Raw genomic sequence first — 57671 nt, 5'->3', positions numbered from 1 at the left:
ATTAAACTAGGATATTCCAATCGTTTATATTTTAAAGCATGTATTTTATTATCTAAATCTATAACGTTTACGATCATTTTAGTGCCCTTTAAAATCTTCATCACGAAAGAAACATGGGTCTCCCCAATTTTTTAATTCATCTGTTGACCAGACCGATGGAAAGAAGATGCGACGTTGATTTTTAGGGTGTAAGTATTTTTTCCATTCTGAACCCCCTGTGGCTTCTTTCCTTTCTCCTTTGGAATCTAGATAATAAGAAGCGGTTTCCAAATGAACGATAGGCCATTTTATATTATATAAATAATCAAAAGTTCGCATTAGATTAATGAGTTCTTCTGATGGGGATTTGATACTTTCAAACCGATCCTTGAGTGTTTTATTTCTGAAATCCTTAGCGAGTTGTAAAAGTTTAGCGCCATACTTTTCTTCGAACTGACGAAGGGTGAGCGTTTTATTTCCAGTCCTAGGGTTGGTGCCTGCTGCTTTCCAGTATTGCAGTTCCATTAAGTCTTCAATACGACTTTCTTTGGTAATCTTATTTTTCTGTGGAATTAAATTTTCTAGAGAGGTACTACGCAGTTCAATGTATCTAAATTGAGCACTTTGAAAACCACTGGCAGGAGCGAGAGCACTTCTAAAAGTGTTATAATCATCATAGTCCATACCATGTCGCATTATAGCAAACGAATTGATGAGCATTTGTGTGTAACGGTTGATTCTCTGTAATTTTGAAATAAAGAGTTCTTCATCAACCTCATTGTTTTCTGTCAACTTTTTTATCTCATTGAGTACGAGTTTTAACATAAGTTCCGTTAGTTGATGATAGATGATGAAGACTTCTTCATCTTCAAAATGTGTTTTAGGATTTTGCAACGATAGAAGCGTATCCAGCTGGATATAACTCCAGTAGTCTGTTTCCTTGGTGTGCAGAATCCCTTTTAAATACGTAGAAGAATTCTCTCCTAGATTTGTGTATTTGTCTTCTAGTGATTGATAAATTTTTGTGTTATCCATTGTGTTTTTTTAAGGTTAAGTGTGAGAAAATGAGGAGTGCAATTACTTTTAATACTTCTAAAAAAATATAATAAATATGAAAAAAGGAAGTGGTTGGAGGGTTCCCACTTATAATCATTTCAGCACGTTGATTAAGGGCTGGTAGCAAATAAAATGTTTGAATGAGTAAAATCACCATCAGCCATACAAGTATGTTTACAAGGTGTTTTCTTTGTAGTGACTGTTTTCGGAATGTTAAAATGCCGATAACTAGTAAAAATAATAATTCAACTTTATTTAATGCAAAAAAGATGAGTTTACCAACGCTCAAACCAATTGCTAGCGTCACCCCTTCTGCTTGAAATTTTAGCCATGCTTCCATAAACGAGATGGAAAGTACAAAACCTAGCCATAGAAGCGGGATTGAGATCGTTAGTTTATTGCTTAGTGTCATTTCTAATGTTTCTAGAAGATTTAATTTCTATTGATGTGTTGATGTTTAAAAACTGTGACGACTCAATTTATACATGAACATTTCGGCCATTTTAGAAGCTCTCCATTTTGCTTCCTCAGCAAGCTTGCCTTCAAAATTTTTATCCATTGAATTGTTGAAGTGAAATACCCAACGCTCAAAATGCTGTGCTTCTATGGGTAGTTTTCTGTGCGGCACAAATGGAGATCCCTTGTAAGCGATTTCGTGTAAAAGAACAGTTTGCCAAAAACGGTACATGGTGTCTAAGTGTTTCGTCCAATTATCTTTAATGACGCCATTGAAAATGGGGCCTAAAAGGTTATCTTTTCGTACTTCTCCGTAGAAGGTGTCTACCATTAATTCTATGTCTTTTCTGTTAATAATATCGTTCATTAAAAAAATGATTTATAAGTGTTCATATTCCAGTGTGTTATAAAGTAAAATACAGCAAAACTGACAAATACAATGATACACGCCCAAACCCATGAAGGAATGGCTTTTGGTGTTTCTGAACCTCTAATTATAAAGGATTCGGAAGTCTCACTGCCATAGGCATTAATTAGAATGGCTGTATTTGATTCTATGATTTCATGATCTTTCAGTCCTACGACGGCTATTTCAGGACCATTGCGTACTTCAAAAGGAATGATCCTTACACTTTGAATTCCACTTGACGAAATGGCGTTGATTTTTAGTTCGTGCTTGCCATCTGGTATTTTCGTAGTGTCAAGCACGAGTTTTACGGGAGGTTCAAACACTCCAAAGGGTATTTTCTCATTATCGAGAAGGACACTTACTTTTCTTTTATTTATCATTATTCAGAAAAATTAGAATCATTTAAAATGAGGTTTTTGATGTGGTCTCGATTGTTTTCTTTTGGTTTGACCAAATATTTCACACTCATTATTAGCGTGTATCCGACAATTACAGCAGCACTGTACATTATGAAATAGTCTATATTTCCTTGAGGGCCTTCACCATGAGTAAGGTTTTCAAACCCTTTTGGCTGTTTGGCTTTACACACCTCACATGCGAAGCCTGCATTGCTCATTACTAGTGCGATAATTATTATAAGTTTATTTTTCATCTTTCCAGTAGTTGTTTGCCATGGCAATGGTTTGAAATTCAATAGCGACCACTTGAGAGGAGGCTATTAATTGGGCGGTATCTTCTGAATATTGAGACCTGAGCTTTTCACGAACTTCAGGATTCGTTTGAATTGCAGCGATTGTTTTTCTAGCAAGGGTAAAGGCGAGCAGCCTGCCTTCTGCAGGAGTTTTACATTGTAAGCTTTCTAAATAGTCTATTTTCATAATAATAATATTATAGTTTTAAAATTGAATCTCTTAGTCTTGTAATGGTTTCTAACGGAACTTCTGGTGCACTATTTCCCCAGCTTGATCGCTCATGATCTGCAATCGCTTTGATGTCTTCATCAGAAAGTTTGTCAGCAAAAGGGGGCATAACGCCGTACTGCTGGCGAGCATCGTAGCCCATTAATATAATTTTGATGAGTGTTTCTGGATTTTTATCGTTGACAATCAAACTGCCCGTTAGTGGAGGGAAAGCGCCTTTTACGCCGCGCCCTGTCCCTTGGTGGCAAGCAGCACAATTTTTTTGATATAGATCTGCTCCGCCAGAGGACTTTTTTGATGGAACGCTACTAGCATTGCCATTTTCCTCTTTGGGAAGTGCAGGTATAAAACTTGAAGGTGTCGCACTCTCAAACGAATATTGTTGTAAACTTTTTAAATAGGAGACAAGGTCTAGTGCATTTTTTTTTGCCACTATAATGTCACTACCCATCATTTTTGTAATTCCACGCGGTAAAGTCACATCCTCCTGTTGAACATTGGTAGTGTCTATTTTTGTGAATAACCAAGAATATCGGGGCATTATAGAAGCTTCTACAACCAACCGAGGATTATACAAATGCAGTAAATGCCACTGGTCGCTAGGTTGTCGATTTCCAATATCCGTAAGGTCTGGCCCTGTACGTTCACTTCCTAATAGAGAAGGGGATTGCCTCCAGAAATCCATGCGCTGTTTACTATAGTAGTAATCAGAAGCTAATGAAGGTCTTTCTCCCCAAGTTTTATCCATCTCAATATTTCTAACTTGTTGGGTGTGACAGGCGACACAACCTTCAGCGATATAAATATGGAGGCCATTCCTTTCGGAAATACTAAGTTTTTTTTGTCCTGGTATCGGTTCATAGGTCTCCATTTGGTAGGCAGGAATAATAGCAACGCCGATACTTAATATTGCAAAAACGCTGAAGGCAACTATGACAAGATTTCTATGGTCTTTATGGAAATTTAACATTTGTTATGAATTAATTTTAATTTGTTGTTGAAATGTTTCCTTTCGCGAAATAGTAATTTCTTTTTTCTTGCGAACCATCAAATAGAAGTTATAACCAAAAATTAGATGAGACACAAACATAAGGGAGCCTCCTATCGCACGCCAAATCCAAAAGTTTTCCATTAGAATTACAGATTCGATAAATGGATTACCTTCAATCCAACTGAGGCCCTTAAGAGTTCCTCCAGTCATTAGAGAAATCATGTAGGCAATTAGACCAATAAACGCCAGCCAAAAATGACTTCCTACTAAGTTTTGAGGAGGCTCTTTTCCTGTTATTTTTGGGAGTAAAGCGTATATACAAGCCCACATCAAAAAGGTGATGATTCCGTACATGGTCATGTGAGAGTGTGCGACATTAAAATCGGTAAAATGCCATAAATAGTTTGTGAATCGAAAGGCCTGAAAACTTCCTTGAACAGATCCTACAAAATAGAATACAACACCTACCAGAAAAAACGGAAGCACATAACTTTTTGATATATGGTTCCAACTACCACGCATTGTCATAAAAAAATTAGTACTTCCTGCTAGTACGGGAATAAACATTCCAGCACTAAAAACAATGGCTACGGTTTGTAGCCACCACGGTAAAGGACTAAACACAAAATGATGCGTTCCTATTAAGGTGTAAAATATCATCTGTGTCCAGAACGCTAAGACTCCTAAAGAGTAAGAATAAATAGGTTTGTTAAGAGTTGATGGTAAAAAATAATACACAAGTCCTAATGTAAACGTCATAAACCACATCCCTACACCTTGGTGCATATAATAGCCTTGAATGACCGTCTCTCCCAACCCTTCTTGATAGTCTGGAAAGTAGCCAATAAAGGTGAGTACAATCGTCCAAATGAGTGAAGCCAAAATAAACCAGTTAGAAATATAGATTTCTGAAATTTTGCGAGTGGCGACTGTCTTATAGAAGTTAAGAAAAGTTAAAATAAGCCCCACGGCAAATAAAGCCATAACAGGCCAGATGTATTCCCGATACTCTCCTCCACCATTATTGATGCCACCCATTAAAAAGAGGTTTCCAATAAGCACACTTGCGTTCATAAACCAAAAAGCAATTTTTGATCGTTTGTAACTAAAAATTTCTCGGTTTGAAGTTCTTGAGACTACATAATGTCCTAGAGCTATCATTGCCATAGAAGCCCATCCCCAAAACACAGTATTGGTATGTACGGGGCGTAACCTACCAAAGGAGAGCCAGCTTATAGAATCCATTTCGGGCCAAATAAATTTCATCCCAATATACTGACCCACGAGTGTTCCAAAGATCAACCAAAAGACTGCGGCACTCAAGTACCAAATAATAATTTCTTTAAGTTTTTCGGAGATTTTTATTTTTGTGGTAGAGGTTGACTTCTCATCAAATAATGGATTTTTGGGGTTTATAATTTTTTTGATAAACCCGCTGTGTTTCGATGAAATTTCAGAAGTATCGCTTGGCTTTATTTTGGTTTTAAATCCTTGTTGTCGAAGTTCTAAGATGTCATCAACTTCCTGCTCTTCAAGGTTGATGAGTTTTCTTTCAAATTCTTTTTCTGTTAGGTCTGTTGTGTTTTTTTCTAGAAAATCTACATACCGATTTAATCGTTTCAAGAAAATATAAACGCCTAAAAATAGGATGATAAACACCAGTACAATGGTGCCAATAACTCCTGGACTTGTTAGCCAGTTTTCAGATATTACTTCTAAGGGTTTTATGAGGGATAGTTGATGGATTTTCATATACAGATATAAAGACCTTTTTATCTTTATTAAGATTATTTTTTTTTATCGTTTTAATACCGTTAGTCCAAGATTGAGATCCAATGCTACATTGAGTAAGTTAGAGGAGGCGAGTGTTTCGCTAAGTTGTTTTCTTATGATTACAAATTCATTGTGCATAGGACAGGGTTCATCCGCATTACAAACGTTAAGGCCTAATACGCAGCCGTCAAATAAACGATTCCCATCGATAGCTTTTACAATCTGATGAATACTGATTTTAGCTAAACGCGCTTTATCTATTTCAAAACCACCATTTGGGCCCTTAGTTGAATTGATGATGTTTGCTTTGGCAAGGACTTGTAGTATTTTTGCTGTAAACGCAATAGGAGAGTTAATCGCAGCAGCAATTTCTTTTAAGCTGACTCTCTCTTCATACTGCGACCTTTGAGCGATGTAGAGTGTGGCTTTAATTCCGTATTTACAACTTTTTGAAAACATTTTATATTATTAATGAGTACAAAAATAGTATTTATTTTTATTTCGGACAAAATTATCTTTATATTTTTTTAATGAGCTGTTCTAGTGAAAACACATTTTGTAAAATATTTCGATTGTTTGTGTTTAGGTTGATTATTTTTTTATTTCTATTCATCATAATATTGAGCGTATATTCTAAATTTAAAAAGTCAGTATTTTTATAAAACACTAAATAGATAATTAACTTCAACTCTTTATTATTAACCAGATACCTGACGCCTGCTTTAATAGCTGCTTTTGTGCCTTTATTTTTTTTTACATCTACAATAGATATATTGTTAAAGGTTTTAGTTTTAATGTCTTTTAGTTTGTCTAAAGTATGATCATTACTTGCGTTATTCACAAAACAAAATTCCGCAACATCTTTATCTAAAAGCTTATCAAATTGGGTTTCTTTAATCTCTTTTTCATTGTTAGAAAATACGATTATGATTCCTTTTTTCATGCTCATTTTTATTGTATTTCTGAGATAGAAACGGGCTTATTCTTATGAAGATCTCTTAGTTTTGACAGTGTTTTGTTTTTGCGTCTATAAGACCAAGCAATTTGTCCCAATTGCCCCACAATTTTGATAGAATCTTTCATTGACAACCTTGAGTTATCCACATGAATCCATCGTTTTAGGGGTTGCTCACAAAGTATTTTTTTTGTTTTTTTTAAGCCAAAATGTAAAGTGATTCTTCTAAATATTTCAACGTCAAAAATCCATTTAGTTACAAATTTTTTATCGAATGAAATTCCAATGACTTCTTTATGAAAGATTTTTGCGCCACACTGGGTGTCTTGAAAATCCATAGAAAGAATTTTTCTGATCATAAAGTTTATGGCCAAGCTTATTACAGACCTAACAGATCTTTTGGTAATGTTTGCTCCCATTCTGCTTATTCTAGAGCCACTTACGATCATGTATTCAGAATTTTCTATAGTTGACACTAAATCGTCAAAATCGGTTAGGTCTGTAGATAAATCGGCATCTAAAAAGCCGATATAATCTAAATCTTCTTTTTTAGACATCAACAGCATTCCTTGTCTTACAGCTTCGGCTTTACCAACGTTTTTTTTGCAATTAAAGACCGTAATAAAGTCTTCCCTTTCGTTTCTTAAACCGTTTAAAATTTCTAGTGTGTTATCGGTACTGCCATCATTTACAAAACACAAATAATATCCTGAATTTTTATCAATGAAATCTGTAAATTCTTTATGTATCAATCTTTTTTCTTCATTATAACAAGGGATGACCACCCCAACACAGCGTTGTTGAATGATGATCCCTTTATTTAGGATCGTTTTATTATTAGTTTTAGGAGCTCCAATTAATTTTTTCACTCTTGCACAAACTTCAATTAAGCTTAGGGGCTTTTTCATATAGTCATTGATGCCGAGATCAAAACCTTCTAGGATGATAGCATCCTCTGTATTGCCTGATAAAATCATAATTGGTGTAGATGAATTTTTTGTCTTACGAATATATTTCACCACTTCCATACCTGACATAAATGGAATGTTAATATCCACAATGATTAAATCTGGATGAAAAGAGTCATATAGATCTATCGCATCTAAAGCGTTTGTTGCAGTACGTACTTCATAGCCTAACTCCTTCAGTCTATTTTCTAAAGGAATCAGAACTAATTTTTGGTCATCAATCGCTAGTACTTTCATGTGTTATTTTTTATTGATTTTTAATGATTACATGTTACATCCATTTGATCATTCCATTAGGAATCAAGATTTAGTTATGGATCTTTCATAATTATCATTACTTAAATGACTTCAAAAGTAGTTTTGTTTCCTAATAAATAGGGGTCGTAAAGTTCTAAAGTAGCTTTTGTTTAGGCGAATGGAAGTTTGCCTAAGTTGAAAAAATTTCAGGAGACATTTTTAAGATTTACATTTACAATAATGAAAATGAGCCCTCCATAAATATGAAAAAGACTTCTCATAAATATTTAATTTTAGCGATACTTTTAGGGATTGCTTTTCATGGGGGTGCTATGTTTCTTACTTTAGAGACGACTTATGATGCGCTCATACATTTGTTTTTTGCAGAACATTATGCCAATAATTGGTTTGAGCCTTGGAATTTTAAATGGTACACAGGTTTTTCGGTGATGAGTTATCCACCTTTAGTTCACCAATCTATGGCCGCATTCTCTTTGATTGGGGGATTAAAATTTGGACTTTTCACGGTTTCTATACTTAGTGTCATTTTATTTATAACGGGTGTATATCGTTTTTCTTTGTTGATGAGTTCCAACAAAACTGTTGCTAGCTATGCCGCTCTTTTAGCTGTTTTTTCATCATCATTTGTAGAAACCCTTCATGTTTTTGGGCAACTGCCAAGCATTATAGGAATCGCTGTTTTAATGCATGCATTGCCTGAAACTTATTCATGGCTTAAAACTGGAAAATATAGGTATTTATTGACCTCCCTTTCATTAATTGCGGTCACGGTGACCTCCCATCATGTGACTCCAATTTTTGGAATGATCTTCTTTATTTTTCCAATAATAGGGATGGTGATCTTAGATATTTCTAGAGAAGAAGTAAACTCAAACAAAGAAATCACGTTTAAATTATTTATAAAAAACTTCAGAACACAGTTTAAAAGAAACCTAACTTTTGGGATGCTTTCATTAGTTGTAATTATTGGCTGCATCTTGCCGTATTGGATAAATTCTAAAAACAATCCAATCACACAAGTTCCTATACCTCATGGTTCCCGAGATAATTTTTTAGAAATCACATCTTCTGGATTTGTATTCTTTTTGATTCCTTGGGGGGTCTTATTATTTCTCATGCCGTATTTTTTTTACAGATATTTCAGCAAACGTTATTTGTTTTTCGGACTTTCTTTTACATTGTTATTAATTTTAGGAACTGGAGGAACCACCCCAATTCCAAAGATTATTTTAGGCGAAAATGCATTTAGTATACTCACTTTAGATCGGTTTTCACTTTGGGCTTCTATTATGTCTTTGCCACTGTTTGGGGAGCTAGCATACCGTTTTGTAGAAGGCGATTTAAAACAACTAATTCAACAAAAATTCGGAATACTTTATCATCGTTTAATTGGGGGGATATTGGTAGGTTTATTTTTATCAATAACCATTTTTACTACAAACTTACAGCGTTTTCGACCCGCTCAACCCCAAAAGATTAAAATGTTACCCATTGTTAATTTTCTAAACCAAGACCAGCATGATCAATGGCGGTATTTAACATTAGGTTTTGGAGATCAAATGGCGTGGTTGGCCGCCAAAACAAATGCGATGACTGTTGATGGGAATTACCATTCTGCAAGACGTTTGCCTGAACTAACGACACGGCCTATTGAACGTTTAGAAAACTCAAAATTTAAAGGGGTTGCAGGGATTGGTTCTTTACAACAGTTTTTAACGACTCCAGAAAAATACAATTTAAAGTATATATTTTCTAATGATAAATTTTACGATCCTATTTTATACTTCTGCGGATGGCAACGTTTATCACATTTAGAAAACGGAATTATGGTTTGGGAAAAATTAAACGTTGCTCCTCTTTCTTCAATCTTACCAAAAGAGGATGTCGCTACTTGGCAAAAAATAGTGTGGGGCATTATTCCTTTTCTAACCGTTATTTTTGCGATTATAATAAATATTCAAAGTCTTTTTTTTAGGAGGTTAAAAAATAAACCAGAGATAATCCCCGCCTATTTAAATAATAAATATACGCACACCCAATTCTCAAGCGGCGTTTTAAAATCGCTTCATATTTGGGTTGTAATTCTAGGAGTCACTTTAGGGTTTTGGTTGTATATGTTTTATGTCAAAAATGAATCTCAAATTTCGCCAGAAAACCTCGTAACGGCGTATTATGATGCGTTGGATTTCAATGAATTTGAAAAAAGCTATCAATTCATAGACCCGGAAAGTAAGATCTCTATTTCTCAATTTATGCTCGAAGTTTCTGTGACGGATGGCTTGTTGAGCTCGTATGCAAAGTTAGATGCCATTCGCACAGAAACCATTACAGAAACGGATAGTTTAGTGACTTTAAAAGTGCATACAAATTGGATTACTCCTTTGGAGAAAATTAGTAAAACCGATTTTAAAACTATTGTAAAGAGAAACCGTAAATGGTTTTTAAAACTAGACAAGGTCGATTCTGATTTACCACCAGATCAATTGTATTCTCATAATGTAACAGGTTATTTTAATCAAGGAAGAAGAAGAATTACCACAGAACAAACACATCACGAAGATGTTTTGAAGCAACCCGTATTAGAGATTATTTCAGCAAAACTAGTAAAGTTTAATTCCCATTATGCCATTATTGGGGAGGTGCAAAACATAGACAATGTACCAGCAGATGTTGTTCTAAAAGGGACCCTTTACAATGACCAAAACAAAGAGTTAGCAACCTATAATGCCAAGTTTCATGTAAAACATAAATTAATGCCTAAAGAAGTCAGCTCTTTTAGAATTAATTTTGAAGGAATTGCATGGTCCAAAACAAAAGATTCTATCCCTAAAACATTCAACCCTGAAGAATTCACGCCTGTAGAATTTGAAGAACACCCCACTAAATTTAATTTACAAGCCGCAGGGAATGTGTCCAATTCTGATTTATATAAATACAGTGTTTTAAGTGATGTTAAAGTCCATCCTGAAACGATTAAAGGAACGCTTTTTAATAGTGGCTTACACGAAATTACAGTTCCACAATTACTGATTACTTATTATGACCAAAACAAAAAAATGGTTTGGGTGGACCATCTGTTTTTAGAACACGGAATAAGACAACAGCGCAAACACTATTTTGAATATAATTTCACAACTCATAAACAACTCACGATTGTAAATGAAGACATGAGTAATTGTTATGTGAATGGGTTGCCAAATGCCGCTATTTCTAATAAAATAGTCCCTAACAGAATAGCAAATCACACAAATACTGAATTACAGAAAATAGCGCACCCACTTTATTCTTTTGTAAAAATTGAAATGAATAGTTATATAGGAAACCCAAAATAATGAATATAAAAAACAACTTTTTTCTTCTTATTTACTTGTTAGCAATGCATTCTATGAACGCTCAAAATGCGTTGGCACTTTTAACTCAAGAAAAACAATTTGTGGCTGGAAGTACAATCCTGTTGGAATTTAAGACTCGCAATGCTAGAAAGTATCAATTGTATTGTACAAATAGCTATGGAAGTACATTGCTTAATTCTGAAATTAATAAGGACACGTTAGTTTTCAAAATTCCAAAATATATTAGTGATAAAACAGGTGTTGTGGGGTGGAAAATTGTAGGTTTAAAAGAATCAATTTCTGGTAAATTTAAAATTGTACCCAAAGCGAAACCAGTTTTATTAGAATCCTATATTGGGCCTCCGAGTATTGAAGCTGGTGGAACCGATTTTACGATGCTCGTTGTGATTCCTACAGATGATTTTGACAACCCTCTAAAACAATACACAAAAGTTGGTATCAAACATCAATTTATGACATCAGAAAAAGAAACCAACATTTTTACCAACAATTTAATAGCATACCAAACTATTTTTTCTCCCCTAAAAAGTGGAAGAATGATCCTTTCTGCGGAATCTTTAGGATTAAATTCAAAAGAATACGACGTAAATATAATGCCCGCAATTGGCACAAATTTTGATATTTTTTCAAAACGTAACCACGCGTATGCAGATGGAAATCAAATCACAACGTTTACTACCTCAATTATAAAAGACAAGAATAATAATATTGTAAGCGATGGGACTTTTGTCACCTTTTTTATCACAAACAAAAAAGGAAATATTCTAAAAACATCTGGAACTACCATAAACGGTATTGCAAACGCAAAAATGATTCACCCAGATCATCAAGAAAATTGGAGAATCAAAGCCTATATAGCGGGCATCTCTGAAAGCAATCCCCTGGAAATTAGTTACACAAAAGTAATCGAAACATTTGACGTGCATTTTTCAGACACAAATAGAGTACTAAAGGTAGGTCCCTTAAAAAGTTTTATGAATCAAAGGATTCCTGACGGCCTGCGCGTTACGTTATCAATCTATAAAGAAGGGGCGTTTGTAAATAACATTTTTAAAACGACAAATGATGGGTTTGTAACTTTTGATTTAGACCCTAATATTTATGAAAATGGCAACTACAATTTAGAAGTTACAGCGGCAGGAATTACACAAACATTTAAAACTAAAAAACTATGGTAAATACAAACAAAATTATTTTGAGAAGTGTGTTAATTATCTCATATCTTGTGATAATTTCTATATTAATTTTCTTAATAAGCTCTCTGTTTAGTTACTTTAATACGGGTGCAGATCGAAGTTCAATGTTGCATACAGAAGTAAAAAAAATAGATCAATATACACCAAAAATCAGTTGGAAAGATGACGGTAATGAAGGTCGATATATGGATCCACAAACATTAAGCAGCATTGAAAATGATTATTTAGATGCATGGTATGTAAAACATATTGCCAACAAAACCAATTTAAAAAATGGGATTGATGATTTTTATACCAAAAGTGCTAGAAAAAATCTATTCAATTTTATAGAACATAATAAAGAGGAAAACATAGCGATAGAGAGTACCACCTTAGCACACAATCCAGATATATTATTTTTTAGTGAAGATGGACAGTTGCTTGTTTTGGAAGACAAAAATGTTATTGAATACAAGAAGTTTATTAAAGACAATGCATTCGTCATTGAAACTACAGAAACATCTGACTATAAAGGCCTCTTTTTGTTAGAGGACGGTTTTTGGCGGATCAGACATTTGGTAAAAGAACGTACCTCGGAATTTGATAAAACGACTCTTCCATCTCTTTTAGGTTCCTCGAACATTAAAGGGATTAATTACTATCCACAAGCCACTCCTTGGGATATGTTTGGTGAAAATTTCGATCTTACTATCATCGAGAAAGATTTTGAAATTATTATGAAAGCGGGCCTAAACACGATTAGAATCTTTGTTCCTTATAAAGATTTTGGAAAAGCGAAGGTCAAAGAGCCAAAGTTGAACAAACTAAAACAAGTCTTAGATGCTGCTGAAAAAAGCAACTTAAAAGTTGTCGTCACCTTGTTTGATTTTTATGGAGATTATGATGTTTTAGATTGGACTTTAAATCACAGACACGCAGAAATTATTGTATCCAAATTTAAAGATCACAAGGCCATCCTCGCTTGGGACGTTAAAAACGAACCCAATTTAGACTTTGAGTCTAGAGGGAAGGAACTGGTTATTTCTTGGTTAGAACATCTTATTATTCTTATAAAATCTATTGATAAAAACCATGCAGTTACAATTGGGTGGTCTAATATTAAGAGTGCAGAAATTTTAAAAGATAACTTAGATTTTGTGTCCTTTCATTATTATGAGGATGTCCATGAGTTTGAAGAAAAATACGAATTTTTAAAAAAATTAATTCCCAACAAACCTATTGTTTTAGGGGAGTTTGGGGTTTCTTCTTATAGCGGTGCATGGAAACCTTTCGGTAATTCTGAAAAAATTCAAGCAGGCTATTATAAAGAAATGCAAAAAATCCTTACAAAAAAGAACCTCTCTTTTATGTCTTGGACCTTGTATGATTTTGATACAATCCCAAAAGAAGTTGTTGGGGTGCTCCCGTGGCGAGTCAACCCCCAAAAAGAGTTTGGGTTTATCAATAGCAAAGGAGTTAAAAAACCTGCTTTCGAGTATATTTCTAAATAAAGGAAGGGTTATGAAATGTGTTTTTCATCGATGATAGTTTGAAATTCATTTATATAAAGATTCGTAATTCTTTCCATTGGAAACGCCGTAGCGGCCTTGTAGTTTGCATTCCCCAACGCGACTCTGTACGCATCATTTGTTACAACGGTTTCAATTGCAGTTGCTAAACTATCTACACTTTCTGGTTTAAAAAATTCACCTCTGTAACCCTCCTCTTCGATTAGAGTTGCTAAATCACCCAAATTGGGCATGATTACAGCTTTGCCATAACTTCCAGCTTGGTGTAAAACACCCGAACTTCCGGAGGTAGAGGTATAGGGAAACACTACGACTGCACTTTCATTAAATAATCTTTCTACTTGGTTTTCCTCCACATAGCCCGTAAAAGTGATTTGAGAGATATGTTTGTATTTTTCTTTTACGTTAGCCAAATAGCCCACCACATTTGGGTTGTCTGTACCCGCAATTACAACTTCTAAATCCAATCCAGAATAGTCTCTAACCTTTTCCACAGCTTCAATCAGTGATTCCACTTTTTTGTAGGTTCCGAATTTCCCAAAAGTCATTACTTTTAGAGTGCCATTTTGAAGTTTATGTGATGGTTTCCTTGGAGTTTCAAAGGTACCATGAGGGATCATTTTTACATTAGTTACTTTATATTTTTCTTTTAAATTGGCCGCGTACTTCTCCATAGTAACCACAACGAGATCGGCTTTTAAAATTAGTTTTGTTAAACACGTTCCTATAAACGTATAGACTATTTGCAAAAGTTTGTTTGAGGCAAAACCAGCATTTTCTAAGTCTGTTTGTTCTAAAATATTGTGAAGTAATACGATTGTTGGAACGTGTTTTATTCTACAAATTAAAGGGAGGGTTAAGCCTAGTGCTGCTGCAATTTTTTTATCGCCGAACTTCATGAATTGTAAGTTAAATAATACGGCGTCTGGTTTTGTGTTATGGATGGCTTTGGCCACATTATAAACAATCGAATAGCTATTAAATTTCCAACACTCTTTTACCGTAACTTCACATCCATCTTCTGTGAAATAAATTTCTTTTTTCCCTGGAGTTTCATCGGTTAGTAAAATTAATTCAGTTACTTTTTTGTTTTGTCTAAAGCTTTTTACTAAATGAAATGCATATTCGTTTAATGTGACTTTACTTGGGGGATATGCAGTGACGATTGCTAGTTTCATTTTTTTTGGTGTCGAGATTTAGTTATAGATGATTCATGTGTCTCTATTGCTTAATGGTGAGAAAGATTCTTCAGGCTCTTATTTTTAGAGATCATATCGTTTAAAATAAAGAAGGTTATCTGTACTCCTAACAGTAAAATCATCGCAAAAATTTGAAGATGAACAATTTGCTCTAAAGACGCATGAAATTGTATGATTAAAGCTATCTGTAACACACCAAAAACCCCCGAAAAGATTACGGGAATATACTTGTCTAGAGATAAATAATAGTAGGCGAAAATATTTGAGACCGCAAAAACACCTGTTGCGAAAGCATACTTCCACAATAAAGAAGCAATCCCTACATACTCGTTTCCAAATAAGATATTGATAATTTGATTCGGAAACAAGTAGCACGCTAAAACAATAGAGGCTGCAATTATAATAATATAAATAACGTATTTAAATAAAATAGGTCTTGTAGATATGCCCTGTTTTTTTAGTTGCACGACGGTTGGTAATAACAACATGACAAACATCCAAGCTATAAAATACACGACTCTACCAATCAATGCTAAGGATGCATATAAGCCTGCTTCATAAGGTTCGAAATAATGTTTCACTAATAAGATGTCACTGTTGTTAATGACAATAAGTGTGACCTCATAAAACGCCGTAATTATAAAAAAATTACGTACCATTTTGGTTTCTGATTTCTTTAATTTGATACGATTAAAAAAGGGGGGGGGGTTAAACTCAAATGGAAGTAGACCAACGATAAATGAGCATATAATTCCAATGGCAATTAATAGTGACGAATCCACTTCAAAAAGGCATAGCAATCCAAAAGTAATTGCTAACCGACTCATCATTTCTAATTGATAGGTCGCAGATAAAGGAATCCATTCTTTTTGACCTTGAAAAACGCCCCGATTCACACTCATTAAGAAGTAAAAAGGAATGCCAATTCCAAAAACAACAAACATACTAGATGATGTTGTTTTGAAAAATTCTTGTAACTCTGAGGATACCAAAACAATTGTGATTCCTAAAACAACGCCAACAACAGTAGCACTTTTGTAAATAGTTGCTATAAACGATTGAAGCACTGAATTCTCAAAAATCACTGAAAATTTTGCAGTGACCAATTGAAATGTCATTGCAGCAAAAGACAACACTAATAGTAAGGTGATTAGAATTGCCGCATCTGCAAATTTCTCGGGACCTAGAAATCTGCCTAACACTAAATTATATAAATAATTACCCCCATTGACAAGCATTGCACTCATCATAAATAGTTGCTCCGTAGAGAATTTATCTTTAAAGGGGATGGGTTTTGCAATCATAATTTAGATTTTCAACGCGCTAATTCTGCAAGGTTGGTTTGTTTAAAATCGTCATAGATTTCTTTACAACCATTTCCAACAATAGAAAATACTTTTTGTTTTAAGATTGCAACCTTTGCAAAATTGCGCATGGCTTCTAGACCACTTTTATCAATTTCAATGACGTTATCAATATTTATGATTACATTTTTATTTCGAGATAAATTGTATTCAAAATAAGAGATGAAAGATTTTAACGTTGACCTGTTTAATCTTCCGTTTAAATAAAATATCTCATTTTTTTCAAAAATTTGTAACGTCATAATTAATTTATTCATCATTAATAGTGGCGTAAATATCTTCTTAATAACTTCCAATAGAGCTCTATTATCGTTGAAAGGTCGTTTTGTTTCGGTCAATCATTAATAGCTAATGCTTAACTTACTGTAGATAAAAAATTACAAATGAAATTAAAATATAGTACATTACTAATCGCTTTCTTTATTAGTTTTTGTGGCGTTTCTCAAGAAATGAAAACGGGCTTCGCTTATTTAGAAACCGGTAAGTTCAAACTAGCAGAAACCTTTTTTGAAACAGTATTACAGACCTATCCGAGCAACAAAACAGCACGTCTTTGTTATGGGAGAGCGATTGGCTTAAATGGCGATTCAAAAAAAGCTGTACGTTTATTCACTGCTCTTTTAGATGATTTTCCAACAGATTTTGAAGTCAAATTAAATTATGCAGAAGCGCTGCTTTGGAATAAAGATTATACTTCCGCAAAAGGCTATTATCAAAATTTACTAAAAGAAAACGACACAAGTTTCCCTGCGCTTTTAGGGTATGCAAATACGTTGTCTAATCTTAAAGAGTTTGAGAATGCTATTATTTATGTTGATAAAGCACTAATTGTGTTGCCCAAAAACAAAAATGCTTTGATTTCCAAAAAATATATGCGTTTAGGATTGGCAAACGATAAAATGAAGCTTCAAAATTATTTGGAAGCAGAAACCCTATTGAAAGAAAATTTTGAGGACTTTACAAATGATAAAGAAACGTTATTGAATCTTGCAAATCTGTATTTAATCTCAAATCAAATGGATAGGGCAAAAGAGATTTATGAAATTATAGGAGACACGCCCGCAAATCGATTCATATCGTTAAACGGAATTGCACTCGCCGAACATTTAAAAAGTAATGACAAAGCCGCTTTAGTTGTGAGTCAAACGGCGTTTGACAGTCTCACAGAGCAAACGGATGTTTCTTTAAAAAACCAAACGACAGAAAGATACATTCAAGCATTGATTTGGAACAAGAAGTATTCCTTGGCAGAAAAGGAGATTGATGACTTAGTGTTGAAAAATAAAAACTTAGAAAATTGGATTTTAGCGTTAAGAGCGACATTGAACATTTACAAAAGCGATTTTAAAAAAAGTATTTCTGATTATAATTTAATCTTAAAAAACGACAGTACTTCTTTTGATGGAAACCTTGGTAAAGCGAATGCACTTAAAGCTTCTGGCTATTATGATGCGGCTTATAAGAGTGCAAAAAACACCTTAAATTTTTATAAGAATCAAAAAGATGCGACTAATTTCATTAAAAGTTTAGATAGACATTTCACGCCTTTTATAGAAACTAAAGCCTCGTACTCTTTTGATAATGGCAATAATGAAGCCTATTCTTATACTGCTAATTCTGAATTTTCCTTTACAACTAAACTTAAGCTATTAGCAAGCTATAATTACAGAACAACCGCTAATTCGGTTACGAATATGAGTGCTAAATCTAATAATTTTTTAGCGGGAATATTCTATCAAATCTTAAATAATTTGACGTTTAAAGGGTGTTTAGGCATCACTTCATCAAACACAGAAACAATAAATTACAGCCAACTATTAGCCGATTTTTCTTTGAAGATTAAGCCGTTTAAACTTCAGAATTTAGAATTGGGATATAAAAGAGAATTGCAAAATTTTAATGCGGAGCTGTTAGATAGAGAAATTGTACAGAATAATTTTTTAGTGAATTACAGCTTAAACACTAACTTTAGGTTGGGATGGTTTACCCAATATTATTACACGTTTCAAAATGATGACAATACACGAAACCTACTATTTACATCATTGTACTACAGCATTTTAGATAAGCCGTCATTAAAAGCAGGATTTAATTACCAGAATATATCTTTTAAAAAGACAGTGCCTACCATTTATTTTAGTCCTCGTAAATTTAATGCCGTTGAAGTTTTTGTGAATCTAATAAAAGATGAAAATATTGCAAAAAATAATGAATGGTTTTATGAATTAACGGCAGCAACTGGGTATCAATTTATAGAAGATGATCAAAAACAAAGTACCTATAGAATTCAAGGAAAATTAGGATATAAATTTAAGGAAAGAAGTGCTCTAAACATTTACGGGCTGCAGAGTAACATAGCTTCTGCGTCTGCTGCAGGTTTTAAATTTACGGAAATTGGTTTGAGGTTTAAATGGTACCTTTTCAAGAAACCTTTATTCAAAAAATAGACGAAACCTCTAGGCCTCCCAAATACTGTAGGTCAACGGCTATGCTTATATAGATGAAATCATTATAACAAATCCAATCGTTTCATCAATTCAGGTCGGTTAGAACGACTCACAGGGATGACATCTTTTTTGATTAAAACACTATTATCTTCGATATCAATAATTTTTTTAACGTTGATTATGTAGGAGCGATGCACCTTTAGGAATAATGATTCTGGCAGTTTCTCTTCTATTTTTTTCAATGTAGAATGTACCACATAATTTTTGTCTTCTGTTTTTATATGAATATAGTCTCCTTTTGCCTCTATAAGATAAATTTCAGGCAAATCAATTTTTATCAGACGTCTATCGATATTCACATAAAAATCGTTTTTGTGATTTAAATCTGCAATGCTCGTATTTGAAGTATTTACAGCTTGGTGTTTTTTGGTTTTTAAAATCGCTTTTTCAAATCTTGGTCTTTCGATTGGCTTTAATAAATAATCTATAATACAATCATATTCAAAAGCTTCAATTGCAAATTTTGTATCGGATGTTGTTAAAATTATTTTAGGTGGATTTTTTAATGCTTTAATAAAATCTAATCCACTAAAATCGGGCATGTGAATATCTAAAAAAATAAGATCTATCTCATTTTCGTTAAGGAATTTAATAGCTTGAATGGCGTTAGGGAATTCGTCAATAATAGTTAAATTTCCTATTTCATCACAAAGCGTTCTAATGATCACTCTTGCAGTTTCTTCATCATCAATAATAATACAATTCATAGAATTTAAATCGTTTTTAAATATTCTGAAATTTTTATTAAAATTCCCTCAAAACTTTTAGAATCAATTAAACGTTGATCTCTAAGTTTATGTTCAAATTTATTTGCTATTTCATAACTTTTTTCAAGTCCTAGTATACTAATTTTATGTTTAAGTTTATGAACATTTTCTTCAATTTTTTTATAATCAAGATTTTCTAAACTTAGGAGGTACTCTTTTTTCTCTTTAGGAAATTCAGTTTTAATGATCTCGATAAGTCTTTTTTTAACAGATTCATCACCATTAGCCAGCTTGTCAATATAGATTAAATTAGGTTGTTCCATAGCTATTTTTTTATAGTAAAATAAAAAGTAGTTCCTTTGCCTTCTTCACTTTCTAGCCAAATATCTCCTTCGTATAACTCAACGACTTTCTTCACGATCGATAAACCAATGCCTGTGGACTCTTTACTTTTATTTAATGACTGAAAAATTTTAAAAATTTTATCATGGTGTTTTTCATCAATACCAATTCCATTGTCTTTTACAGAAAACAGATAAAAGGATCCTTCTTCATTAAAATCAACTTCAATGATTCCTTTTTCTTTATCAGAAAATTTTACAGCATTACTCACTAAATTTTGAAAAATTTGTTTAAATTTAGTGATATCTCCTTTAACAATAGGTAGTTTTTTTAAAATAATTACAGAGATGTTTTCTGGGATAAGTATAATTTTCCTTAGATCTTCAAGAATCAAATTTAAGTCTACCTCATTTATGGTTTCTATAGCGACCCCTGCACTTGAGTATTCTAAAACATTAAAAATTAAACTCTCCATTGTTTCCAATGTTTCCTCAATCAATTCAAAGTTTTGAACTGTGACTTCATCCAGTTTACCTTTATTATCTGATTTAATCCAAGAGACTAAGGCATCAATACTTCTTAAAGGCGCTTTAAGATCATGAGAAACGATATGTGCATATTCATGTAATTCGTTATTCCTTTTTTCTAATTCTATCAATATTTTTGCGTTCTGCTTTTCTAGTAATTTAAATTCTGTAATATCTAGATGTATCCCTATAAAACCAACGATCTCTCCATTCAGATTATAATTTGGAGCCTCACTACTAAGCCAACTTTTGTTAACTCCTTTTTTATCTTGTATTGTAATTTCGCGAGAATACGATTTGCCTTTTGAACGATTCTTACTTTGATCGGGGAGGATTTCGAAGTCTTTATTTTTTATAAAAACATTTTCACCAATCTCGCCAAGCAACTCTTTCTCGGAATAACCAGACATCTCTACAAAACTTTGGTTTACCGTCAGTATCTCATTATTGTTATTGACCTCCATCAATCCCAAATTCATATTGGCTATAATGCTACTGTATTTTTCTTTTTGACTTTCTAGACTTTGGCTGTACTGCCTTTTGAGCGTGACATTTCTATAAGCCCATAAATGACCCTGATATTTAGGACCAATTACAATAGGAATAAAATCGCGTTCTAAAATTGTACCATCTGTCATTATGACTTCATCTGCTAAAACTTGTTTTTTGTTTTTAAGTATCTCATTAATTCTGGTTACAAACTGTTCTGGATCTTTAAACAATACTTTGCTTTGTTCTGATGCATTAGAACAATCTTCTCCAATCAATAATTCTGGAGATACTGGGATTTTAAAAAGTGCACAAAACTTAGTATTTGTCAATACGATTTGTCTTTTTTCATCCTCTAAAAGGATTCCACTATCTAAGTTTAAAATGAGAGATGACAGTCTTTTTTCTGATTGTATCAGTAAGTCTTCTGCTTCTTTATTGGATGTAATATTTCTTACAATCCCCTGCGCTCCAATAGCTTTTTTTTCTTTATTAAAAATAATGGTTGCATTAATCTGTACCCATTTAATTTCTTTTTGTTTAGTGAGTATCCTTGCTACATAGTTTGTGAAAAACCCTTGTTTTTTTAATTTCTTAAAAGAATTAAAGGCGTAATCTTTATCTTTAGGATAGATTAAGCAGGTGGCATTTACTTTTTCATTATCAATGTTGTATCCAAAAAATTCTGTGGCTACATCGTTCATTTTTAGAACCTCCCCTTCTAAATCAATTACTAAATAGGCATCATTTATGTTTTCAAAAACCCCCTGAAGTTGAGACGATTTTTCGACTAAAAGATTTTCGAATTGAAGGTTGGCGTCTTTTAGTTCTTCCGATATAAAGTATAAATCTCTAGATTTTTCTTCTAATATCCTTTCCGCAGCTTTTCGGGCAGCTTTTTCTCTTTTGAGCGCACGGTCTAATATTTCAACTTTTTCTAGACTCATTAATTCTTGGTAATGATAAATTTTACCTCGGTGCCATCTTCTTTTATTTTTTCTAAAACAATAGAAGCTGTAGAATTAAAATGTTCGAATGTTTTGTTCATTAAACCCAACCCAAAATGATGCATTGCCCTACCAGATTTATAAATCATAATAAGAGAGTTTTCTGTTTTCTCTTCAACTATAAACGTAGGGAATTCTGCATCAGGATATATTTTTCGAACTTCTATATGAATATGGTTTTCTATGGATGACAGCATTTCTATGGGGTCTTTATAAGTCGCTAAAAGACCTGGGTAGGTTTTTTTTATAACACTAAAAAAATGTTCTCCGTAAGTCAATAACAATCCATCTATTGAAATGTCTGTTTGTGCACTCAAATGTTGTAATAATTGCAACATTTCGGAAAAACTATAGGTGCCAATAGATGTATAGATTCCTTCAGATTCTAATTTTGATTGATTGATGATTTTATCAACCATTCCTAAACCAAATTTAATTTCTACTAAATCTAAAAACTCTGTAAAAACGATCCCTTTCATATGTTTATATATATTAATTTTAACAGTCACATTTCAACTGCGCCTAACTGCGGTAGGCAGGCTCACTGCAAGTATGTTACCTCCTTTTAGTTATTTCTTAAAGATTTTTTGACTTGTATTGAGGATGTTCCATTTTTTAAGTTCTTCTTAATTCGTTTATACTCCAATAAGCCAAAGTTCTCTCAATTTTTTTAACGTAATCCTCATATTTTAAAGGTTTTAGAATATAGCCTGATATACCAATTGTATAACATTCTATGATATCTTTTTGATTGTTAGATGTTGTTAAAATGACTGTGGGTATGTATTTTAAGTTTTCATCATTCTTTAAAATTGATAAAAATTCTATTCCACTTATCTTTGGCATGTTTAAATCTAATAAAATAATATCAGGAATTCTACTTCGATCTTTTAAAAACTCAAGAGCTTCATCTACATTTTCGGCTTCATTTATAGTATGCTCTAATTTTAAAAAGGAAACAGTTCTTTTCATTTTCATGATCTCAATAGAATTATCTTCTATCAGTAAAATATTTAGTATGTTATTCAAAATTTAAAACAAGTATTTATTCTATAAAAATAATTTATTTACATATAATAATTGTTTTAGGTTTGACTAACATGAGACTTCTTTAGGTGAATGACCATTAAGTATAGATGAACTTTATTATAATTTATTAATTTCAGTTTCTGATTTTCACCCTATTTATTGTGCCATTAAGATCATACTTTCAGTTTATGGCTCTAATTTAATTGTAAAATGAAATCACCAGTATAACTTGCTTTTAACAATGAATTATGTAATTTAAACTCACTTTAAATAAGAATCATTTATTTTTTTAAATAAAAAATTATATATTGTCCTCAAATTATAAACTTAACCCCAAATGATTATGAAATTAAAAAATTACTTTTTTTTGACACTATTTCTTGTGTCATTTTCAGCACTAGCTCAAACTTATGAGGTTAGTGGAATTGTTACAGATGACTACAATGACCCCTTAGCTGGAGTTTCTGTAAGTGTTAGAGGGACTACAAACGGAACATCTTCCGATCTTGATGGCTCCTACTCTTTGAGTGTTTCTCAAGGAGATGTTTTGGTTTACTCTTATATAGGGTTTAATTCAAAAGAGATGACCATGGATGGTGGATCAACTGTTAATGTTGTTTTATCATCAGGAGTTTCTTTGGATGAAGTTGTTGTTGGATCAAGAAATGCCAACAGAACAGCAGTGGACACACCAGTGCCTGTTGATGTTATTGATATTTCGGAATTGACAACACTAGGGCCACAAGTAAACATAAATCAAATCCTGAATTATGTTGCGCCTTCTTTCGCATCTAACACACAAACAATTTCTGATGGAACGGATCACATCAATCCAGCCTCTTTAAGGGGGCTTGGACCGGATCAAGTATTGGTACTGATTAACGGAAAAAGAAGACACACCACATCATTAGTAAATGTGAATGGTACGGTGGGTAGAGGTTCTGTAGGAACGGATTTAAACGCAATTCCCTCAGCAGCGATCAGTCGCGTTGAAATACTACGTGATGGTGCTTCTGCTCAATATGGTTCAGACGCTATTGCCGGTGTTATTAATATTGTATTAAAAAAGAACACCAACGAACTTGCAGTAAATGTAACTTCAGGAGCAAATTTTTCTTCAAATGCTAACAGTCTCACAGGAGGCGTAGATGGAGAAACAGTCAATGCAAGTATTAATTACGGAATTGATTTAGGAGACAATGGAGGGTATATTAACTTTACTGGAGATATTGAAACTCGCAAATCAACCAATAGAATGGAGCGTTTCACGGGAGATATATTTCATGGATACAATGCCATACAAAGAGTCGCCGCAGCAAGTGGAGCAAATGTAGATAATTTATCTTTTGATCAAATGCAGTTTTTTGCGCAAGGCGTCGATTATTTTACGCCAGAACTTCAAAGTGCTATAGGGGCTGCAACATCACAAGCAGATTTGGTAGCATTATTATCTGATAGTAATGGTCCAATTGATTTTACCGAAGCAGAACTTACAGCAAGAGGGCAAAAACGTGAAGACTATAACATGAGAGTTGGTCAATCCAATTTAAGATCCGGACGCTTTATGGCAAACATTTCGTTGCCGATTGGAGATAATGGGACTGAGTTTTATGCATTTGGAGGTCTAAGCTACAGAAAAGGGAATGCAGGGGCCTTCTATAGATTACCAAATCAATCAAGGTCATACTCAAATATCAATCTAAATGGTTTTTTACCAAATATTAATTCGGATATTAAAGACAAGTCTTTAGCCGTAGGAATTAAAGGAAAAGCAGGCGATTGGGATATAGATTTCAGTAACACTTGGGGAAAAAATAGTTTTGACTTCACCGTCTCTAATTCATTTAATGCCTCACAAGGTATAGCATCTTCTTCAACATTTACTGCAGGTGGATTTGCGTTCTCTCAAAACACCACCAACTTAGATGTTTCTAAATTCTTTGAAAACACATTGGAAGGTTTAAATGTTGCTTTTGGAGCAGAGTACAGATTAGAAAACTATCAAATTCTAGAAGGGGAAGAAGCCTCTCATGCCAACTATGACCATGCACCCGACTTTTTTGGAAGATCGTACCAAAGAGGTTCACAAGGTTTCCCAGGCTTTAGACCAGAAAACGCCTTGTCAGGATATAGAAACAGTGCCGCTGCTTACCTAGATATAGAAGCCGATATTACTTCTAAATTTCTACTGACGGGAGCCTTAAGATTTGAAAGTTACAGTGATTTTGGTTCTACGTTAAATTTCAAAATAGCCTCTCGTTACAAATTAAGTGATAGCTTTAATTTACGTGGTGCAGTAAGTACAGGTTTTAGAGCACCTTCTTTACACCAAATATACTACAATGCCACAGCCACACAGTTTAATAACAAGGGTAAAGCTGAAGAGGTTGGAGTGTTTACTAATGATAGTAGAGTTGCAGATGAAGAAGATGGATTAGGAATTCCGCAACTTAAACAAGAAGAGTCTGCAAGTGCAAGTGTTGGATTTACAGCAAACTTATCAGAAGCAAATATTAAAATTGCTGTAGATGGCTACTTTATAGCTGTCGAAGACAGAGTTACATTAACAGATACATTCTCAGCTTATGATAGCGATGGAAATCCTATTTCTACAGAATTAGTGAAAGCTTTTAAGGACGCCGGAGCTGGTAAAGCTGCATTTTTTGCCAATGCCATTGATACGGAAACTAAGGGCTTGGATGTTGTGATTACACACAAAGGGACTATAAATAACACCAGAATTAAAACAGATTTGTCTGGGTCTTTCTCTCAAACAAGACAAGTTGATGATATTCACGCCTCCCAAATTTTAGTAAATGGAGGTCAATTGGATCGCTATTTTAGTGAAAGTTCTAGAATCTTTTTAGAAGACGCAACTGTCAACCAAAAAGTGAATTTATCACATACAATTTCTTTTGATAAGTGGAATCTATTTTTAAGAAATGTATATTTCGGAGAAGTTACAAGTACAACAGGACAAGAATTTGCATCCAAAATTGTCACGGATTTATCTGCTTCTTATGACTATAATGACAGTGTAACGTTCACCGTTGGAGCCAATAATTTATTGGATATGTATCCAGATAAAAATTCAGAAGGAAACACGAGCGATGGAAGGTTTATCTTCTCACGTAGAGCACAGCAGTTTGGAACCAATGGGAGATTCCTTTTTGCGAGATTAAGTATTAATTTAAAATAAAAAACAAAAATTATGAAAAATATAAAATTTATACCCTTATTCTTAATAGCACTTACGTTAATAGTTTCGTCTTGTGCTATTGACAACGATCCAGCGGTCATACCAATGGGAGAGGCAGTAACGGCCTCATTAGACAAGACAGGAGAAATATATGCTTTTGATGGAGACGAAATCTCAGTAGGCTTTGTTTTGTCAAGAACGCTAGCGGAATCTACTCAGTTTACTTACACCTTAAATGGAGTTGAGAAATCAATTGATTTAATTCAGGGACAACAATCGGTTAGTCTTGCAATACCAAATGTTGTAGGAGAATCAAATTCGATTGTTCTTACAGGCGCCTTTGCACTTAACAATGATGCTGTATTAGTGGGTTCTACAAACACTTCAGTTACATTCATTAGCGTGCCAGCAATTAATTCAAATGGATTAGAAATATTAATGACTTGGAGTAATGCAGTAGAAAATGATTTGGACTTGTGGTTAACAAACGAGCCACCAACGACTAGTATTGTCACAAGCCAAACTGGTACACCTTCAGAAAGTCTTACCTTTGATAATACACAACCTGATGGAACTTATAATATTTTACCTAGAGTATGGTCTGCAGTCGATGCGACAGTTGATGTTAAAATGTATATAATACATCCAAATGGAACTATTGAAATTTTCAATGATTCTGTGTCAGGAGAAACTACACAAGCCTTTTATTACTTTGTTAAGTTTGAAAAAGTTACTGATGCTGGAACGGGAGATGTTACATATAAGACTACAAAAGTTGCAGCTGAATCCGTATTTTAATAAACAAAACCTAAATTAAAAATTTTTAAAAACAAAAATTATGAAAAATAATAAAACCTATTTATTAGCCTTATTAACAATAGTCTTAGTATTTAATTCATGCGATACGAATACTGAAGAATTCCAAACTGTATCGCCATCGGATTCTTTTGAAACATCATCGGGATCAGTAATTATTAATCCTCTCTCTAATACGTTTGAAATTGTTGTTACAGCTTCAGAAGCACATACCGCAGACCGCTCTGTTCCAATTGAAGTAAGCAGTGAGTCAACAGGGAGCGCACTGGAATATAGCTTTAGTGGAAATGTAGGTATTAGAGCAGGCGAACTCAAAGGTTCAACCATTATTGGATTTGATTTAGTTAATATACCACCAGGTGTTACCAAAAATCTAATTCTTAGGTTAGTGTCTACATCTGAAGAGATCACCATTACATATACAAAGATATGTGTTTCTAATGATGTAGAATTAGCAATAAATTTTGATGATTATCCAGATGAGACAAGCTGGGAGATCACAGATTCCGCAAATTCAGTTGTTGAATCTGGAGGACCCTATCCAGGAGAAACAGCATTTAATGGATATTACACACTTCCTGATGGTGATTACACATTTACAATATCGGATGCTTATGGAGACGGAATATGTTGTAGTTATGGGGTCGGTTCGTATGTATTAGGACTACCCGCTTGTTTAACTACTTTAGGTCAAGGAGCTGAATTTGGTACATCTGAATCATTCACTTTTTCTCTACCATAAACTTCGGTGACTTTAATAATGTTTAATTAGTATTTGTTAAGTTAATATTAAACGGGATTTCCATAACGGAAATCCCGTTTTAGTTTAACCCAATTAGATTGGTTTAATTTTCCCCTGTTAACAGCTTTGGCTTTTAATTCTAAAACAAAAGTCAATGATGAAACCCAGTTATTGGAATTTTTCCGATTTAAAATAGGACTCCAAAACTAAATTTAAAAACGTCTCAATCCAGATTCCTTTTTTTATACTTTTGCAGTGTGAATAATTACGACGTTTTAATTGTGGGTGGAGGTGCAGCAGGTTTTTTTGCAGCAATCAATACAGCAACTCAAAATCCAAATCTCAAAATAGCTATTTTAGAACGTGGTTCTAATGTACTTTCCAAAGTTAAAATTTCTGGAGGCGGCCGCTGTAATGTAACTCATGCCGAATTTATCCCTGATGAACTGGTTTTAAATTATCCCCGAGGTAAAAAAGAATTACGAGGTCCCTTTCATAACTACATGACAGGCGATACCATGCAATGGTTTGAAGACCGTGGTGTGCCCTTAAAAATAGAAGAAGACGGACGCGTTTTTCCTGTTTCCAATTCGTCACAAACGATCATAGATTGTTTTTTAGAGGAAATTAAAACACATCAAATTGAGGTCTTATTAAATCATTCTGTACAAGGGATTAAGTATGAAAATGATACTTGGGAATTAGAAACCACCAAAGGCGTTTTTGGAGCCCCCAAACTGTTAATCGCTACAGGAAGTAACCCTAAAATCTGGAAACTATTAGAATCTCTTGGTCACCAAGTGATTGCTCCAGTTCCTTCTTTGTTTACCTTTAACATTAAAGATTCGCGTCTTAAAACCATCCCTGGAGTGGTGGCTACAGATGTCCGTATTTCTGTACTGAATAGCCATTTGGAATCCGAAGGGCCGTTGCTCGTAACGCACACGGGACTGAGTGCGCCTTCCATTCTAAAACTTTCTGCCTATGGTGCTTTGGAATTGGCTGAAAGACAGTATAAATTTCAAATCAAAGTTAATTTTGTTAAATACGATTTTTTAGAATGTTTGGAGGCCTTGTTAGAATTCAAAACGATGTTTCCTAAAAAAACAATTTTAAAATCTTCTCAGTTTGACCTTCCGAAACGTTTGTGGGAACAGTTAGTAATTGCTTCAGGAATTCCGAGCGACCTTCGTTGGGCTGAGGTCAACAAACAACAATTACAAAAAATTGCAAGTCAACTTACCGAAGCAGTGTTCAATGTAGATGGCAAAAGCACGTTCAAAGAAGAATTTGTCACAGCAGGCGGCGTGGAATTGAAAGGCGTAAATTTCAAAACCTTTGAAAGTAAGTACTTTAAAAACCTGTATTTTGCTGGAGAAGTCTTAAATATTGATGCAGTGACTGGCGGTTTTAATTTTCAAAATGCGTGGACAAGTGCTTTTATTGCGTCACAACAGTTGTCTAAATAACAAATAAATAAAGCGAAGTTAGTATCTTTGTCCCTCACACCAATTTTATGATTGTAAACGAATTCATTCCAAAACCGTATAAACAACTTTTAGAGAGCGGTGCCGCTGCTTACAGCGCTCCGAGTAATATTGCTTTGGTGAAATATTGGGGCAAAAAAGCACATCAAATTCCAGCCAATCCGTCCATCAGTTTTACGCTAGACAACTGTAAAACCACTACCACCCTTAAGTTTAAAAAAAAGACATCCGAAGGGTTTTCATTTGACGTGTTTTTGGAAGGTATTTTAGAGGAAGATTTTAAGCCAAAAATCGAACAATTTTTTAATCGGATTGAAATGTATCTCCCTTTTTTAAGGGCCTATCATTTTGTGATTGAAACGTCAAACACCTTTCCACACAGTTCAGGCATTGCCTCTTCAGCTTCAGGTATGAGTGCTTTGGCATTGTGTTTAATGCAAGTAGAACAGCAATTAAACCCAGATATTTCAAAAGAATCTTTCAACAAAAAAGCCTCCTTTTTAGCCCGTTTGGGATCTGGAAGTGCCTGCCGAAGTATCGAAGGCGATTTAATTGTATGGGGTGCCCATACGAATATTGAGGGCAGTTCAGATTTAGTAGGGATAAAATACCCCTATGAAGTCCATCTGAATTTCAAAAACTACCGAGACACCATTCTTTTAGTCGATAAAGGCGAGAAGCAAGTGAGCAGTACCGTTGGCCACAATTTGATGCACAACCATCCCTTTGCCGAGCAGCGTTTTGCACAAGCACATTCCAATATGGATGCCTTAATTGAGGTTTTAAAATCCGGCGATTTAAACGGATTTATTAGCATCGTAGAACGTGAAGCACTCACATTACACGCTATGATGATGAGCAGTGATCCGTATTTTATATTAATGAAACCCAATACCCTAGAAATCATAAATAAGATCTGGGCATTCAGGGCAAGAACAGGGCTTCATATCTGTTTTACTCTCGATGCTGGTGCCAATGTTCATGTGTTATTTCCTGAATCTGAAGCGAAACAAATTCAAGAATTTATAAAAACCGAGTTGGCGGTACACTGTCAAAACGGACATTTTATTGAAGACAAGTTAGGTCAAGGTGCACAACCAATAAAAATTTAATGTATCTTTGAGCAATCATTAACCAGTAAGAAATTTTAAGTCTAACACACCTCTATGAAAGGACCACTTTTTTACTCAAAAATTTTACTCTTCGGAGAATATGGAATCATCAAAGATTCTAAAGGACTCTCTATACCTTATAATTTTTATAATGGCGCTTTGAAAATGGATGAAAATCCAACTCCATCAGCGGTGGATTCTAATCTCAATTTAAAGAAATTTCTTAAATATTTATCCGATATAGACACCAACTTAGTGGCGTTTGATTTAGAGCAATTACAACAAGATGTTCAAGCTGGAATGTATTTTGATTCGTCCATACCTCAAGGCTATGGCGTAGGAAGTAGTGGTGCATTGGTTGCCGCTCTGTATGATAAATATGCTCAAGACAAAATCACGGTTCTAGAAAACCTCACTCGCGAAAAATTATTAAAACTAAAAGCTATTTTTTCTGAAATGGAATCTTTTTTCCACGGAAAATCATCGGGTTTAGATCCGTTAAATAGTTATTTAAGCATTCCTATTCTCATAAATTCCAAAGACAATATTGAAGCTACTGGTATTCCTTCTCAAAACACAAATGGGAAAGGAGCCGTTTTTCTTTTAGACAGTGGCATCATTGGTGAAACCGCACCGATGGTTGGTATTTTTATGGAGAAAATGAAACAAGAAGGTTTCAGGACAATGCTTAAAAATCAATTCATAAAACATACAGATGCCTGTGTGGAAGATTTTTTGAAAGGAGATATTAATTCGCTTTTCAGAAATACCAAACAACTTTCTAAAGTTGTTTTAAATCATTTCAAGCCCATGATTCCGAAGCAATTCCACACAATATGGAAAGCGGGAATCGAATCCAATGCCTATTATTTAAAACTCTGCGGCTCTGGTGGGGGTGGCTATATTTTAGGATTTACTGAAGACTTTCAAGCCGCTCAAAAAGCACTTATAGATCATAAATTAGAGGTCGTTTATAACTTCTAAACTTTCACTATGGTTACGCCAATTCAAAAACAAATTATACTAAAATTATTTAGCATGTTTGTGGTCGTTAGGGGTTTCAATTTGGCGCTCATCGTTATTGCGCAATACATCACTGCTGTTTTTATTATGGCACCGTCCTCTCAATCGCTTTCTGAAATTTTGTTTGATCACTCGCTTTTTGCATTGATTTTGGCAACGGTCGGAGCCATTGGTTCAGGGTACATTATCAATAATTTTTACGACAGCGAAAAAGACAGTATCAACCGCCCTCGTAAATCCACTTTAGAGCAATACGTTAGTCAAAACACAAAGTTAATCCTCTATTTTATAATTAATTTTATCGTTGTGATTATTGCCAGTTATGTATCATTTCGATCTGTTTTATTCTTTTCATTTTATATTTTTTCCATCTGGTTTTATTCTCATAAAATCAAAAAAAGACCCATTATTGGAAACTTGATTTCAGCAATTTTAACCATCACTCCCTTTTTCGCTATCTTTTTGTACTACAAAAACTACAGCGGTTTGATATTTGTCTTTGGATTCTATTTATTTCTCATATTAGCGATGCGAGAACTGGTTAAAGACTTAGAAAATTTGAAAGGCGATCTCACCCTAGATTACAAAACAGTCCCCGTTGTTTATGGTGAAAAAACGGCTAAAATCATGATTGCTCTTCTAGTTATGATGAATATTTTAGTGACCGGATACTTAGTGTCTACATACGACTTAGGGAAGATGGATTATTTCTTTTATGGAAGTATGAGTTTACTTTCTGTAGTCGTTATTCTTATCTATAAAGCGAAGAGCCAACGACAATTTGTTTGGGTGCACAACCTGTTAAGGCTCCTTATTTTATTAGGTGTTTTTAGCATTGTTTTATTAAATCCGTCGCTCATTCTGTCCAAGCTATTATAAGCGAAAAAATTACTCGCATTGTTTATGAATGCGTTACATTTGCAAAAAATTAATCATGGCAAAAGTGAACAAGAATTCAGACAGACGTGTAGGGAAGTCCAGACCTTCAAAATTGAAGGCTCCTGTAACTTCTTATTCAAAGAAAAAGTCAACGCCCTCTAAGTCGAATGCAAAGGCAAATTCTAACACGGATGAAATTCGTTTAAATAAATACATTTCAAATTCTGGAATGTGCTCGCGCCGTGAAGCAGATATGCACATCAGTATTGGGAGTGTCATGGTCAACGGGAAAGTGGTCACCGAAATGGGGTATAAAGTCCGTTTGGAAGATGAGGTTCGTTTTGATGGTGCACGTATCAATCCTGAGAAAAAAGTCTATGTCCTATTAAATAAACCTAAAGGATTTGCCACCACCACAAGTGAGGGCAAAGGTCGAACGGTGATGGATTTAGTAGCCAATGCTACAGATGCAAAAATCAGACCTATTGGACGTCTTGGTAGAAATTCCCTTGGATTGATTTTATTTACTAATGATGAGCAAATGCATGCAAAATTCACCAATTCCAAACATGGTGTGACCCGTTTGTTCCATATGGAATTAGACAAGCCTTTAAAGTTTGAACATTTAAAAAGTATTCAAGAAGGCTTCAAATACGAAGGAAAGCACGTTACGGTTGAGGCGATTAGTTATATTGAAGGATCTCCAAAAAATGAACTCGGTCTTCAGATAAAAAATACAGGAAATACCATATTAAGACTCATTTTTGATCACTTTAAATATGAGATTGTCAAAATGGACTGTGTGACTATTGGACCTCTTTCCAAAAAAGATTTACCAAGAGGGCATTGGAAACATCTTACAGAACAAGAAATCAGTAATTTAATGATGCTTTAATTTTCTAAGCACTCTTTGATTCCATAATTCCCATACCAAAACACCCATTACGGGGAGGTATTCTAAACATAGAATCAACCCATTTTCATCGACGCTCAATTGTTTGTACGCAAAATAGCTAAAAATCAAGGTGTAGCTCCATACGCATGCAAACTTATAGTTCGTAAAAATGGAGAGCAACAACAAGCTTATAATGTACCAAGGATGCACGGTTGTGGACACGAAATAATACCCACTAAGCACCCATAGAATGGTGAGAATAAGTGCCGTTGTCTTTGTTTTATTTTGAATCAATTGGTAGCTTATTTGTAACCCAAGAACACTCACCACCACAATACTCATACTATGAATCAATTCCACATTTGAAGTTGTTTTTAATCCCCAATCTAAAAGGTAATAAAAACTCGCATTAAACTCAAACTTAGAAAACCAAAGACCAATAGTGGCGCTGTAATTTTCAATGAAATCATCCCTGAAAAAGGGCAAGAAAAGCAGTAGGAACACCCCTCCAATACTTAGATAAAATCGAACACTTTTTTTCCAACCTAATTTATTTAAAAATAAGGGGAGACTTAATATGGGCACTAATTTCACAGCAATAGACAATGCCATTGTAAGGGCGGCCAAATGCCATTTTTTGGTATGTACATAATACAACGCCATGACAAAAAAGAACAACATAAGACCTTCAAAATGAAGGTTGCCCGTCAGTTCAATAATCACCAAAGGGTTGAGTATAAACCAGTATATATTTCTTGTAGGCAGTTTTAATTTTCTCAACAATTTTTTACCATAAAAGAGGATGCCTAAATCTGCACCAATTAACAGTAATCGCAACACCACAACCGAACCCAAAATACTGTGTTTAGAGAGGATGGCAGCGATTATAAACGGAAGTTGGTGTATGGGTGGGTAATTGGAATAATGCCCTGCGCTTAACGCCCCCATGCCGTCAAAAAGCGTTTTCATTTGTGGAAATAAATTGGGGTCGGAAATTATTAAATCATTAGGAGTTGTCAAGTAGGGGTTGAGCCCTGACAAGATGAGACGTCCGTCCCATATAAACCGATAGAAATCCTGAGACAAATTTGGAATCGCCAACAAAAAAACCAATCGCAAACCAATTGCTAAATAGGTTAACTGCTGCTCTTTTATTTTGAGTTGTTTTAAGATCAAATAATAACAACCAAAAAGAACGCTGAATACGGTAAGGAGTTTGAAATGTTCAAAACGTGCCAAATCGTAAGCCCATAGTGCATATAAAACCATGCTAAGACCACCCCAAATTAATAAGGTATTTTTTGAATTTAAGATTGACCTATTGAATTCCACAAGTCAGGGGGTAAGTGGTTAAACTTTAGACGATATTGATTTGAAAAACACAAATCCAAATCCTAGGAACAGCATCAGATGAAAAGGAAACAATCCAAAATCGCCACCTTGATCGCCTACGATAAATGCACTGTACATTCCGAAGCCAAAATACAGCATCAATATCCCTTCAAATATGACATTTGCTGAAATATTTTTTTTCAGATATTTATTGGTTTTCCAAGTATCAGTAAGGGCATTAATATTAAATTTTGGGGTACGAACAAAATCACTGCGTTTGCCAAAATGACCTTCTAAAACAGCAATCGAATTGTGTAATGAAAAGCCCATGGCTATAGAAAAAAATGTAAAGAATAAAACGACATACTGCACGAAACTTTTCAGACTCGAACCATGTGATTTCTTGTACATAAACCAATAGCAAATAAAGAAGATAAGTGTGCTAACAACAAAAAAGCTCATCACATAAAAATACATTTTCAGATGCGTATATTCATTCTTTATATACAGCATCGGAATGCTCAGAATACCCACGATTAAGATGTTCAAAAACATGGTGCTATTCAATAAATGAAGCAAGCTGTGTAGTTTTGTTTTGGCAGAAATGTTTTTACTTTTTAAAACGCGCCACATCATTTTTTGAAAATTCTCTGCACCACCTTTGTTCCATCTAAACTGTTGAGACCTTGCAGCACTGATAGCTACAGGTAATTCTGCAGGTGTTTCAACGTCCTCTAAATATTTGAATTTCCAGTCTTTAAGCTGTGCTCTGTAACTCAAATCAAGATCTTCAGTCAAGGTGTCACCTTCCCAATTTCCTGCATCAATAATACAGGTTTTACGCCAAACGCCAGCCGTTCCATTAAAGTTGATGAAGTGCCCTTTTGAGTTTCGCCCTACTTGTTCTAGCGTAAAATGAGCATCTAAAGCAAAGGCCTGTATTCTAGTGAGTACAGAGTAATTACGATTGATATGACCCCAACGTGTTTGCACCACGCCAACGGCTTCATCCTTAAAAAATGGAATCGTACGTTTCAACCAATCCGTTTGCGGTAAAAAGTCAGCATCAAATATGGCGATGTATTCTCCCTTCGCATTGACCAAACCTTCTTTGAGCGCTCCGGCTTTAAACCCTTCACGATTTGTTCTTTGAATGTGTTGAATATCAAACCCTTCCTTCTGCAAGGCTTTGATTAAAATAGCGGTAGATTCCACTGATTCGTCGTTGGAATCATCAAGTACCTGAATTTCTAATTTATCCTTTGGATAGTCAATAAGGACAATATTTTTTAACAAGCGATCCATCACATAAATCTCGTTAAATACGGGAAGTTGTATGGTCACATAAGGAATCTCATCAGCGTTTGAGAAATTAAATTCGAGGCTGTTCTCTGTGTTTTTTTGAGCCTTTATATAATTGAATAACAAATTCAATTGTGCCAAAGCATACATAAATATGAGAATGAGCGCAATAGAATAAACGCAAATTATGATGATTTCTAAAAGCATTATTTGAAACTGTATTTAAATATCCAAGTTAATATCTTAATTCCTGCAAATATACTACCTTTTACCGTACCAGAAACCTTTGAAACTCCTATTCTATTTCGGTACTTTACGGCAACTTCTTCGTAAGTAAATTTCTGTTTTAATATTTTGAGTTGCATTTCAACCGTCCATCCATAGGTAGGGTCTTCCATTTTTAAGTGCAACAACGTATCAAACTTAATCGCCCTAAAGGGGCCGAGATCTGTAAATTTTGATTTAAAAAACAAACGCATTAAAAACGTTGCGAGCCAATTTCCGAAAATTTGCTGAGGTTGCATAGCACCTTTTTCTCGAAATCTCTCTACACGGCTTCCAAGAACAAAATCAATATGGTCATCAATAATAGGAGCCACAATTTTGCTAAGTTCTTCGGGGTAATCGCTGTAATCTCCATCCAAAAATACCACGATATCGGTAACTATTTTTTGTTGTTTTATATAGTCTATACCCTTTAAACACGCATTGCCATAACCTGGTTTAGGTTCTGATAAAACAGTGGCTCCAGCATCTTCTGCATTTTTTGCGGTGGCATCGGTTGAGTTGTTGTTAACGACGATGATTTCATGCACTGAGGCTGGGATGTCCTGAATGACAAGTCCAATAGATTCTTCTTCGTTGTAAGCAGGAATAATAACTTTTATAACACTGCGATCGCGATTGGGTGTGTTCAAAATAGGACTTATTTATCGTGGAGTTGATCCATTAAGTTCATCTCATTTCCGAGCAACACATCACTGCTTCCAATGCGTCCCTCTTCTGGACCATTCTCTAATTTTAGAACCCCTCTTGGACACACGGCACTACAAACGCCACAACCCACACAACTTGCACGCACAATATTTTCACCTTTTTGTGCATAGGCACGAACATCAATGCCTTGTTCGCAATAGGTAGAACAATTTCCACAGGAGATACACTGACCGCCATTGGTGGTGATTCTAAATCGTGATTTGAAACGTTGAATCACTCCCATATACGCTGCTAATGGACAGCCAAATCTACACCAAACTCTATTTCCGAATATGGGATAAAACCCGGTGCCAATGACCCCAGCAAATATAGAACCGATCAAAAAACCATAGATATCCTGTATGGTCTGCACTTTGAGACCAAGAACTTCGTACGTTTCTGAGAAATACCCATATAAAGTCAAGCCCGTCATGAGCATTGCAAATACGAGTACGCCATGCACAAGCCAACGTTCCACTTTCCAAGAAAACAAGGATTTAGTAGATAATTGTCGGTAGGGATCGCCCAAAGTTTCTGCGAGTCCGCCACACCCACAAACCCAAGAGCAGTACCAACGTTTCCCAAAAAAGTAAACCATTACGGGGACTACCACCAAGGTTAATAAAACACCCCAGACCAAAATAAACAATCCAAAGCCACCGTTTTCGAGCAATTCATTTAAGTTCCATCGAAAGAAAAAATCATAATCCAACGGAAACGCATTTTTAAAATCGTACCAAGGTTTTTCAAAGCGCACGAGTATTTCTGGAATTAAAAAGGCAAATACAATTTGAAAAAATAAAACCGAAGTCGTTCTTAAAATCTGGTAGTTATTGTGACGGTATTTAATATACATACGGACGGCCATCGTTGACATGATCACACAATATAAAAATCCGTATAAAAACCATTGACTCGCGGGGTTTCCACTGAGCGATTCACTGATAGGATCCACGAGATAAATCCAATTGATCATATAACTAGGTCTAAAATATAAGACCAAATAAAATAGAATTAAAAACGCAAAAACGAACCATGCAATCCAACCTCTGTTGGTAGCGCTGCTATGAAATATATGATTGTTTTTAATTCCTGCAGGCCCTTTTAGATTGATAGCAGGCAGCATGAATAAAAGTGCGCCCAATATTGCCAGTCCAAAACTTAAAAACCAAAATTTTAGTTTGTTTTCAACCACAACACCTGTCCCAGAAGATTTCACCATTTGATAGGCTAAACTGTGTGGTTTTGTCCAAATGACTTTTCCCCATTCTTTGTTTTCTTTGTGATGTGCATTGGCGGATTCTACCGCATTCGCAATCGAATTGGCAAGATAAAACGGGGTTGAAAATTCTTTATCAACACTGCTGTTTTTTAAGTCTTTTATAAAAACGCTGCTGGTGATGTTGTTTTGAGTTATAAAATCTTCAAAAGCAGCAGACGTAAGTTTGTATTGCCCCATAAATAGCAGGCTCATAAAAAGTGTAAATACTGCTAGTATAAGGCCTAAGCCGAGAGTTCTTATTGTCTTCATATCAATATTTTAGGGTAAATATTTGTGACCAATTTTTCTTTTTCAATTGCAAGTTTCGGTTGGTATCGACGTTATATTTTTCGATGACTTTGGAGTAATAATTTTTATAAAACTCAGGGTCAAAATGAGCGATTTCTAAGTGTTCAAGGACATAATCAATCGTTTTATTTTGATCCAACCAACGGTTAAAAATTTCGTGACGCATTCGAATTCCAAACGTATTAATTCCTAAAAATGCTTGTGTGGTTTTATCAAAAGCAAGGGTCAAACATTTTGTTTGATCTGGATGCATCCAATGAAAATGCGCTTCATTGGGTTTCTTATGTTGTTCGCTATTCACCCAACCATAGGTTTGATATTCAATATCAAAAAACTTAGCGGAATTGAACCAATGTCCAGGCGTGTAAAGAGTTTCTTTTTTGCAAATCGTTTGAGCGACCGTTTCGCCCATAATTCGTCCGGTGTACCAAACGGCTTCAATAGGTCTTCTGCCTTCAACAGCGGTGCGTTGTTCTGCACAATCACCAATCGCATAAATATCTTTGATATTGGTCTGAAGATTCCGGTTTACCAAAATACCGCGATTTGTTTCAATGTTAGAGTTTTCTAAAAATCCAATATTTGGCGAGACGCCTGCGGTCAGTCCCACAACATCGCAGTCAATTTCTTCTCCCGTTTCTGTAATCACAATCGACTTTACAGTGCCGTCTGCATTTGCATTTATTTGTTTTAAATTCGATTCCAGTCGAAGGTCAATTCCATTTTTCCGAATCTCGTTATTGATCATTTCACTTTCGCCACTCGGCAAAATACCACTCCAATAACTATTTTCTCTTACTAAAAAGGTGACGGAAATGTGTCGCGAATGGAACATTTCGGCCAACTCAATCCCGATCAATCCTCCGCCGACAATAACGGCGCGTTTGCAAACTGTGTTGTTAGGAGCGTGGGTTTCTATGGCATCTAAGTCTTGTTTATGGTACAGACTAACAACTCCTTTGAGGTCTTGGCCAGGCCAGCCAAATTTATTAGGCTTACTTCCCGTGGCTATGATAAGTTTATCAAAAGCTAGTTGTTCACCATCAGAAAAAACAAGTGTTTTTTGAACCGTGTCTATTTGTTGTACAAATCCTTTTTTGAGTGTGATGTCATTTTTATCCCAAAACCAATTTTCATAAGGCTGTGTGTGTTTAAATTTCATGTGTCCCATATAGACATACATAAGGGCAGTTCTAGAGAAGAAATAGTCCGTTTCGGAAGAAATGACGGTAATTTTTTTATTGGATAATTTTCGGATATGCCGGGCTGCGGTAATTCCTGAAATTCCATTTCCAATAATTGCGATGTGTTCCATACTAAATAAGTTTTTGGGGATTAGTATTTAAAAACTGAAATAAAACCCTAAAGTTTTAGAATCATAAAGTTAATGAATATGTTTTAAATAATAGGCTTCTAATTTTCTAGGGGTCGCTCCAAAGAATTTTTTTAGATGAATCATCCAAAAATGAAATTGTAACGACCAGATTCCATTGGAAAGATAGCGCCGTGATGAGGTGGTCAGCCAATACGGAAGCACTTCAAAACCGTAATGTTCATATAGTTTATAAATCAAATCATTGTCTTCATAAATGATAAAATCCTTATTAAACCCACCTAGATTTTCAAAGGCTTTTTTGTCAACAAACAAACTTTGATCGCCTCCACGGCACGATTTCCAATTAAATTGCGTGAACCATCCTGCCAGTTTGAGCCACCAATGGTTGCTGTCAAACTTCATTTTAAAACAGCCTGTTTTTGAGCCTTGATTTATAGCATCCAAAATATATTGGTCAAAGTTTTTGGGCGGTACAGAATCTGCATGTAAAAAATAAAGCACTGTTCCTTTGGATTGAGAGGCTCCTAAATTCATTTGTTTTGCACGTCCTTTTGGGCTATTTAATGCAATAACTTTAGGTTGTGTTTTTGAAAATTCGGATACTATTTCCTGAGATCCATCCGTACTACCTCCATCCACGACTAGAATTTCTGAAATTAATTTTGAGCTGCTATTAAGGACTAAATAGGTCAGTAAGGCCTTTATTGTTTTAGCTTCGTTTAGTACAGGAATAATGATACTGATGCTATTCATTCAAAGACCAATTATACGTTTGAAAGTTAATTTTTGCTTCGGGCGAAATGTTTGCAGTACTGTATTTGTTAAGGTAGCTTATAAAAGCGTCCCCTTTTGGGAAATCAGATTTAAACCATTTGAATATTTTTGAAATTGTAATTTTTGATGCTGTTATGCTGTTTTTTGAAGGGTCATTTATAAATTCCCGCGCTGCTTGATCCAATTGATCTGTTAGGGATTCGGCTTCATAAGCACAATTCAAAAGTTTTGGACAAGATTCAGATGCACATACAATAGCGAAATGAATTCGAGAATCGCCCATCGGTCTTAAAATTTTATGTTCAATGGTATTCAGTGACATCGTTTTACCACCGATCTCAAAAAATGTTTGTCCCCATGGATCTCTTATGTCTTTAATGCTTTCTGTTGGGTAATTATTCAGAATCAGTTGAACCGTATAAGCATTATACGCATTGATCCAATAGGCCATTTTCTCAGTCTTGCTCCAGTTGTCTTTGGGAGCATTTGTCGTTAATTCGTTCAGGTATGCGTTCAGTGTTTCTGGATTTTTTTGCAATCCTTTATAGTTGACAGCTCCATTTTCTGCCACATAGGCTTGGAGAATTTCGGTCCATTTAGAATGGTCGAGGGTCTGTGCACTAGCGCTGCAAAAGCAGAGGATTAAAACGTAGGTTAAAAGTTGTTTCATTTTTTTTAGGTTAACAGCAACCCCCACCATCATAATGGAAGGTGGACTCGCTAATGTAGATGTCGTTTCGGTTTAAGTTTGCCAAGTCCTTAGCAGTTTTATCGCAAATAGCTAAGGGCTGATTTTTCACTAACACATGCCCTAATTTGTCATCAAAAAAGTCTTCTTTGCCATAAAATATGGCTGCTTTTCCTGTGAAAATACAAGGGCCGTCCGCAGGCATTGGGTCTTTAATCGCCGCCACTTCAATGGATTCAATATAAATTAATTCATCCGTATTATAGTGAAGCGGGTCTAAAATTCTGTAAGGTTTTCGAGCTCTTATTTCAATCGTACCAAATCCGGCATCTGTGAGCATTTTCACATATTCAGCAATCGGAATACTTCCGCTCAAACACAAGGCTCTAAGACGATCGTCTTCGCGCAGAGTTTCGTTCATGGGTTGCTCACAAGTGGGGTCACTCATTACTAATTTCCCGTGCGGTTTTAGTATGCGGTGCATTTCTGAAATGGCTTTTTTAAGGTCTTCGACTTTAAAAATATTAAACAAACAATTTTGTGCTGCCACATCAATACTGTTGTCCTCTACTGGTAAGTTGAGCGCATCTCCTTTTTTAAGACTTACAAACTCTTTGTTAAACCAAGGGTTTTGAGCTTCGGCTTCGGCGAAGTTTTTATCGGAGGCTTCCAGCATTTCATCCACCACATCCACACCAATCACACCGTCTTTTTGACGACTGAAATAAGCGAATTGTAGCAATTCCATTCCACCACCAACGCCTACATATAGTATTTTCGGAGTATTGGTCAGGTCACGCGCATGCACGGTGCTTCCGCAACCATAGTTCATTTCTTGCATGATTTTAGGAATTTTCAGACCTGGGAGTTCCCAAATAGGATTGGTCGTACAGCAAAGTCCAATATCAGGGCTGAGGGCTGCTTCTTTGTAAACGTCGTGGGTGGTGTCTAGGTAGCTCATTTATAGGGTTTTTATGAGTTCTTTAAATAGGGTGATCATATCGGGTTCGGCTTTTGCGGCCATTGCTATAATTTCTGAAATATCGACAGGTTTTAAGTGTTCTGGGTCACATTCATCTGTTAAAACAGAGACGGCTGCTACTTTTAATTGAAGGTGATTTGCCACAATAATTTCGGGAACGGTACTCATGCCAACGGCATCTGCGCCCAAAAGGTTCAGCATTTTATATTCGGCACGTGTTTCAAGTTGAGGACCCACAACACTCACGTACACGCCTTTGTGTAATTTGATATTGTTTTTAAGGGCGATGGTCTCAAACTTGCTGTTGAGTGTTGTGTCATAAGGGGCACTCATGTCCACAAAACGTTCGCCTAATTGCTCCACTCCTTTGAATGCCAAAGGAGAGCCGCCTTGTAAGTTGATATGATCCTCAATCAACATCAGTTCTCCTTTTTTGTAATCTAAATTTAGGGCTCCTGACGCATTGGAAACTAAAAGCGTCGAAATGCCCAAGTGTTTCATGATGCGGACGGGATAGGTCACATCTTGCAGTGTGTAACCTTCGTATAAATGAAAGCGTCCTTGCATGATGATTACTTTTTTTCCTTCTAAAATACCATAGATTAATTTTCCTTTATGAAACTCAACGGTTGCTGTTGGGAAGTTGGGGATGTGGTTGTAACTCACTTCTTTTAAAATCTCCACATGGTCTAGAAGTTGCCCCAATCCGGTGCCTAGTATAATTCCAATTTCAGGCGATTCAAAGCCTTTTTCTTTTAGATAATCAGTCGTTTCTTCAATAAATTTCATCATCATTTTTTTATCTTTTTTAACAATTCTGGTTGCGCTTTTAGGTCTTCAAATGTATCAATGTCATTTAAGGCTTCCAAAAGTTTAACGTTTTGTTGGTTCAAATTTTTTAATGTGGACTCTAAAACAGAATCGGTTCCCCATTGTTTATTTTTAAATACGGTAGGATTCATTTTTTTCATCCCTAATAAATAATACCCTCCATCCAATGATGGGCCTAATACGACCTCGTGATTTTCTAAAGCCGTGAAGGCTTCCTTGATGTGATTGGGGTTTAAGTCAAACAAATCGCTTCCCACAATCACTACCTTTTCATAGGTGTCTTTAAAAGCGGTCTCAAAAGCATTTTGCATCCGCGCACCCAAATCAGCTCCTTTTTGTAACTTTTTTTGATAGAGGGCATTATCCCATAAATCATTACTTTGAATTTCTTCAGAGTAATATACGACTTTATCACTAGACACTTTATGCAATACGGATTCGGTGTGTTGGAGTAAGATGGTATATATTTTCAAGGCATCTTTGTCGCCGATGGTTTTGGCAAGTCGTGTTTTGACTTTCCCTAACTCAGGATTTCTCACAAAAACGAGGATCAGATTTTTATTCATATACTTTCGTTCCTTTTAATAAGTAACTTCCCCATTGTTTTGAATTCACATGTATTTTTGATGTGGGTTGTTCTTGACAACTATACACTTTCCCACCTTTGTTTGTCCATTCAAAAATTCCGCCATACAAGTTATAAACTGCAGTATAGCCTTTAGCAAGGAGTTTTTTGCCAATGATTTCAGAGCGTATTCCAACCGAGCAATACACTACAATCATCGTTTCTTTGTCAATGGGCAGACTTGCTGTTTTTGAGACCTTAAACCCTTTAAATCCTATATGAATAGCATGCTCTAAATGGCTAATATCATATTCTTCTTTTTCACGCGTATCTAAAAGGAAGGGTGGTGTTTTTAATTTTGTGAGTTCATCGACATAAATATAAGGTACTGAATGATCGTTGTATTTATTCAAAAGGTCTTTAATAGACGTTTGACTAAAGCCATTGGTACACAGAAGATATATCCCCATAAAAATTAATTTCCTCATCATATTATTAAGCTACGGTTCCTTGGCAACTACTTCCTGCGCCAGCCGTACAGCCATAGCAGTGTTGCGAAATACAAATGGTACGTTTGCTTAGAATTTCTTTATTAAAATCGCGAATGTGTTGTACGGCACTGTCCACCTTTAATTCTAACATTTGATTAAAATCACAATCGTACAGCCATCCATCCCAACTTACAGAAAGGGTGTTGGTACACATCACGTTGTCCACGGCTGCGGGATTAAAGGCTTCTACCAAATTATACATATACTCCTCATAGTTTTCAGAGGCTATAAGGTAATCTAAAAACCGACTGATAGGCAGGTTGGTGATTGAAAATAAATCATGAAATTGAATCTCAAAATTTGATGACAATGCTTTTTTGAAATCGGCTTCTAAGGCCGTTTGATCTCCGGGTAAAAAGGCCCCTGAGGGATTGTAAACCAAATCGAGTTTAAGCTCAGAGCCGGGCATTCCGTAACCCACGGCGTTTAACATTCTCAGGGCTTTAATGGAGGCATTAAAAACACCGTCGCCACGTTGTTGGTCTGTTTTTCCTTCCGTCCAGTGTGGCATGGAAGAGATGACATGCACCTTATGTTTCTTAAAAAACTCGGGCAGATCATTGTATTTTTTATTCGCTGTAATGATGGTTAAATTGGACCGAACGATCACGTCTTTGACGCCAACTTTTGTGGCTTCTTCTACAAACCATCGGAAATCAGGGTTCATTTCTGGGGCACCACCGGTAAGGTCTAGGGTATGCGCACCTGTTTCTTTGATCACGTCCAAACACTGATGCATTGTTTCTCGGGTCATGATTTCTTTTCGATCGGGACCGGCATCAACATGGCAATGTGCACACACTTGGTTGCACATATAGCCTACATTTATTTGTAGGATTTCTAATGTTTTTGGCTTTAAAGGGAATTGATTTTGAGCTTTTAATTTAGTACTAAACTTGGGGAGTTCCTCATTTTGAAAAATTCCATTAGATAAAATTTCTAATTGGCGTTTGGCGTTTGCAAGTTCATTTTCACGTTTTTTTAGGGACTTTAATTGCATCGGTTACATGGATAATTTTTTATACTTATTCATCATTTGCACACTATGTACGAGGGTTGCGCCACTTTCAATGGCGGCACCAGCATGGACTGCTTCCATCATTTCTTCTTTGGTAATACCGCGTTTTAAGCCGTCCTGTGTGTAGGCATCTATACAATACGGACACTTTACCACGTGTGATATGGCTAGGGCAATGAGTGATTTTTCTCGGGCTGTTAAAGCCCCTTCTTCAAAGACGCTTCCGTAATAGTCAAAGAATTTTTTTCCTAGCTCTTCATTCCATTCCGTGATGTTTCCAAATTTCCGTAAATCGGAGGGTTCATAATAGGTATTGCTCATGTTTATGTATTTAAGACTGTTTTTTATAATATTTTTTAAAACTAGTGAAAATTCTCCGAAATTCCTCAAATTCTCCGAAATCCATCAAAATTATCATTTAAAACACAGTTTTAAGAACTTATAAGAACCATACAAAACTACAACAATGCCTTGTGTTTTTGTTTGCAAATTTTTATTGCAAAAAGCAAGTTATTTGAATTATCCTCATCTTTAACAGGTTAAATTAAGAATAATATTACTTTTTAATCATTTAATTATGGAATGTATATTTTTTGTTGTGGTCAAAAATTAGCGTATCAAGGGGTGTATTTCTTAATATTGGGGTATAACCCTTAAATTTATTTATCATGAAAAAAATTACTTTATTATTGACATTCCTATCGGCTTCTTTAGGATTTTCACAAACTATTCCTGTTGATTTTCAAAGTGGAATAACTATAGGAGCTAAAACGGGTACCGTTATTTCACCTGCAGATGCAAATTGGTATAGTGATAGTGGATTGACATCTACTTCCGTTGAGGATTTAGCATCTGATACTCCTGACCATGTAAACGCTGGTAAGATGGTAAGTTCTAGTTCTGGTGCAAACTGGCAAAACGCCCAATTATTAATGACAAGCAATTACATGAACTTGACTACAACTAAAACGGTTACTTTAGATGTGTATTCTGATAATGCTCAAAATTTTCTTTTAAAATTAGAACAATCAAAAGGTGGTGGTGCAAATACTGAAAAAAGTTTTTCACACCAAGGTAATGGCTGGGAAACAATCGTTGTTGATTATTCAACTCCTGCAACTGGCCAACCAATCCCTAACGACCAGTATAAATTATTGGTAATTTTCCCATGCTACTCTGCTAGTTTTGCTGCTGCTGCTTTTGATAGTACAACATACATAGATAATGTGACAACGGCTGTTGGGGATGCGATTTCCGCACCAGCAGTTCCTACTTCTGGGGCCGCTGCTCCGTCGATTGCTGCATCTGACGTATATTCCTTCTTTGGAGATTCTTATACTAATACCGCGCCATCGAGTTACTCCCAGTCTTGGGGTCAGGGTACAGTATCTGATTACACTGCAGGTTCAGACGTTGTTAAAAAATATGCTGCTCTAAATTTCCAAGCGATTACGCTTTCGTCAACCGTAAACTTATCAAATTACACTCATATTCATGTTGATGCATGGACTCCAATAGCCAACGCAGTGGGTATTAAGTTTCAGGATTTTGGTACCGATAACGTTGACGAATATCCCAACGTCGATGATTCTGAATCTGAAGTTCAAAGTTCAACTACACAGGCAAGTCAAACATGGGTTGGTCATGATTTTCCACTTTCTGCATTTACCGGATTGACTGGTACTGCTAATTTAGGTCAAATTCAACTCTTATTAGGAAGTGCAACAGGTGGTACTCAAGGTGATGTTTATATTGATAATTTATATTTGTATACTGCCCCAACAGCAGGCATAGACGACCACTCTCTAAGCTCCGTAAAAATGCACCCGAACCCAGCAAGTGGAATCGTAAAATTTTCAACGGCGTTAGGGGATACTTTAAGTGTATCTATATTTGATTTATTAGGGAAGTTAGTACAACCTGCTCAGGTCATAAAATCAGAGTTGAATATCTCTGGCTTGAACCCTGGTATGTATTTTGCGAAAATAGATCAAGGCGCAAACTCCATTACAAAAAAATTGCTTGTAAATTAAGTTGCAACTAACCAACCAACTTTAATTTCAAAGAAGCTTCCAGCAATGGAGGCTTCTTTTTTTTGATTTCACCTGTCCGTTGAACATCACAGCCAATGTTGCAACGCTTGACATAACCGACTTAACAGAACTAGATGCTATCTAGTCATGGAACAAAACTTGAATTGACTGCTGTAGGATTTGCTATTATCAATTATTTTGACTACCTTATCGAAGATGATTACACGATAGCTTTAACAAAAGATTTTGCTTCTAACGCAGTAAGAATGTATCCAAACCCTGCTAAAGAGGTTGTAAGTTTTTCTTTCGCTTCAAACATAGCTTTGGAAGTTACGATTTATTTGAGAAAGAAGTGCTTCGTTCAGAAAACGTACAATCTCAACTTAATATTTCTAGCTTAAAACCTAGAGTGTATTTTGCAAACATGACACATGGTTCACGTGTTTCTACTAAGAAACTCCTAGTGAACTAAACATATAATTAACCATTTTTTTTATGGAAGCTTCCAGCAACGGGGGCTTCTTTTTTGTTTACATGAGTCCGAGATAATTTCAGTCTATAGGTGCCTGCTGGAGCAGAACGTTTTTATCGATTGTTGTGTGAGGTATTCAATATATTTATAGTATCACATCACAGTGCTCCCTTCTTGTTATGGAGTTGTTAGAAATAACCTACTTTTTTAACGATGTGCTTTAATTATAACGTTTTAGTAATTAATTGACTAATAATTATAACACAACATTAAACATAATTAACCATACAATCCCCATACATTTTCTTTTTTATAACTGTTTATTGTATTCTTGTTGTTTTGAATTTTCTAATTTTTACAGGTAATAATTATGAATATTTATGATTTTAACCGCGAAATTTGTCAGTGTATGTATTTTGTAGTACTTTGTTTAAATATTTTACAATATATTTAAACTATATTTGAGTTCATTAATAACTTAAAAACTTTTAACATGAAAAAAATTACATTATTATTTTCTTTACTAGCCGTTTCCTTAGGAACCGCTCAAAGTCTTCCAATTGATTTCTCTGACCCTTTAGATGCAAACTTTACAACCGCAGGAGGTGCTGTGTTTTCGGTCACTGCAGATGGAACAAATGCTGTTGGTCAAATTATTGGTGGAGCTGCTCAATACGACAGTAGAATGGATTTAGTATTAGACACATACATAGATATGACTACTGCTGCAAAAACATTTACATTCGAATATTATACAACTGAAGCTGTTGTAATGAATGGATTACTTCAAATTGGTGCAGAAGGTGCCGGAGGATTCGCAATTGAAAAAGGATTCGTAACTGACGGAAATATTGGATGGGAAACAATCACTATTGATTTTTCAGATGCTACAAATGGCTATCCAAATGCTGGACTTCCAGTTGTTTTTGGTCAATACGCTCAAATCTCAGTGTTTACTAATTTTGCAGATACGGGAGTATCTACATATTGGATAGATGATATTGCTGGAGCTGCTAATGGAGCTGCTGTAGCACAACCATTAACTTCTTTAGTAGTAGATTTTGAAACAGCGACTTCTTTTGCAGCTGATTCAGGAATTACTTACACGGATCAAGTTGCAAACGATTTGACTACCGGAGCCAATTCTTCAGCTACTGTTGGACTTGTTTCAGGAATCAATTCAGGTCCTTATTCAAACGCACAATTATTTGTTAGTGAAGGTTTTGATATGTCTGCTGGTGATAAAGGTTTTTCTATAATGGTAAAAGGCCCAAGAGCTATACCAGTTATAAAATTTAAGCTTGAAGGTGGTGCTAATAATGAAAGAGATGCAGCTTACACAACTCCAGGTGTTTGGCAAGAACTTACTTTCGATTTTGCTGGTGATGTATCTGTGGTACATAACAAAATTGTCATATTTTTTGATTTTGCAACTGCAGCAAGTACAGACGTAGCGGATGATGTTTTTATGTTTGACAATGTTACATTTGACGTATTTAGTTCACTTTCTACGAAAAGTTTTGCTGCCAACACAGTAAAAATGTATCCTAATCCTGCTAAAGGATTTGTAAACTTTTCTTCAACTTCAAACGAAGTTTTAGACGTTGCAGTTTATGATATGTTAGGAAAACAAGTATTACGTGCAAACGCTGTACAGTCTCAACTTAATATTTCTAGCTTAAACCCTGGAATGTATTTTGTAAATATGACACAAGGATCTAATGTTTCTACAAAGAAATTATTAGTGAACTAAGGTTTAACCAACCCAATTTAACTTTTAAAAGGCTTCCATTTGGAGGCCTTTTTTTATGTCGTCATTCCACCTACGGTTGATACATACGAGGTATCCAAGTGTCATTACGAGGGAAGTATGACCGAAGTAATCTCATGAAGTGAAACTAAAAACGAATAGATTGCCGCGTCGTAAAAAACGACTCGCAAAGACGTAACTCGCCGTCATTCCACCTACGGTCGATACATACGAGTTATCCAAGTGTCATTACGAGGGAAGTATGACCGAAGTAATCTCATGAAGTGAAACTAAAAACGAACAGATTGCCGCGTCGTAAAAAACGATTCGCAAAGACGTAACTCGTCGTCATTCCACCTACGGTCGATACATACGAGGTATCCAAGTGTCATTACGAGGGAAGTATGACCGAAGTAATCTCATGAGTGAAACTAAAAACAAACAGATTGCCGCGTCGTAAAAAACGACTCGCAAAGACGTAACTCACCGTCATTCCACCTAGGAGGATTGAATTAGGGAGGATAACTAGCAAGGTTTAGAGAGGAGTTTCTAAACACCAATTTTCCACACTCCTTTTTCTAAAAACGTTTCTATAGATTGACGCTTCGCTTTGTTGAGTAAATTGGAATGAGAAATTTTTTCTTGTTTGGCATATTCAGAAAGCGTTATTATTTTCTTTCCTTCCAGATACGCCAATCGTTTATGAAAACTTTGACACAATGCTTTCCCTACAATGTCTTGCATAATTGCAGTTGTGCCACGTTGGTCAAATTCCTGAAAAGCATCATAATATTCTTTTCTATTGATAAATTTTATATTGATCGGTACATAATTCTCACGCAGCAAGGCATAATTATTAATCACACGTCCAATTCTTCCATTTCCATCCACAAAAGGGTGAATGTGTTCAAAAGTGAGGTGAAGCTTCGCAACGCGTCTAATAATGTTGTCAGCGTCACTCGTTTGGTATTGTACCATCATTTCTTTTAGCAACCCTAAAACTTCTGTAGGATTTGGAGCCATATAAGTGCCCACACGCACCCATTCGTTTTCGTTTCTAAACCGCCCAGCAATATCATCTCTAATATTACTGATGAGCATTTTATGCAAAAACAAGATGTTGTCTAAAGTAAGTTCTTTTTCTGTTGCCTTTTGATTGATGTATGCAACGACTCTCGCTAGATTTTTAGCCCCAAATAATTCTCGCTCATTAATGTAACGGTCGAGGTCAATCTGCATCAGAATTTTTTCTGTTTCATCTAAGGTCAACGTGCTATTTTCAATGGCATTAGAATTATAGACCTGTTCAGCCACTTCGGTTTCGTCAAGCAGTTTGATTAAGGCCCTTTTATCAACTGCAAGCCGACAATACCGCTCTTTAAGCGCTTGAATCTGTTTGAGAATTCGGAAAGATTGAGTCATCTGATTTATATCTATTGTTTTTCAACGTGTTAGCTCTGCCTGCCTGCCTGCCTGCCTGCCTGCTTGCCGCCCGCTTTGCCGACAGCCAGGAGTTGGTTCACTTTTAATATGTTGCAAAGATACTTATTTTCACGACTAAATTCATTAACTCGTGAATTTAGTCGATTATTTCGTGGTTATTCACGAGTTAAGACCGACTCCATAGGGTTACTTTAAGGCATAAGGGATGTAACTCGCCGTCATTCCACCTACGGTCGATACATACAAGGCATCCAAGCGTCATTACGAGGGAAGTATGACCGAAGTAATCTCATGAGTGAAACTAAAAACAAACAGATTGCCGCGTCGTAAAAAACGACTTGCAAAGACGTAACTCATCGTCATTCACCTACGGTAGATACAAACAAGGCATGAGAGACAAACGATTTAACTCCTTTTATCAATCGTATCGTAAAGTGCCTCTAAATCTTCAATGGAGTTTTTTATAGTCTGTATAATCTCTTTCTGGTTTTTCTGTGGTTTGGTAGATATAAATAAGTCTTTTAAGTCGACATCGAGGGCGGCGGCTATATCAATAAGTAATTGTTTTCTAGGGATACTATCTCCCTTTACAAGATTTGAGACACTAGCCTCCGTAACGTTAACCATAAGAGCGAACTCTTTTCCTGTAATACCTTTCTCTTTTAGTATTTCTTTTAGCCTTAATATCTTCATAACGTATTTATGTTTAAGCAAAAATACAAAATTATAGTTTAAGTGTAATATTTTGAAAATAAATTTAGTTTCAGTTGCATAATATTATAGTAATGCTTTAATTTGTAGTGTAAATATATTACTTATGCTATAAAAATATTAACCCAAATCTAAAAATCATGAAACCCCAAACCGCCAAACAAATTACAGACGCCAATCAGAAAGCCATCAAAGACCGTTTGTCAGCACCCTACACCAAACAGCAACACGCCGCTGTAGCGGGTTGCGACTCCGAAGACATAATGTATTGGAACTTTTTTTTAAACACTATGGAGGCCTACACCAAAAAAGAATATACCGACTCCGAAGGTTTTGACGCTCTAGCCATGGTCTTATGGAATCGGCTTTTGCCAGATGCCGAGCCATTCACCAAGCAAGAATACAGCAACACCTATGGCTTTAGTGAAACAAAATTGGTGTTATGGAACGAATGCCTGCCAGATGCCGAACCATTCACCGAGGACGAAATAAACAACAGCAAAAAATAAATTCAAATGAACAAAGAGTTAGATGCATACACTATGTTATTGGCAAACAAAGAAGCCCAAACCAAGGGTGAAAAATTACCTTATACAAAACAACAATTTAACGAAACCAACGAAGGGAACACTAGTTCGTTAATATTTGACTGGAATTTAAGCTTACCAACCGCCGAACAATTTATTAAACTCGAACATTCCGAAGGCAGACACTGCAATGCCATAGCCATGGCACATTGGAATATCGACCTACCACATGCCGAGCCCTACACCAAAAAAGAACATTCAGAAGCCAAGGGATGCACAGCCGAGACTATGAGATTTTGGAATGAATGTTTACCAGAAGCAGAACCCTACACCAAAGAGGAACACGCCTCCGCTGAGGGATGCACAGCCGAGGCTAAATCGTTATGGAACTTAGTCGTATCAAAATCCGAGCAGTACACAAAAATGGAAATGATAACAAACAAAACTGTAACTAAGTAACCATTAAATCTAGTGCAAAAGAAAAGGACACCTTTAACAGTGTCCTCTTGTTTTTGTTTGGATATTACAGTTTAAAATTAGTCTAAAATAGCGACTAATTGCCCTAAAAATCTATGACTGCCAAACAAGTAGATTATAAAGGTAAAAAAATAAACGCAAAAACCAAATATATCAAATAAGAAAAGGAAATTTTTAACAGATTTTCTTTTTGTTTGTTCAAATGATTTATAGGAGCATGGCCAATCGCTTGAACCGATGATAACAACGTTACTACAATAAGAAATACCAAGGCATACCCAGATAAAAAACCTCAGCAAGCCATTCATCGCCCATTATAGCCAAAAAGTCTAGAATTTTAAAATGGTTTCCTTTAGGTTGTCTTTTGCGGGTATTAAAAAAAAAAACCCACGAATGTGGGCTTTGTACTCAAGGTGGTAGTAAGACGTGTTTATGATATGAAATAGTTTAAAGGTGTTATAATCTGGATTTAACAGATATATAAATTAAGTATAAATTTATTTAAATTTCTTTTTATTTCAAAATATACCATAAAATCGTACAATAATCGTACAAATTTGTATATTTGCACTATATGAAACTGAATTTAGCATATAGAAGCAGAAAACCTAAAGCACAAGCTATCATTAAACTTCGACACTTCAAAAAAGGGGTTACTGATGGCGAAATTATTCTTCACTACAAAACTAAATTCTTAATTTCAAAACAAGATTATAAAAACAAAACTGTCCCTACCAAAATTAAACACGCAGTTGAGAATTGTATTGATTACGTCTCAGAAAAGTTTTTAGAACGTGGCGAAAACTATATTCCTACAAAAGAATGGCTTCATAATAGATGTAACGAGTTTTTTGAAATTGATGAACAAGAAGACACTTTACTTATTAATTGGATTGATGTTAAAATAAAAGACCTTATTAATACTGGTCTTTCATCAAACACAATAAGCAACTACAAGGTTCTAAAGGATAAAGTAACGAGATATAATAAGGGTTTAGAGTTAAAAGATTTGACTGCTAAAGAACTGGACAGATTTAAAAATTATTTAAGAGAAGACGAGAAATACGGAATTGGCACAATTAACAAAGATGTCGACCATATTAAATCCGTTTTATCAATCGCATCAAGAACCTCAAAGTTTCCAGATGATTTTAGATATTGGCAAAAATTCAAACAATCTAAATCTGCTAAATACAAAGACACAAAAGTTATCGTAATAGACGAAGATGAAATAAAAAGAATAGAGGAACTTAAACTTGACAAACCACACTTAATAAATGCGAGAAAATGGTTGATTATCGGAATTAATACTGGTCAAAGAGTTAACGAGTTATTAAGCATAAATAAGAGTATGTTTAAGATTGATAATGATATTTTAGTGTTAGACTTTTCTCAAAATAAGCAAGGTCAAGCCAATCGCATACCAGCACTTCCAAAAGTAAAGGCAATGTATGATAGTGATGAATTGCCGTATAAAGTTTCAGATGTTAAGCTAAACATTGCTTTAAAGACATTGGGCAAGATGGCTAAAATTGACACAAAAATAAATAGCTACTTAAACGAACAAATTGAAGTAAAACGAAAAGATGGGTTAAAGACTGTAGAAAGAAACATTAAGGCTGTAAGACCAAAATATATGTATTTCCAAACAAAAATATTCAGAAGGACTTTTAGTACTTATTGGATTGATAAAATGCCACCAGAGGAAATCAGAAAGTTTACTGGACACAAAACAAATGAAATGCTCTACACTTATGTAGCGGAAGCAAGACCAGACTTTAGCAAGTGGAAACAACACTTGACGTAAAATCTGCGTTTTTGAAATTAGATATGTTAATAACTATTATGAGATAAAACGATATAAGAAAAAAGCCAACAGAGAACAAGAAACAGTTTGAGGGTTTAATTTCATATTAAATGCGAAAACTTTTAAGAAGGAAAGTAAGGTTATTCTTACTTGACGTTAAAAACTTACAGGTAATATTTGTGAGTGAGCATTGTGTATCAGTGTAACACAGTATAGATTTGTAAAAAAGAAAGAGCCACTCGTGAAAAGTAGCTCAATCAGTAAGTATTAAAATTTTCGAAGACCTTAATACTCTACAAAAATAGTAAAAATCACGAGTACTCTTATTATTAACTTAAAATTTAATTAAATGAGTACCATCACACAAGTACAAGGAGTAACTCCTTCCGAATTATCACAACAAATCACTGAACTGTTAAAGCTACAAATAAGAGAATTATTTGACGAGGCAATTGCACGCCAAAGTTCCGATGAAGACTATCTAACTTCAAAAGATGTCCAAAACCTTTTAAATATAAGCCACACTACTTTGTATCGAAAAGAAAAAAAAGGACTAATTCCTTTCAAACGAATTGGTGCAAAGAAACTATATAAAAGAGGCGAGATTACAGATTTATTGCAGTAATAGATGATACCACTAGGCAAACCGAAAATAGATAGTTTGCGAATTCATCTGCCTTTAAGCGAGGTAATCGTAAACAAAGAACACAGCTCTTTTATGCGTTCAATCACTACTTCAAATGATGATGGCGAAGTGATAGAGGAACACGTAAACACAACTTACTTTAATCCTAATGAGATAATAAGTTGTAGCTATGCTATTAAAAGACCATTTGGCATTGATACGCTTTACATTGGCTTTTCATCCAAATCACTAAAGCAAAACTACTTTAAGGGAATTGACAAGCAAACCATAAAACAATGTTTCCATTTTATAAATAGAGAGGGATTAATTACGATAACAAAAGAGAAGTTTTTAAACGCTTTAGTGGTAGATGTGGATTTCTGTATTGATTATCATTTAGACACCAAAGACACAAGAATTAAAAAGGTTATTAAGGTTTGCAAAGACCTAACAATCCCAAGCAAAAACATAAATGTGTATAGCAAAAGAGAGGAAAATAATTGTGGCATCTGGTGGGGTAATAGAAGTAAGGTTGGTAAGGCTTTTTATTCAAAGCAGTTTCTTAAATATTATGCAAAAGCAGTAGAACTAAAACACAATAGTACTGCATTTTATGAAACATATTTAAAGGCTGAATTAAATGGCGAGCTGGTTGATTTAGATGGCAATAGGTATCCTCAAAATAAATTCTTTGATGATGATAGATTGCTTCGTGTAGAAACAACAATTAAAAACAATCAACACTTCAAAACTTACGGATATAATGTCAAAACTTTAAACGACTTATTGAAGCTGGAATTAAATAGAGCCTTTCTTCAAGTCTTTAATAGACCAATGTCAAAATATATGACTGGATACAGAGAAATAAGCCATAAAGAAGGAATGACACTGTCACAAAAATTTAAATACTATGCAATGCTTAAACACGCTGAATTAGTCAAATGCAATATTGAAGAAGCAATCCCATATTATGTTAGTGAGTTCCACCCAGACATTAAAAACCATTCAGCAAGAGGTAATCTAAAAGCTGATTTATTACGCATTGTGAATATGAACGAAGTGGGCGTAAAAACTATTACTCACAATCGAAAAATGTGGCGTGAATTTATTGACGAAATACAAGCAAAAAATCTAATACCTAAATAATTTGATGTACATACAATGATGTATGTATATATTACACCATATCGTGTAGTCTAAACAACAAAAAAACCTATGAAAACAACAAACCAAAACAGCCTTTTTAAGCACCTTTTAGAAGCTACTGAAATAGACGACATTCAATGCCGCTATATTGCCTTTAAATTGGCTGAAAACAACGCCAAAACCATTATCAGTATAGAACGAATAGATAAGCTTAAATATACGGTTAAAACAGACAATGGAAGCTATTTGATAGAAGCAACTAACTTGCCTTTACCTATTAGTAGAGTTGTTAGTCTTTGACTAAACGAACAGGGAAGCCGTGTGCTGCACTATAGTCTATGTAAGCTGTTTCGAGACTACTACTGTCGTAGTACAAGTTGCGACTAAAAGCACCATAATTTTCAATATTATTATTAAAACCAGTTGAAGACCAAAATACAACATATTCTTCAGGTTCAAAATCATCACCCGGGCTCATTGTTCCATAATATGAGCGAGTGCCCGTGTGGAAGGCGTTAAAGCCGCTACTATTGTTAGTGCTTTGGTTGTTGCCTGGAGTTCCTAGTGTTGTTGAGCTTAACCATCCTGTTGTTGATGCCATTGACTTAGCTATTTTATTTCCTGTGGTTGTACCATCATAATTATAACCATTTGCTATAAGATAGTTTTCAAGGGTAGTCCACTCAAGATTACTTGGTGCGTGCCAGCCCTCTGGTGCAAATTCTTTGTTAGGTGTGTTAGGGTCTGTATCGTGAATACCTGCTACCGCATACCAATTATACAACACTTCATTGGTAGGGTCGTTTCCATAATAACACCAAGCCCCTGTAGTTAAATAACGCCATTCATCATTATCTGTAACTTGTGGTATAGGCGTGCCATCTCTATAAGTAGTGTGGCAAGCATTCTCAACAGTCCATTCTTGAGTTCCGTAAACAATACTTGGATAAGGCGCTCCATCACAACTTCCTGTTATCTCTTCTTCAGTAGAAAAACTAACTTCATTACTGTAAAATTCTCCTAAAGTGTTAGTCAAGAAAGCCCTTACATAATAAGTCGTGTTAGGCGTTAAACCCTCAATAGTTGTAGAAATATTAGTCCCATTAACATTGACTTGAGTGTCTTCTATAGACAAAACCTTGTTCAGTATTATTAGGAACGTCACAATTCTCTGATACGATACTTATAACGCCATTTAAAGTAGCTGATGTTTCTGTTATATCAGTAACAGCTTGTGTAGTTAATGTAGGCTCGTAAATACAAGGATTACCCTCGCTATCACTACTACAGGCGAAGATTAGAATGGTGGTGAGTATTAAAATTCTTTTCATTTAGTTGGTGTATGTTATTTCAATTCTTTGAATAGAACAAGTTTCACACTGCTTGAATGTTATATTGATTGGATAATCCTGCTCATTGTAAATGTAGGTAAGCTCCCACCCATCAACACTTACTATGTTGTTGTTTTTTGTACTCATCAACGGATTAACAAAATAATTAGAGAAGATATTATTTCCCTTAATATTTTTAAAAACTGAATTTTTTTGGTCATAATTAATAATCCTAGTTTGATTTGAGCTACAGTCATCTATTGAGGTGATGTTTCCATT

General features: G+C 35.1%; 58 protein-coding genes (2 of these 58 cut by a window edge). 21 read left to right on the top strand and 37 right to left on the bottom strand.

The genetic code is table 11. From position 1 onward, the window contains the following. From FORMB_RS04280 to FORMB_RS04225, 12 genes are all read right to left on the bottom strand, one after another. Positions 1-77, bottom strand: the 5' end (the start) of a protein-coding gene (locus FORMB_RS04280) for a 2Fe-2S iron-sulfur cluster-binding protein (protein ID WP_069676276.1). Its footprint begins 226 nt before the window's first position; 77 of the gene's 303 nt are visible here — the first part of the coding sequence; the start codon lies at positions 75-77; its stop codon lies beyond the left edge, outside the window. A 1-nt stretch (position 78) separates the two neighbouring features. Then, positions 79-1014 (bottom strand): tryptophan 2,3-dioxygenase family protein, encoded by a 936-nt coding sequence (locus tag FORMB_RS04275; protein WP_069676275.1) that lies wholly within the window; start codon positions 1012-1014, stop codon positions 79-81. After that, positions 1007-1375, bottom strand: a complete 369-nt coding sequence (locus FORMB_RS04270) for a hypothetical protein (protein ID WP_197493496.1) — start codon at positions 1373-1375, stop codon at positions 1007-1009. Before FORMB_RS04270 ends, FORMB_RS04275 begins: the two co-directional genes overlap by 8 nt. Before the next feature lie 117 nt (positions 1376-1492). Next, positions 1493-1858, bottom strand: a complete 366-nt coding sequence (locus FORMB_RS04265) for a group III truncated hemoglobin (RefSeq protein ID WP_069676273.1) — start codon at positions 1856-1858, stop codon at positions 1493-1495. Further along, positions 1858-2280 carry a cytochrome C gene (locus tag FORMB_RS04260; RefSeq protein ID WP_069676272.1) on the bottom strand — a complete coding sequence of 141 codons (423 nt, stop codon included), beginning with the start codon at positions 2278-2280 and terminating at the stop codon, positions 1858-1860. Before FORMB_RS04260 ends, FORMB_RS04265 begins: the two co-directional genes overlap by 1 nt. Then, entirely contained in the window at positions 2280-2552 is a 273-nt protein-coding gene (locus FORMB_RS04255; protein ID WP_069676271.1) for a hypothetical protein, read from the bottom strand. The genes FORMB_RS04260 and FORMB_RS04255 overlap by 1 nt, the downstream gene beginning before the upstream one ends. Continuing rightward, positions 2542-2778, bottom strand: a complete 237-nt coding sequence (locus FORMB_RS04250; RefSeq protein WP_069676270.1) for a hexameric tyrosine-coordinated heme protein — start codon at positions 2776-2778, stop codon at positions 2542-2544. Before FORMB_RS04250 ends, FORMB_RS04255 begins: the two co-directional genes overlap by 11 nt. A 10-nt stretch (positions 2779-2788) precedes the next feature. Continuing rightward, complete coding sequence (locus tag FORMB_RS04245; RefSeq protein ID WP_069676269.1) at positions 2789-3790, bottom strand: cbb3-type cytochrome c oxidase subunit II; 1002 nt, start codon at positions 3788-3790, stop codon at positions 2789-2791. Between the two features lie 3 nt (positions 3791-3793). Then, positions 3794-5563, bottom strand: coding sequence for a cbb3-type cytochrome c oxidase subunit I (locus tag FORMB_RS04240; RefSeq protein WP_069676268.1), 1770 nt, complete (start codon positions 5561-5563; stop codon positions 3794-3796). 45 nt (positions 5564-5608) lie between these two features. After that, positions 5609-6043, bottom strand: a complete 435-nt coding sequence (locus FORMB_RS04235) for an RrF2 family transcriptional regulator (RefSeq protein WP_069676267.1) — start codon at positions 6041-6043, stop codon at positions 5609-5611. A gap of 58 nt (positions 6044-6101) precedes the next feature. After that, on the bottom strand, positions 6102-6527 hold the full coding sequence (locus FORMB_RS04230) for a glycosyltransferase (RefSeq protein WP_197493495.1): 426 nt from the start codon (positions 6525-6527) through the stop codon (positions 6102-6104). A gap of 8 nt (positions 6528-6535) precedes the next feature. Continuing rightward, positions 6536-7744, bottom strand: a complete 1209-nt coding sequence (locus FORMB_RS04225) for a response regulator (protein WP_069676265.1) — start codon at positions 7742-7744, stop codon at positions 6536-6538. Between the two features lie 263 nt (positions 7745-8007). Between FORMB_RS04225 and FORMB_RS04220 the strand changes: the two genes are divergently transcribed. Genes FORMB_RS04220 through FORMB_RS04210 form a run of 3 tightly spaced genes read left to right on the top strand, consistent with a single transcriptional unit; the run spans position 8008 to position 13804 of the window. Continuing rightward, entirely contained in the window at positions 8008-11097 is a 3090-nt protein-coding gene (locus tag FORMB_RS04220) for a hypothetical protein (RefSeq protein WP_069676264.1), read from the top strand. Between the two features lie 44 nt (positions 11098-11141). Further along, entirely contained in the window at positions 11142-12296 is a 1155-nt protein-coding gene (locus FORMB_RS04215) for a hypothetical protein (RefSeq protein ID WP_231925567.1), read from the top strand. Then, positions 12290-13804, top strand: a complete 1515-nt coding sequence (locus FORMB_RS04210) for a cellulase family glycosylhydrolase (protein ID WP_069676262.1) — start codon at positions 12290-12292, stop codon at positions 13802-13804. The genes FORMB_RS04215 and FORMB_RS04210 overlap by 7 nt, the downstream gene beginning before the upstream one ends. Before the next feature lie 8 nt (positions 13805-13812). Here the strand turns inward: FORMB_RS04210 and FORMB_RS04205 are convergent, their stop codons facing one another. From FORMB_RS04205 to FORMB_RS04195, 3 genes are read right to left on the bottom strand one after another with little or no spacing between them, the layout of a single operon-like run. After that, complete coding sequence (locus tag FORMB_RS04205; protein WP_069676261.1) at positions 13813-15000, bottom strand: glycosyltransferase; 1188 nt, start codon at positions 14998-15000, stop codon at positions 13813-13815. A gap of 50 nt (positions 15001-15050) precedes the next feature. Beyond that, the gene (locus tag FORMB_RS04200) at positions 15051-16325 is read right to left on the bottom strand and encodes a sugar isomerase (protein WP_069676260.1); all 1275 of its coding nucleotides are present in this window, start codon (positions 16323-16325) and stop codon (positions 15051-15053) included. Positions 16326-16336: 11 nt separating this feature from the next. Next, complete coding sequence (locus tag FORMB_RS04195) at positions 16337-16627, bottom strand: anti-sigma factor antagonist (protein WP_197493494.1); 291 nt, start codon at positions 16625-16627, stop codon at positions 16337-16339. A 141-nt stretch (positions 16628-16768) separates the two neighbouring features. Here FORMB_RS04195 and FORMB_RS04190 point away from each other — a divergent pair, with 141 nt between their 5' ends. Next, on the top strand, positions 16769-18832 hold the full coding sequence (locus FORMB_RS04190) for a tetratricopeptide repeat protein (protein WP_069676259.1): 2064 nt from the start codon (positions 16769-16771) through the stop codon (positions 18830-18832). A 62-nt stretch (positions 18833-18894) separates the two neighbouring features. Here the strand turns inward: FORMB_RS04190 and FORMB_RS04185 are convergent, their stop codons facing one another. The 5 genes from FORMB_RS04185 to FORMB_RS04165 form a co-directional block, all read right to left on the bottom strand. Continuing rightward, on the bottom strand, positions 18895-19599 hold the full coding sequence (locus tag FORMB_RS04185) for a LytR/AlgR family response regulator transcription factor (RefSeq protein WP_069676258.1): 705 nt from the start codon (positions 19597-19599) through the stop codon (positions 18895-18897). Between the two features lie 5 nt (positions 19600-19604). Then, positions 19605-19922, bottom strand: a complete 318-nt coding sequence (locus FORMB_RS04180) for a histidine kinase (RefSeq protein ID WP_069676257.1) — start codon at positions 19920-19922, stop codon at positions 19605-19607. A gap of 2 nt (positions 19923-19924) precedes the next feature. Then, the gene (locus tag FORMB_RS04175) at positions 19925-21904 is read right to left on the bottom strand and encodes a PAS domain S-box protein (protein ID WP_069676256.1); all 1980 of its coding nucleotides are present in this window, start codon (positions 21902-21904) and stop codon (positions 19925-19927) included. Further along, positions 21904-22443: a heme NO-binding domain-containing protein gene (locus FORMB_RS04170; protein ID WP_069676255.1), complete on the bottom strand. Its 540-nt coding sequence runs from the start codon at positions 22441-22443 to the stop codon at positions 21904-21906. The genes FORMB_RS04175 and FORMB_RS04170 overlap by 1 nt, the downstream gene beginning before the upstream one ends. Before the next feature lie 136 nt (positions 22444-22579). Beyond that, the gene (locus tag FORMB_RS04165; protein WP_069676254.1) at positions 22580-22993 is read right to left on the bottom strand and encodes a response regulator; all 414 of its coding nucleotides are present in this window, start codon (positions 22991-22993) and stop codon (positions 22580-22582) included. Positions 22994-23336: 343 nt separating this feature from the next. Here FORMB_RS04165 and FORMB_RS04160 point away from each other — a divergent pair, with 343 nt between their 5' ends. From FORMB_RS04160 to FORMB_RS04125, 8 genes are all read left to right on the top strand, one after another. Continuing rightward, complete coding sequence (locus FORMB_RS04160; RefSeq protein ID WP_069677893.1) at positions 23337-26192, top strand: TonB-dependent receptor; 2856 nt, start codon at positions 23337-23339, stop codon at positions 26190-26192. Positions 26193-26204: 12 nt separating this feature from the next. Next, positions 26205-26990 carry a hypothetical protein gene (locus FORMB_RS04155; protein ID WP_069676253.1) on the top strand — a complete coding sequence of 262 codons (786 nt, stop codon included), beginning with the start codon at positions 26205-26207 and terminating at the stop codon, positions 26988-26990. A gap of 40 nt (positions 26991-27030) precedes the next feature. Then, positions 27031-27750: a hypothetical protein gene (locus FORMB_RS04150; protein ID WP_069676252.1), complete on the top strand. Its 720-nt coding sequence runs from the start codon at positions 27031-27033 to the stop codon at positions 27748-27750. A 257-nt stretch (positions 27751-28007) separates the two neighbouring features. Further along, positions 28008-29219: an NAD(P)/FAD-dependent oxidoreductase gene (locus FORMB_RS04145; protein ID WP_069676251.1), complete on the top strand. Its 1212-nt coding sequence runs from the start codon at positions 28008-28010 to the stop codon at positions 29217-29219. 47 nt (positions 29220-29266) lie between these two features. Beyond that, positions 29267-30349 carry a diphosphomevalonate/mevalonate 3,5-bisphosphate decarboxylase family protein gene (locus FORMB_RS04140; protein ID WP_069676250.1) on the top strand — a complete coding sequence of 361 codons (1083 nt, stop codon included), beginning with the start codon at positions 29267-29269 and terminating at the stop codon, positions 30347-30349. A gap of 54 nt (positions 30350-30403) precedes the next feature. Beyond that, complete coding sequence (locus FORMB_RS04135) at positions 30404-31333, top strand: mevalonate kinase family protein (protein ID WP_069676249.1); 930 nt, start codon at positions 30404-30406, stop codon at positions 31331-31333. Positions 31334-31342: 9 nt separating this feature from the next. Then, on the top strand, positions 31343-32251 hold the full coding sequence (locus FORMB_RS04130; protein ID WP_069676248.1) for a geranylgeranylglycerol-phosphate geranylgeranyltransferase: 909 nt from the start codon (positions 31343-31345) through the stop codon (positions 32249-32251). Between the two features lie 55 nt (positions 32252-32306). Then, positions 32307-33146: a pseudouridine synthase gene (locus FORMB_RS04125; RefSeq protein ID WP_069676247.1), complete on the top strand. Its 840-nt coding sequence runs from the start codon at positions 32307-32309 to the stop codon at positions 33144-33146. On the opposite strand, the gene mptB is transcribed toward FORMB_RS04125, so the two are convergent. The 13 genes from mptB to FORMB_RS04060 form a co-directional block, all read right to left on the bottom strand. Beyond that, a complete protein-coding gene (gene mptB / locus FORMB_RS04120; protein ID WP_069676246.1) occupies positions 33132-34415 on the bottom strand; it encodes a polyprenol phosphomannose-dependent alpha 1,6 mannosyltransferase MptB in 1284 nt (427 codons plus the stop codon). The two genes, FORMB_RS04125 and mptB, sit on opposite strands and share 15 nt — an antisense overlap. 81 nt (positions 34416-34496) lie before the next feature. After that, positions 34497-35987: a cellulose synthase family protein gene (locus tag FORMB_RS04115; protein ID WP_069676245.1), complete on the bottom strand. Its 1491-nt coding sequence runs from the start codon at positions 35985-35987 to the stop codon at positions 34497-34499. Then, positions 35987-36697 (bottom strand): glycosyltransferase family 2 protein, encoded by a 711-nt coding sequence (locus tag FORMB_RS04110; protein WP_197493493.1) that lies wholly within the window; start codon positions 36695-36697, stop codon positions 35987-35989. The genes FORMB_RS04115 and FORMB_RS04110 overlap by 1 nt, the downstream gene beginning before the upstream one ends. Before the next feature lie 8 nt (positions 36698-36705). Next, a complete protein-coding gene (locus tag FORMB_RS04105; protein ID WP_069676244.1) occupies positions 36706-38286 on the bottom strand; it encodes a 4Fe-4S binding protein in 1581 nt (526 codons plus the stop codon). A gap of 1 nt (position 38287) precedes the next feature. Then, the gene (locus FORMB_RS04100; RefSeq protein WP_069676243.1) at positions 38288-39640 is read right to left on the bottom strand and encodes an NAD(P)/FAD-dependent oxidoreductase; all 1353 of its coding nucleotides are present in this window, start codon (positions 39638-39640) and stop codon (positions 38288-38290) included. A 69-nt stretch (positions 39641-39709) separates the two neighbouring features. Continuing rightward, positions 39710-40414 (bottom strand): TIGR04283 family arsenosugar biosynthesis glycosyltransferase, encoded by a 705-nt coding sequence (locus FORMB_RS04095; protein ID WP_069676242.1) that lies wholly within the window; start codon positions 40412-40414, stop codon positions 39710-39712. Beyond that, positions 40407-41105 carry a DUF547 domain-containing protein gene (locus FORMB_RS04090; protein WP_069677891.1) on the bottom strand — a complete coding sequence of 233 codons (699 nt, stop codon included), beginning with the start codon at positions 41103-41105 and terminating at the stop codon, positions 40407-40409. The genes FORMB_RS04095 and FORMB_RS04090 overlap by 8 nt, the downstream gene beginning before the upstream one ends. 10 nt (positions 41106-41115) lie before the next feature. Further along, on the bottom strand, positions 41116-42084 hold the full coding sequence (gene arsM, locus FORMB_RS04085) for an arsenosugar biosynthesis arsenite methyltransferase ArsM (protein WP_069676241.1): 969 nt from the start codon (positions 42082-42084) through the stop codon (positions 41116-41118). Then, complete coding sequence (locus FORMB_RS04080; RefSeq protein WP_069677889.1) at positions 42085-42897, bottom strand: purine-nucleoside phosphorylase; 813 nt, start codon at positions 42895-42897, stop codon at positions 42085-42087. Beyond that, on the bottom strand, positions 42897-43502 hold the full coding sequence (locus FORMB_RS04075) for a TIGR04282 family arsenosugar biosynthesis glycosyltransferase (protein WP_069676240.1): 606 nt from the start codon (positions 43500-43502) through the stop codon (positions 42897-42899). The genes FORMB_RS04080 and FORMB_RS04075 overlap by 1 nt, the downstream gene beginning before the upstream one ends. Further along, on the bottom strand, positions 43495-43971 hold the full coding sequence (locus tag FORMB_RS04070) for a rhodanese-like domain-containing protein (RefSeq protein ID WP_231925566.1): 477 nt from the start codon (positions 43969-43971) through the stop codon (positions 43495-43497). The genes FORMB_RS04075 and FORMB_RS04070 overlap by 8 nt, the downstream gene beginning before the upstream one ends. A gap of 25 nt (positions 43972-43996) precedes the next feature. Further along, positions 43997-45052 carry an arsenosugar biosynthesis radical SAM (seleno)protein ArsS gene (gene arsS / locus FORMB_RS04065; protein WP_069676239.1) on the bottom strand — a complete coding sequence of 352 codons (1056 nt, stop codon included), beginning with the start codon at positions 45050-45052 and terminating at the stop codon, positions 43997-43999. Positions 45053-45055: 3 nt separating this feature from the next. Further along, a complete protein-coding gene (locus tag FORMB_RS04060) occupies positions 45056-45391 on the bottom strand; it encodes an arsenosugar biosynthesis-associated peroxidase-like protein (RefSeq protein WP_069676238.1) in 336 nt (111 codons plus the stop codon). Between the two features lie 347 nt (positions 45392-45738). On the opposite strand from FORMB_RS04060, the gene FORMB_RS04055 reads away from it, so the two are divergent. From FORMB_RS04055 to FORMB_RS04045, 3 genes are all read left to right on the top strand, one after another. Then, a complete protein-coding gene (locus FORMB_RS04055) occupies positions 45739-47103 on the top strand; it encodes a T9SS type A sorting domain-containing protein (protein WP_069676237.1) in 1365 nt (454 codons plus the stop codon). 134 nt (positions 47104-47237) lie between these two features. Further along, positions 47238-47504 carry a hypothetical protein gene (locus FORMB_RS04050; RefSeq protein ID WP_069676236.1) on the top strand — a complete coding sequence of 89 codons (267 nt, stop codon included), beginning with the start codon at positions 47238-47240 and terminating at the stop codon, positions 47502-47504. Positions 47505-48068: 564 nt separating this feature from the next. Then, positions 48069-49328: a T9SS type A sorting domain-containing protein gene (locus FORMB_RS04045; RefSeq protein ID WP_069676235.1), complete on the top strand. Its 1260-nt coding sequence runs from the start codon at positions 48069-48071 to the stop codon at positions 49326-49328. A 546-nt stretch (positions 49329-49874) separates the two neighbouring features. Here the strand turns inward: FORMB_RS04045 and FORMB_RS13225 are convergent. Beyond that, positions 49875-50747, bottom strand: coding sequence for a Fic family protein (locus tag FORMB_RS13225; protein ID WP_069676234.1), 873 nt, complete (start codon positions 50745-50747; stop codon positions 49875-49877). A gap of 426 nt (positions 50748-51173) precedes the next feature. Next, complete coding sequence (locus tag FORMB_RS04035; protein WP_069676233.1) at positions 51174-51461, bottom strand: helix-turn-helix transcriptional regulator; 288 nt, start codon at positions 51459-51461, stop codon at positions 51174-51176. A gap of 158 nt (positions 51462-51619) precedes the next feature. On the opposite strand from FORMB_RS04035, the gene FORMB_RS04030 reads away from it, so the two are divergent. From FORMB_RS04030 to FORMB_RS04005, 6 genes are all read left to right on the top strand, one after another. Further along, positions 51620-51988 (top strand): hypothetical protein, encoded by a 369-nt coding sequence (locus FORMB_RS04030; RefSeq protein ID WP_069676232.1) that lies wholly within the window; start codon positions 51620-51622, stop codon positions 51986-51988. Positions 51989-51994: 6 nt separating this feature from the next. Then, positions 51995-52465 carry a hypothetical protein gene (locus FORMB_RS04025; RefSeq protein WP_157498072.1) on the top strand — a complete coding sequence of 157 codons (471 nt, stop codon included), beginning with the start codon at positions 51995-51997 and terminating at the stop codon, positions 52463-52465. A gap of 592 nt (positions 52466-53057) precedes the next feature. Beyond that, positions 53058-54290, top strand: coding sequence for a site-specific integrase (locus FORMB_RS04020; RefSeq protein WP_069676230.1), 1233 nt, complete (start codon positions 53058-53060; stop codon positions 54288-54290). A 349-nt stretch (positions 54291-54639) separates the two neighbouring features. Continuing rightward, positions 54640-54915: a helix-turn-helix domain-containing protein gene (locus tag FORMB_RS04015; RefSeq protein ID WP_069676229.1), complete on the top strand. Its 276-nt coding sequence runs from the start codon at positions 54640-54642 to the stop codon at positions 54913-54915. A gap of 3 nt (positions 54916-54918) precedes the next feature. Further along, the gene (locus FORMB_RS04010) at positions 54919-56061 is read left to right on the top strand and encodes a hypothetical protein (protein ID WP_069676228.1); all 1143 of its coding nucleotides are present in this window, start codon (positions 54919-54921) and stop codon (positions 56059-56061) included. Positions 56062-56130: 69 nt separating this feature from the next. Continuing rightward, complete coding sequence (locus tag FORMB_RS04005) at positions 56131-56361, top strand: hypothetical protein (RefSeq protein WP_069676227.1); 231 nt, start codon at positions 56131-56133, stop codon at positions 56359-56361. Here FORMB_RS04005 and FORMB_RS04000 read toward each other — a convergent pair. Then, positions 56351-57196: a fibrobacter succinogenes major paralogous domain-containing protein gene (locus tag FORMB_RS04000; protein WP_069676226.1), complete on the bottom strand. Its 846-nt coding sequence runs from the start codon at positions 57194-57196 to the stop codon at positions 56351-56353. The genes FORMB_RS04005 and FORMB_RS04000 overlap by 11 nt on opposite strands. A 196-nt stretch (positions 57197-57392) precedes the next feature. Further along, a protein-coding gene (locus FORMB_RS03995) for a hypothetical protein (protein WP_069676225.1) crosses the window boundary here: on the bottom strand, positions 57393-57671 show its 3' portion. Its footprint extends 477 nt past the window's final position; only the last 279 of its 756 coding nucleotides appear in the window; its start codon lies beyond the right edge, outside the window; its stop codon occupies positions 57393-57395.

The sequence above is a fragment of the Formosa sp. Hel1_33_131 genome, from assembly GCF_001735745.1.
Lineage (GTDB): Bacteria > Bacteroidota > Bacteroidia > Flavobacteriales > Flavobacteriaceae > Hel1-33-131.
The sequence above is the reverse complement of the archived record's forward strand: the minus strand, read 5'-3'. Positions and strand labels throughout refer to the sequence as shown.

What these genes read in the sequence shown, in the direction of transcription:
- FORMB_RS04005 (WP_069676227.1), top strand. Translation starts at nt 56,131, where the DNA reads ATGAAAACAACAAACCAAAACAGCCTTTTTAAGCACCTTTTAGAAGCT.
- FORMB_RS04225 (WP_069676265.1), bottom strand. Translation starts at nt 7,744, where the DNA reads ATGAAAGTACTAGCGATTGATGACCAAAAATTAGTTCTGATTCCTTTA.
- FORMB_RS04050 (WP_069676236.1), top strand. Translation starts at nt 47,238, where the DNA reads ATGCTATCTAGTCATGGAACAAAACTTGAATTGACTGCTGTAGGATTT.
- FORMB_RS04075 (WP_069676240.1), bottom strand. Translation starts at nt 43,502, where the DNA reads ATGAATAAAAATCTGATCCTCGTTTTTGTGAGAAATCCTGAGTTAGGG.
- FORMB_RS04010 (WP_069676228.1), top strand. Translation starts at nt 54,919, where the DNA reads ATGATACCACTAGGCAAACCGAAAATAGATAGTTTGCGAATTCATCTG.
- FORMB_RS04185 (WP_069676258.1), bottom strand. Translation starts at nt 19,599, where the DNA reads ATGAATTGTATTATTATTGATGATGAAGAAACTGCAAGAGTGATCATT.
- FORMB_RS04230 (WP_197493495.1), bottom strand. Translation starts at nt 6,527, where the DNA reads ATGAAAAAAGGAATCATAATCGTATTTTCTAACAATGAAAAAGAGATT.
- FORMB_RS04270 (WP_197493496.1), bottom strand. Translation starts at nt 1,375, where the DNA reads ATGGAAGCATGGCTAAAATTTCAAGCAGAAGGGGTGACGCTAGCAATT.
- FORMB_RS04070 (WP_231925566.1), bottom strand. Translation starts at nt 43,971, where the DNA reads ATGGGGATATATCTTCTGTGTACCAATGGCTTTAGTCAAACGTCTATT.
- arsM (WP_069676241.1), bottom strand. Translation starts at nt 42,084, where the DNA reads ATGAGCTACCTAGACACCACCCACGACGTTTACAAAGAAGCAGCCCTC.
- FORMB_RS04205 (WP_069676261.1), bottom strand. Translation starts at nt 15,000, where the DNA reads ATGAAACTAGCAATCGTCACTGCATATCCCCCAAGTAAAGTCACATTA.
- FORMB_RS04235 (WP_069676267.1), bottom strand. Translation starts at nt 6,043, where the DNA reads ATGTTTTCAAAAAGTTGTAAATACGGAATTAAAGCCACACTCTACATC.
- FORMB_RS04035 (WP_069676233.1), bottom strand. Translation starts at nt 51,461, where the DNA reads ATGAAGATATTAAGGCTAAAAGAAATACTAAAAGAGAAAGGTATTACA.
- FORMB_RS04275 (WP_069676275.1), bottom strand. Translation starts at nt 1,014, where the DNA reads ATGGATAACACAAAAATTTATCAATCACTAGAAGACAAATACACAAAT.
- FORMB_RS04210 (WP_069676262.1), top strand. Translation starts at nt 12,290, where the DNA reads ATGGTAAATACAAACAAAATTATTTTGAGAAGTGTGTTAATTATCTCA.
- FORMB_RS04100 (WP_069676243.1), bottom strand. Translation starts at nt 39,640, where the DNA reads ATGGAACACATCGCAATTATTGGAAATGGAATTTCAGGAATTACCGCA.
- mptB (WP_069676246.1), bottom strand. Translation starts at nt 34,415, where the DNA reads ATGGTTTTATATGCACTATGGGCTTACGATTTGGCACGTTTTGAACAT.
- FORMB_RS04245 (WP_069676269.1), bottom strand. Translation starts at nt 3,790, where the DNA reads ATGTTAAATTTCCATAAAGACCATAGAAATCTTGTCATAGTTGCCTTC.
- FORMB_RS04055 (WP_069676237.1), top strand. Translation starts at nt 45,739, where the DNA reads ATGAAAAAAATTACTTTATTATTGACATTCCTATCGGCTTCTTTAGGA.
- FORMB_RS04190 (WP_069676259.1), top strand. Translation starts at nt 16,769, where the DNA reads ATGAAATTAAAATATAGTACATTACTAATCGCTTTCTTTATTAGTTTT.
- FORMB_RS04080 (WP_069677889.1), bottom strand. Translation starts at nt 42,897, where the DNA reads ATGATGAAATTTATTGAAGAAACGACTGATTATCTAAAAGAAAAAGGC.
- FORMB_RS04135 (WP_069676249.1), top strand. Translation starts at nt 30,404, where the DNA reads ATGAAAGGACCACTTTTTTACTCAAAAATTTTACTCTTCGGAGAATAT.
- FORMB_RS04060 (WP_069676238.1), bottom strand. Translation starts at nt 45,391, where the DNA reads ATGAGCAATACCTATTATGAACCCTCCGATTTACGGAAATTTGGAAAC.
- FORMB_RS04175 (WP_069676256.1), bottom strand. Translation starts at nt 21,904, where the DNA reads ATGAGTCTAGAAAAAGTTGAAATATTAGACCGTGCGCTCAAAAGAGAA.
- FORMB_RS04095 (WP_069676242.1), bottom strand. Translation starts at nt 40,414, where the DNA reads ATGAATAGCATCAGTATCATTATTCCTGTACTAAACGAAGCTAAAACA.
- FORMB_RS04130 (WP_069676248.1), top strand. Translation starts at nt 31,343, where the DNA reads ATGGTTACGCCAATTCAAAAACAAATTATACTAAAATTATTTAGCATG.
- FORMB_RS04025 (WP_157498072.1), top strand. Translation starts at nt 51,995, where the DNA reads ATGAACAAAGAGTTAGATGCATACACTATGTTATTGGCAAACAAAGAA.
- FORMB_RS04215 (WP_231925567.1), top strand. Translation starts at nt 11,142, where the DNA reads ATGCATTCTATGAACGCTCAAAATGCGTTGGCACTTTTAACTCAAGAA.
- FORMB_RS04240 (WP_069676268.1), bottom strand. Translation starts at nt 5,563, where the DNA reads ATGAAAATCCATCAACTATCCCTCATAAAACCCTTAGAAGTAATATCT.
- FORMB_RS04250 (WP_069676270.1), bottom strand. Translation starts at nt 2,778, where the DNA reads ATGAAAATAGACTATTTAGAAAGCTTACAATGTAAAACTCCTGCAGAA.
- FORMB_RS04155 (WP_069676253.1), top strand. Translation starts at nt 26,205, where the DNA reads ATGAAAAATATAAAATTTATACCCTTATTCTTAATAGCACTTACGTTA.
- FORMB_RS04030 (WP_069676232.1), top strand. Translation starts at nt 51,620, where the DNA reads ATGAAACCCCAAACCGCCAAACAAATTACAGACGCCAATCAGAAAGCC.
- FORMB_RS04200 (WP_069676260.1), bottom strand. Translation starts at nt 16,325, where the DNA reads ATGATTGCAAAACCCATCCCCTTTAAAGATAAATTCTCTACGGAGCAA.
- FORMB_RS04105 (WP_069676244.1), bottom strand. Translation starts at nt 38,286, where the DNA reads ATGAAGACAATAAGAACTCTCGGCTTAGGCCTTATACTAGCAGTATTT.
- FORMB_RS04255 (WP_069676271.1), bottom strand. Translation starts at nt 2,552, where the DNA reads ATGAAAAATAAACTTATAATAATTATCGCACTAGTAATGAGCAATGCA.
- FORMB_RS04090 (WP_069677891.1), bottom strand. Translation starts at nt 41,105, where the DNA reads ATGAAACAACTTTTAACCTACGTTTTAATCCTCTGCTTTTGCAGCGCT.
- FORMB_RS04150 (WP_069676252.1), top strand. Translation starts at nt 27,031, where the DNA reads ATGAAAAATAATAAAACCTATTTATTAGCCTTATTAACAATAGTCTTA.
- FORMB_RS04140 (WP_069676250.1), top strand. Translation starts at nt 29,267, where the DNA reads ATGATTGTAAACGAATTCATTCCAAAACCGTATAAACAACTTTTAGAG.
- FORMB_RS04115 (WP_069676245.1), bottom strand. Translation starts at nt 35,987, where the DNA reads ATGCTTTTAGAAATCATCATAATTTGCGTTTATTCTATTGCGCTCATT.
- FORMB_RS04020 (WP_069676230.1), top strand. Translation starts at nt 53,058, where the DNA reads ATGAAACTGAATTTAGCATATAGAAGCAGAAAACCTAAAGCACAAGCT.
- FORMB_RS13225 (WP_069676234.1), bottom strand. Translation starts at nt 50,747, where the DNA reads ATGACTCAATCTTTCCGAATTCTCAAACAGATTCAAGCGCTTAAAGAG.
- FORMB_RS04045 (WP_069676235.1), top strand. Translation starts at nt 48,069, where the DNA reads ATGAAAAAAATTACATTATTATTTTCTTTACTAGCCGTTTCCTTAGGA.
- FORMB_RS04125 (WP_069676247.1), top strand. Translation starts at nt 32,307, where the DNA reads ATGGCAAAAGTGAACAAGAATTCAGACAGACGTGTAGGGAAGTCCAGA.
- FORMB_RS04195 (WP_197493494.1), bottom strand. Translation starts at nt 16,627, where the DNA reads ATGACGTTACAAATTTTTGAAAAAAATGAGATATTTTATTTAAACGGA.
- FORMB_RS04170 (WP_069676255.1), bottom strand. Translation starts at nt 22,443, where the DNA reads ATGAAAGGGATCGTTTTTACAGAGTTTTTAGATTTAGTAGAAATTAAA.
- FORMB_RS04180 (WP_069676257.1), bottom strand. Translation starts at nt 19,922, where the DNA reads ATGGAACAACCTAATTTAATCTATATTGACAAGCTGGCTAATGGTGAT.
- FORMB_RS04260 (WP_069676272.1), bottom strand. Translation starts at nt 2,280, where the DNA reads ATGATAAATAAAAGAAAAGTAAGTGTCCTTCTCGATAATGAGAAAATA.
- arsS (WP_069676239.1), bottom strand. Translation starts at nt 45,052, where the DNA reads ATGCAATTAAAGTCCCTAAAAAAACGTGAAAATGAACTTGCAAACGCC.
- FORMB_RS04015 (WP_069676229.1), top strand. Translation starts at nt 54,640, where the DNA reads ATGAGTACCATCACACAAGTACAAGGAGTAACTCCTTCCGAATTATCA.
- FORMB_RS04160 (WP_069677893.1), top strand. Translation starts at nt 23,337, where the DNA reads ATGAAATTAAAAAATTACTTTTTTTTGACACTATTTCTTGTGTCATTT.
- FORMB_RS04265 (WP_069676273.1), bottom strand. Translation starts at nt 1,858, where the DNA reads ATGAACGATATTATTAACAGAAAAGACATAGAATTAATGGTAGACACC.
- FORMB_RS04220 (WP_069676264.1), top strand. Translation starts at nt 8,008, where the DNA reads ATGAAAAAGACTTCTCATAAATATTTAATTTTAGCGATACTTTTAGGG.